This window comes from Oceanotoga teriensis (assembly GCF_003148465.1).
Taxonomy (GTDB): Bacteria; Thermotogota; Thermotogae; order Petrotogales; family Petrotogaceae; genus Oceanotoga; species Oceanotoga teriensis.
The window spans coordinates 1-57,671 of the sequence record NZ_QGGI01000014.1; the positions used below are offsets into that span (position 1 = coordinate 1).

47 protein-coding genes and 1 riboswitch (1 of these 48 running past the window's edge) are annotated in these 57,671 nt (G+C 27.4%); of the genes, 18 read left to right on the forward strand and 29 right to left on the reverse strand.

Annotation, left to right across the window (positions count from 1 at the left end; genetic code table 11):
* Positions 1-153 precede the first annotated feature (153 nt).
* From C7380_RS09585 to C7380_RS09595, 3 genes are all read right to left on the reverse strand, one after another.
* Positions 154-1,011: a YitT family protein gene (locus C7380_RS09585; protein WP_109605323.1), complete on the reverse strand. Its 858-nt coding sequence runs from the start codon at positions 1,009-1,011 to the stop codon at positions 154-156.
* Positions 1,012-1,127: 116 nt separating this feature from the next.
* A riboswitch (cobalamin riboswitch) is annotated at positions 1,128-1,305 on the reverse strand.
* 70 nt (positions 1,306-1,375) lie between these two features.
* Positions 1,376-2,014 (reverse strand): anaerobic ribonucleoside-triphosphate reductase activating protein, encoded by a 639-nt coding sequence (locus tag C7380_RS09590; RefSeq protein ID WP_109605325.1) that lies wholly within the window; start codon positions 2,012-2,014, stop codon positions 1,376-1,378.
* 25 nt (positions 2,015-2,039) lie between these two features.
* Positions 2,040-3,893 carry a ribonucleoside triphosphate reductase gene (locus C7380_RS09595; RefSeq protein WP_109605327.1) on the reverse strand — a complete coding sequence of 618 codons (1,854 nt, stop codon included), beginning with the start codon at positions 3,891-3,893 and terminating at the stop codon, positions 2,040-2,042.
* 488 nt (positions 3,894-4,381) lie between these two features.
* On the opposite strand from C7380_RS09595, the gene C7380_RS09600 reads away from it, so the two are divergent.
* From C7380_RS09600 to C7380_RS09625, 6 genes are all read left to right on the forward strand, one after another.
* Positions 4,382-6,400: a methyl-accepting chemotaxis protein gene (locus C7380_RS09600; protein ID WP_109605329.1), complete on the forward strand. Its 2,019-nt coding sequence runs from the start codon at positions 4,382-4,384 to the stop codon at positions 6,398-6,400.
* A gap of 124 nt (positions 6,401-6,524) precedes the next feature.
* Entirely contained in the window at positions 6,525-7,973 is a 1,449-nt protein-coding gene (gene cls, locus C7380_RS09605; protein ID WP_109605330.1) for a cardiolipin synthase, read from the forward strand.
* 178 nt (positions 7,974-8,151) lie between these two features.
* Entirely contained in the window at positions 8,152-8,664 is a 513-nt protein-coding gene (locus C7380_RS09610) for an adenine phosphoribosyltransferase (protein ID WP_109605332.1), read from the forward strand.
* 12 nt (positions 8,665-8,676) lie between these two features.
* Complete coding sequence (locus C7380_RS09615; RefSeq protein ID WP_109605334.1) at positions 8,677-10,050, forward strand: glucose-6-phosphate isomerase; 1,374 nt, start codon at positions 8,677-8,679, stop codon at positions 10,048-10,050.
* Complete coding sequence (coaE, locus tag C7380_RS09620; RefSeq protein ID WP_109605336.1) at positions 10,047-10,622, forward strand: dephospho-CoA kinase; 576 nt, start codon at positions 10,047-10,049, stop codon at positions 10,620-10,622. Before C7380_RS09615 ends, coaE begins: the two co-directional genes overlap by 4 nt.
* Before the next feature lie 33 nt (positions 10,623-10,655).
* Positions 10,656-11,948, forward strand: a complete 1,293-nt coding sequence (locus C7380_RS09625) for an extracellular solute-binding protein (protein ID WP_109605338.1) — start codon at positions 10,656-10,658, stop codon at positions 11,946-11,948.
* Positions 11,949-11,980: 32 nt separating this feature from the next.
* Here the strand turns inward: C7380_RS09625 and C7380_RS09630 are convergent, their stop codons facing one another.
* The 11 genes from C7380_RS09630 to aspS form a co-directional block, all read right to left on the reverse strand.
* Positions 11,981-12,535 (reverse strand): TetR/AcrR family transcriptional regulator, encoded by a 555-nt coding sequence (locus C7380_RS09630; protein ID WP_109605340.1) that lies wholly within the window; start codon positions 12,533-12,535, stop codon positions 11,981-11,983.
* 272 nt (positions 12,536-12,807) lie between these two features.
* Positions 12,808-15,054 carry a polysaccharide biosynthesis/export family protein gene (locus tag C7380_RS09635; protein WP_109605342.1) on the reverse strand — a complete coding sequence of 749 codons (2,247 nt, stop codon included), beginning with the start codon at positions 15,052-15,054 and terminating at the stop codon, positions 12,808-12,810.
* 13 nt (positions 15,055-15,067) lie between these two features.
* Entirely contained in the window at positions 15,068-15,523 is a 456-nt protein-coding gene (locus C7380_RS09640) for a tetratricopeptide repeat protein (protein WP_109605343.1), read from the reverse strand.
* Complete coding sequence (locus tag C7380_RS09645; protein ID WP_109605345.1) at positions 15,516-17,291, reverse strand: ligand-binding sensor domain-containing protein; 1,776 nt, start codon at positions 17,289-17,291, stop codon at positions 15,516-15,518. The genes C7380_RS09640 and C7380_RS09645 overlap by 8 nt, the downstream gene beginning before the upstream one ends.
* Positions 17,288-17,902: a glycerol-3-phosphate 1-O-acyltransferase PlsY gene (gene plsY / locus C7380_RS09650; RefSeq protein ID WP_109605347.1), complete on the reverse strand. Its 615-nt coding sequence runs from the start codon at positions 17,900-17,902 to the stop codon at positions 17,288-17,290. The genes C7380_RS09645 and plsY overlap by 4 nt, the downstream gene beginning before the upstream one ends.
* Before the next feature lie 15 nt (positions 17,903-17,917).
* Positions 17,918-19,261 carry a ribosome biogenesis GTPase Der gene (gene der, locus C7380_RS09655; RefSeq protein ID WP_109605349.1) on the reverse strand — a complete coding sequence of 448 codons (1,344 nt, stop codon included), beginning with the start codon at positions 19,259-19,261 and terminating at the stop codon, positions 17,918-17,920.
* Positions 19,262-19,290: 29 nt separating this feature from the next.
* Positions 19,291-20,889, reverse strand: a complete 1,599-nt coding sequence (locus C7380_RS09660) for a S1 RNA-binding domain-containing protein (RefSeq protein WP_240597590.1) — start codon at positions 20,887-20,889, stop codon at positions 19,291-19,293.
* Positions 20,890-20,911: 22 nt separating this feature from the next.
* A complete protein-coding gene (gene ispH / locus C7380_RS09665; RefSeq protein ID WP_109605352.1) occupies positions 20,912-21,757 on the reverse strand; it encodes a 4-hydroxy-3-methylbut-2-enyl diphosphate reductase in 846 nt (281 codons plus the stop codon).
* Entirely contained in the window at positions 21,747-22,409 is a 663-nt protein-coding gene (gene cmk / locus C7380_RS09670) for a (d)CMP kinase (RefSeq protein ID WP_109605354.1), read from the reverse strand. The genes ispH and cmk overlap by 11 nt, the downstream gene beginning before the upstream one ends.
* An 11-nt stretch (positions 22,410-22,420) precedes the next feature.
* Positions 22,421-22,750: an STAS domain-containing protein gene (locus tag C7380_RS09675; RefSeq protein ID WP_109605356.1), complete on the reverse strand. Its 330-nt coding sequence runs from the start codon at positions 22,748-22,750 to the stop codon at positions 22,421-22,423.
* Between the two features lie 60 nt (positions 22,751-22,810).
* A complete protein-coding gene (aspS, locus tag C7380_RS09680) occupies positions 22,811-24,595 on the reverse strand; it encodes an aspartate--tRNA ligase (protein ID WP_371682088.1) in 1,785 nt (594 codons plus the stop codon).
* Between the two features lie 128 nt (positions 24,596-24,723).
* Between aspS and C7380_RS09685 the strand changes: the two genes are divergently transcribed.
* Positions 24,724-25,677 (forward strand): S-layer homology domain-containing protein, encoded by a 954-nt coding sequence (locus tag C7380_RS09685; protein ID WP_146192165.1) that lies wholly within the window; start codon positions 24,724-24,726, stop codon positions 25,675-25,677.
* A gap of 36 nt (positions 25,678-25,713) precedes the next feature.
* On the opposite strand, the gene C7380_RS09690 is transcribed toward C7380_RS09685, so the two are convergent.
* The 5 genes from C7380_RS09690 to C7380_RS09710 all read right to left on the reverse strand — a co-directional run bounded on the left by C7380_RS09690 (position 25,714) and on the right by C7380_RS09710 (position 33,629).
* Positions 25,714-27,051, reverse strand: a complete 1,338-nt coding sequence (locus C7380_RS09690) for an NYN domain-containing protein (RefSeq protein ID WP_109605361.1) — start codon at positions 27,049-27,051, stop codon at positions 25,714-25,716.
* Between the two features lie 51 nt (positions 27,052-27,102).
* Entirely contained in the window at positions 27,103-29,859 is a 2,757-nt protein-coding gene (gene ileS, locus C7380_RS09695) for an isoleucine--tRNA ligase (protein ID WP_109605363.1), read from the reverse strand.
* Positions 29,860-30,024: 165 nt separating this feature from the next.
* A complete protein-coding gene (locus C7380_RS09700; protein ID WP_109605365.1) occupies positions 30,025-30,378 on the reverse strand; it encodes a response regulator in 354 nt (117 codons plus the stop codon).
* 20 nt (positions 30,379-30,398) lie between these two features.
* Positions 30,399-33,131 carry an ATP-binding protein gene (locus tag C7380_RS09705; protein WP_109605367.1) on the reverse strand — a complete coding sequence of 911 codons (2,733 nt, stop codon included), beginning with the start codon at positions 33,129-33,131 and terminating at the stop codon, positions 30,399-30,401.
* Between the two features lie 90 nt (positions 33,132-33,221).
* The gene (locus tag C7380_RS09710; RefSeq protein ID WP_109605369.1) at positions 33,222-33,629 is read right to left on the reverse strand and encodes a hypothetical protein; all 408 of its coding nucleotides are present in this window, start codon (positions 33,627-33,629) and stop codon (positions 33,222-33,224) included.
* A gap of 197 nt (positions 33,630-33,826) precedes the next feature.
* On the opposite strand from C7380_RS09710, the gene C7380_RS09715 reads away from it, so the two are divergent.
* Entirely contained in the window at positions 33,827-35,110 is a 1,284-nt protein-coding gene (locus C7380_RS09715) for an ArsB/NhaD family transporter (RefSeq protein WP_109605371.1), read from the forward strand.
* Between the two features lie 16 nt (positions 35,111-35,126).
* Here the strand turns inward: C7380_RS09715 and C7380_RS09720 are convergent, their stop codons facing one another.
* Positions 35,127-35,672, reverse strand: a complete 546-nt coding sequence (locus C7380_RS09720) for a GNAT family N-acetyltransferase (protein ID WP_109605373.1) — start codon at positions 35,670-35,672, stop codon at positions 35,127-35,129.
* A gap of 117 nt (positions 35,673-35,789) precedes the next feature.
* The gene (locus C7380_RS09725; RefSeq protein WP_109605375.1) at positions 35,790-36,791 is read right to left on the reverse strand and encodes a nitroreductase family protein; all 1,002 of its coding nucleotides are present in this window, start codon (positions 36,789-36,791) and stop codon (positions 35,790-35,792) included.
* A gap of 203 nt (positions 36,792-36,994) precedes the next feature.
* On the opposite strand from C7380_RS09725, the gene C7380_RS09730 reads away from it, so the two are divergent.
* From C7380_RS09730 to rd, 4 genes are all read left to right on the forward strand, one after another.
* The gene (locus C7380_RS09730) at positions 36,995-38,803 is read left to right on the forward strand and encodes a heme NO-binding domain-containing protein (protein ID WP_240597596.1); all 1,809 of its coding nucleotides are present in this window, start codon (positions 36,995-36,997) and stop codon (positions 38,801-38,803) included.
* Between the two features lie 105 nt (positions 38,804-38,908).
* A complete protein-coding gene (locus C7380_RS09735) occupies positions 38,909-39,418 on the forward strand; it encodes a rubrerythrin family protein (protein ID WP_109605379.1) in 510 nt (169 codons plus the stop codon).
* A 22-nt stretch (positions 39,419-39,440) separates the two neighbouring features.
* On the forward strand, positions 39,441-39,794 hold the full coding sequence (locus tag C7380_RS09740) for a class II SORL domain-containing protein (RefSeq protein WP_109605383.1): 354 nt from the start codon (positions 39,441-39,443) through the stop codon (positions 39,792-39,794).
* A gap of 36 nt (positions 39,795-39,830) precedes the next feature.
* A complete protein-coding gene (gene rd / locus C7380_RS09745; RefSeq protein WP_109605385.1) occupies positions 39,831-39,992 on the forward strand; it encodes a rubredoxin in 162 nt (53 codons plus the stop codon).
* A gap of 42 nt (positions 39,993-40,034) precedes the next feature.
* Here rd and C7380_RS09750 read toward each other — a convergent pair whose 3' ends face one another.
* The 3 genes from C7380_RS09750 to C7380_RS09755 form a co-directional block, all read right to left on the reverse strand.
* Positions 40,035-42,500, reverse strand: coding sequence for an ATP-dependent Clp protease ATP-binding subunit (locus tag C7380_RS09750; protein WP_206050577.1), 2,466 nt, complete (start codon positions 42,498-42,500; stop codon positions 40,035-40,037).
* Complete coding sequence (locus tag C7380_RS13765) at positions 42,481-42,606, reverse strand: hypothetical protein (RefSeq protein ID WP_305081972.1); 126 nt, start codon at positions 42,604-42,606, stop codon at positions 42,481-42,483. The genes C7380_RS09750 and C7380_RS13765 overlap by 20 nt, the downstream gene beginning before the upstream one ends.
* 127 nt (positions 42,607-42,733) lie before the next feature.
* The gene (locus C7380_RS09755; RefSeq protein ID WP_109605387.1) at positions 42,734-44,743 is read right to left on the reverse strand and encodes a methyl-accepting chemotaxis protein; all 2,010 of its coding nucleotides are present in this window, start codon (positions 44,741-44,743) and stop codon (positions 42,734-42,736) included.
* A gap of 116 nt (positions 44,744-44,859) precedes the next feature.
* On the opposite strand from C7380_RS09755, the gene pgeF reads away from it, so the two are divergent.
* Positions 44,860-45,582 (forward strand): peptidoglycan editing factor PgeF, encoded by a 723-nt coding sequence (gene pgeF, locus C7380_RS09760; RefSeq protein ID WP_158274867.1) that lies wholly within the window; start codon positions 44,860-44,862, stop codon positions 45,580-45,582.
* A 48-nt stretch (positions 45,583-45,630) separates the two neighbouring features.
* On the opposite strand, the gene C7380_RS09765 is transcribed toward pgeF, so the two are convergent.
* The 3 genes from C7380_RS09765 to C7380_RS09775 form a co-directional block, all read right to left on the reverse strand.
* Positions 45,631-47,814 carry a TIM-barrel domain-containing protein gene (locus tag C7380_RS09765; protein ID WP_109605391.1) on the reverse strand — a complete coding sequence of 728 codons (2,184 nt, stop codon included), beginning with the start codon at positions 47,812-47,814 and terminating at the stop codon, positions 45,631-45,633.
* A 229-nt stretch (positions 47,815-48,043) separates the two neighbouring features.
* Positions 48,044-48,856, reverse strand: a complete 813-nt coding sequence (locus C7380_RS09770; protein WP_158274868.1) for a type I phosphomannose isomerase catalytic subunit — start codon at positions 48,854-48,856, stop codon at positions 48,044-48,046.
* Positions 48,857-48,890: 34 nt separating this feature from the next.
* Complete coding sequence (locus tag C7380_RS09775) at positions 48,891-49,484, reverse strand: hypothetical protein (protein WP_109605395.1); 594 nt, start codon at positions 49,482-49,484, stop codon at positions 48,891-48,893.
* A 179-nt stretch (positions 49,485-49,663) separates the two neighbouring features.
* Here C7380_RS09775 and C7380_RS09780 point away from each other — a divergent pair, with 179 nt between their 5' ends.
* Together C7380_RS09780 and C7380_RS09785 are read left to right on the forward strand one after the other, a co-directional pair.
* Positions 49,664-50,455 (forward strand): energy-coupling factor transporter transmembrane component T family protein, encoded by a 792-nt coding sequence (locus C7380_RS09780; protein ID WP_109605397.1) that lies wholly within the window; start codon positions 49,664-49,666, stop codon positions 50,453-50,455.
* Positions 50,456-50,469: 14 nt separating this feature from the next.
* A complete protein-coding gene (locus C7380_RS09785; protein ID WP_109605400.1) occupies positions 50,470-51,804 on the forward strand; it encodes a clostripain-related cysteine peptidase in 1,335 nt (444 codons plus the stop codon).
* Positions 51,805-51,882: 78 nt separating this feature from the next.
* Here the strand turns inward: C7380_RS09785 and C7380_RS09790 are convergent, their stop codons facing one another.
* Together C7380_RS09790 and C7380_RS09795 are read right to left on the reverse strand one after the other, a co-directional pair.
* Positions 51,883-52,671, reverse strand: a complete 789-nt coding sequence (locus C7380_RS09790) for an SDR family NAD(P)-dependent oxidoreductase (RefSeq protein ID WP_109605402.1) — start codon at positions 52,669-52,671, stop codon at positions 51,883-51,885.
* Positions 52,672-52,727: 56 nt separating this feature from the next.
* The gene (locus C7380_RS09795) at positions 52,728-53,162 is read right to left on the reverse strand and encodes an FMN-binding protein (RefSeq protein WP_158274869.1); all 435 of its coding nucleotides are present in this window, start codon (positions 53,160-53,162) and stop codon (positions 52,728-52,730) included.
* 322 nt (positions 53,163-53,484) lie between these two features.
* Here C7380_RS09795 and C7380_RS09800 point away from each other — a divergent pair, with 322 nt between their 5' ends.
* The 3 genes from C7380_RS09800 to C7380_RS09810 form a co-directional block, all read left to right on the forward strand.
* Complete coding sequence (locus C7380_RS09800; protein ID WP_109605406.1) at positions 53,485-54,486, forward strand: LacI family DNA-binding transcriptional regulator; 1,002 nt, start codon at positions 53,485-53,487, stop codon at positions 54,484-54,486.
* A 66-nt stretch (positions 54,487-54,552) separates the two neighbouring features.
* The gene (locus tag C7380_RS09805) at positions 54,553-56,901 is read left to right on the forward strand and encodes a glycoside hydrolase family 94 protein (RefSeq protein WP_109605407.1); all 2,349 of its coding nucleotides are present in this window, start codon (positions 54,553-54,555) and stop codon (positions 56,899-56,901) included.
* Positions 56,888-57,671, forward strand: partial view of a sugar-binding protein gene (locus tag C7380_RS09810; protein ID WP_109605409.1) — the 5' portion only. The gene runs 44 nt beyond the window's last position; only the first 784 of its 828 coding nucleotides appear in the window; the start codon lies at positions 56,888-56,890; its stop codon lies off the right edge, out of view. Before C7380_RS09805 ends, C7380_RS09810 begins: the two co-directional genes overlap by 14 nt.

The window sequence follows — 57,671 nt, forward strand, 5'->3', positions numbered from 1 at the left end:
TTTTGCTATCTTTTTTTCTTTCTTCCCTTCTCTTTTTTCTCTTTTTTATCGCTTTTTATTCCTTTTTTTACTTGTTTTTATTTTTGTTGCTTTTCGTTTACTTGTTTTTTATTTCATATCCCTTTTTTATTGCTCTATTTTTCAAGTCACTATTTATATAAAGTTATGAAAATTTTTAAATCCATAACCTATTACATCAAGAGTTTCTTGTATTATTATAAATGCTTTTGGATCTATTTTTTGAATTTTTCTAACTATATCACCCCTTTGTTTTTTATTAACTGCAACATATATAAAATTTTTTTCTTGATTGGTATAAGCACCTTGAGCCTTTATTATAGATGCTCCTCTATCAAGATTATTTAATATATAATTTATTATTTCATCTGTATTTTCAGAAATTATTGTCAATATATTACTTGTATTCATGCTCTTCATAACAAAATCTACAGTAAGTCCGTTAAATACTACAGAAACTATTGAATACATTCCAACTCTCAAATCATATACAGTACCAGCAGCAATACCTGTTATTAAATCTAATAATAAAAGTGATATTCCAAGTGGCAATCCTGTATATTTATTCATTATTCTTGCAAGTATATCTGTTCCACCAGTCGAAGAATTAACAGAAAATGCTATTCCCATTCCAATGGCCGATATTATAACTCCAAAAAAAACTGCTAAAAACATATCATCACCATTATATTTTGGAAATGGAACGATTCTATCTAAAAAATCCACAAAAAAGTTTAATAAAAATGTACAAAAAATGCTTCTAAACCCAAACTCTTTTCCAATAAAAATAAAAGCTATTGAAAATAAAACTATATTAACACCATACATCAAAATTCCTACTGGAATATTTGTAAATCCATTTATAACTATTGCTATTCCATTTGCACCTCCTGCAGCTATATTGTATGGCATTAAAAAAGATACTAATCCAACAGCTGTTAAAAAAACTCCAATAATCGATAATGTATACTCCTTGATAATCCGTTTATTCATCCTATATCCTCCCCAAAAAAAAATTCTTTCTCTCCATTCCGAAAAATGGCAAGAAAGAATTATTGTATTTTTTTAAATATACAATTATTTTTCTTACTTTCCAATCCCGGAGAAAGCACAGAATAAATTTTTAGGTAGTTCTTCTGACTTACAGCATCAAACCTAATCGTTCCCCTTCCCGAATAATATCAGTGGTTTATGGAACTTTCGTATCTGCTCACAGCGGCCGGACCGTTTTGGTTTTTCACCAAATTCTCTATTAAGACTTCCGTCACCTAAAAAAATTTATTTAATTTTACGAATATATTCTATCATAAAGTATACATTTTAAAAAAACGAGATAAAACGGTATTTAATACCAGTTTTATCTCATTATTAGCTTATCTGTGTTTATAGTTTCATTTTTTTCAATATTATAAATTTCTGTAGATTTTGCATTTGTTATATAACCTTTTTCAGAATTTAAAAGAAAATTTTCAAAAAATTCTATATCTTTTTCATCGGATAATCCTGGAACATAAGTCATTCTAAATTCATAATCAATATCAGAATTTCTCAACATCCAAACACTTTGATATACCTGTTCCCAATAATTTTTTACATCTGTGAGATCGCTATATTTATTTGGTCTCGATTTTATATCCATAGCAACATAATCTATATTTTTTGATTTAATAATTTTACTCAAAAGTTTTGGATTACTACCATTTGTGTCTAATTTTATATAAAAATTAAATTTACTTTTTATATCCCTTATACTTTCATATAACTGTTCATATATAGTAGGTTCTCCTCCACTTATACAGAGGGCATCTACTCTCTTTTTAGATTTATTTAAATATTTATGAAGTTGCTCTTCATCTATATAATTTTTTTCTTTTTCAAAAGCTATTTTCCAATTATGACACCATGGACATCTAAAGTTACATCCTGAAGTATAAAGAACTGAACATATTTTTTTAGGATAATCTACAAAACTAAAAGATCTATATCCACAATACATATGAATTCCTCCAATATTTGAAACACTATATGGTATACTGCTTTCTTTCAACGTATTCTTTTTGTTTACCTTTATTCCAAGCTTGAACAGGTCTATAATAACCAACTACTCTTGAATAAACTTCAGACTTCTCTCCACATATAGGGCATTCAAAATGTTCTCCAGAAATATATCCATGATTTTTACATATAGAAAATGTTGGTGTTATACTCATATAAGGTAATGTATGATTTTCAAATGATTTTTTTATAAATTCTTTTAAAACATCTCTATCTGTTATTTTTTCTCCAACAAATATATGTAAAACTGTTCCACCAGTCCATTTATCTTGAAGACCTTCCTGATGTTCTAATAAATCAAAAGGATCTTCAAAAAATTTTACAGGAGGATGTACTGAATTTGTATAATAATTAGTATTTTCATCACCAGATTGTATTATATCTGCACCAAATTCTTTAAAATCAAGGCTTGCAAGTCTATAGCTCGTGCCTTCTGCTGGTGAAGCTTCAAGATTATACAGATTCCCCGTCTCTTTATTATATTCCTCAAGTTTTTTTAACATGTAGTCCATAATTTTTTGTGCAAAAATCTTACCTTCTGGGTTCAATATCCCATCTTCAATACCAAAATTTAATAAACCTTCATGCATTCCAACAAAACCTATCGTAGAAAAATGATTTGCCCAGTACTGACCAGTGAGTTTATAAACTCCATCGAGATAAACTTTAGTATATGGGTAAAGTCCACTTTTTGTCCATTGCTCAACATTAATTCTTTTTATTTCAAGTGATTCTTTAGCAATATTCATAGTATCATCTAAAAGTTCAAAGAATTTTTTCTCTTCTCCATTTGATAAAAACATCAACCTTGGAATATTTAGAGTTACTACACCTATAGATCCTGTAAGAGGGTTAGATGCAAATAATCCACCCCTTCTTTTAACTTCATCTGCTTGTTCTTCATTTTTTGTATCATTCACGAAACCAAAAGAAAGTTGCTCCATATGTTCTTTAACATCCTTATTTGAAAGTTTCAACCTACAACACATACTTCTCGCATCTTCGGGGCTCATATCTGAATTTACATAATTTGAAAAATACGGGGTACCATATTTCATAGTCATATCCATTATCATATTTGAAACTTCATCATCCCATGAAAAGTCTTTTGTTATATTATATGTTGGTATAGGAAATGAAAAAGGTCTTCCATCATAATCGCCTTTCATCATAACTTCTATAAATGCTTTATTGAGCATATTCATTTCAGTTTGAAACTCTTCATATGTTTTATCTTTCTCTTTACCACCTATTATTACTTTTTTATTTTTATAAGTATTTGGTACAAATATATCAAGAGTTATATTGCTAAATGGTGATTGAAATCCAACTCTTGTAGGCACATTCATATTGAATATGAATTCCTGCATACTTTGATAAACTTCTTCATATTTTAATGAATCATAATATATGAAAGGTGCCAAAAGCGTATCAAAATTTGAAAAGGCCACAGCTCCAGCAGCTTCCCCTTGCATTGTATATAAAAAATTGACTATTTGCATTAAAGCAGTTCTCAAATGATTTGCAGGGCCAGAAGCAACTTTATTTTCAACTCCATTGAAACCTTTTCTTAAAAGCTCTTCAAGATCCCAGCCTACACAATAACTCGATAAAGATCCAAGATCATGTATATGCATATTTCCTCTTTTATGATAATCTTTAATTTTAGAATTATAATTATCATAAACTTCTTCTAACCAGTAATTCTTTATTATTTCCTGATGAATATGATTATTTAATCCTTGTAAAGAATATTGCATATTAGAATTTTCTTTTACTTTCCAATCACTTTGATTCAAATAATTATTTATTATATCCATATTAACCCTCCTAAAAAAACATCAAAAAAATAAAAGCATTATTTAATAAAATAAGTTTTATAAAATAATACTTCCAATTAACTATAAGTAGTATGATTTATTTTTCTTGAATTAATTATACTATATATAATGTTTTTTTTCAAATTTTACCTTTTCAACACTAAATATTGATACATACACAAGTATAGGTTTTTTTAATTCTTCAACCAAAAAATCGTTACATTAATTTTTTTTGAACTTTGATTATTTTTATATTAAATTCCTAATTTCTTTATTATATCAACCGATAATATAAAGAAATATATTAATTTTATATTTTTATTCTTAATAAAGTTTTAAAAATTAAAATGTTTAATTTTTTTACTTTAAAAGTTGTATTTTTTTGTGGTATAATTTTTACATAAGTTATATTATTAATAATATAATATTATTATATAGTTAATATAAAGATTATATATTTTTATAAACCTAAAAATGGAGGGGTTAATATGAAAAAAATTAGTCAACAAATCTTAATACCTACAATAATAACTATAGTATTGATGACTTTAACACTCGTGATTTTCACCTTATATGAAGGTTCAAAAGCTATAACTGCTGAAGCAACTTCAAGGCTTGAACACATGGCTGAAACAGCTACTTTAGACTTCAACTCCATACTTTCAGAGGTCACTTTAAAAGTTGATGCTATAGAAGATTATATTAAAGCAGAAATAGATACAAAAAGACTTGATGATGATGATTATATGGCTGAATTTACAGAATCAATAAAACCTTTTATGAAAAATATTGCTATAAGTACTCAAGGAAATGATTCTTCATATATTCACTTTGATCCAGATTATACAGATAAAGCTTATAATGTATATTATAAAGCAGATAAAAATGATTATGTATTACAACCAACAACACCAAAAGAAAATTTTGTAGAATCAAGAGATGATATGGTATGGTACTTTGTCCCAAAGAAAACAAAAACAAATTATTTCACAGACCCATATGACTGGGATGGAACTATGCTAATAACTTATGCAAAACCTATTATAATCAATGGTAGATTTATAGCCGTTGCAGGAATGGATTTTTTATTTGATGATATAAAAAATCTTGTTTTAAGTGAAAAAGTATATGATACAGGCTATGCATATCTAGTAAATAATGATAATAAATTGATAGTACATAAAGAATTAGAAGGTAATACTTCAAAATTGGCTGAAACACTTAAAAATTCCAAATCTGGTTATACCGAAGATGAAGAAAAATTCTTTGGATATTCCACACTTTTAAATGGTTGGAAATATATAATTTCTGTTCCTAAATCAGAAGTATTGAGTGGATTGAATATACTTATAACTTCGCTTATAATAATTTCAATAGTATCTCTCGCAGTTGTCATTTTAATAATACTTTTGATTACTTCTAAAATAGTTAAACCTATAAAAGAAGTTTCTATTGTTGCAGATAGAGTAGCTGAAAATGATTTAACCACAGATGTTGATAAGAAATTAGTTAATAGAAAAGATGAAATTGGAGTACTTGCAAAATCTTTTGAAAAAATGATAGAAAGCTTGAGAACAATAATAGATAATATGCAAGATTCTTCTAAAAATATAAATGATTCATCTGCAGATCTCGCATCAGTTGCAGAAGAAACGAGTGCAACAGCCGAAGAATTATCTGCTCAGGTTAATTCAATAACCCATTCAGCTGAAAATGCTGCAGCAAACGTTGAAGAAGTAAATTCAGGCGTTGAAGAAGTTGCGGCATCTGCACAGGCTATTTCAAAAGCTGCTGCAGAATTAAATGAACAATCAAATGATACTAATAGCTCTGCTCTAAGGGGAGTTAATTCGATAAACGGAATTTCAAGCACTGTAAAAAATGCTGTCACAAAATCTAAAAAAACTGAAGAAGATGTTAAATTACTTGAAGAAAAATCAAATAAAATAGGTGAAATTGTCGATGCAATAAGTTCTATAACAGAACAAACCAATTTACTTGCTTTAAATGCTGCTATTGAGGCTGCACGTGCCGGTGAAGCTGGAAAAGGTTTTGCAGTAGTTGCCGATGAAATAAGAAAGTTGGCAGAAGAATCCAGAAAAGCTACAGAAGAGATCGAAGCTATACTAAAAGAAATTCAATCGAGCACAAAAAATGTTAATACTTCAACAGAAGATACAGTTGTAACTATAAAAGAAATCGATGATGAAATCAAAAAAATATCAGATGAATTTAATTCTATATTAGAAAAAGTACAATTAATGAGATCATCTATTGAAAATATGTCAGCAAGTTCAGAACAGCAAAGTGCATCGGCAGAAGAAATGAGCTCGGCAATGGACTCAGTAGCAAGAATAGTTAATCAAATTTCAGAAGATCTTTCAGCAGCATCTATTTCTATAACAAATCAAGCCGAAGGAGCTCAACAAACGAGTGCAAGTTCAGAAGAATTGGCCTCATTATCTGAAAGTTTTGCACAATTGATAGATAAATTTAAATTAAGATAATTATTTAAAATATATTAAAAAGTCTCCATTGTAAACTGATTTAAATCAGTTCAATGATGGAGACTTTTTATTTTGATTAATAAGGTATAATATAATATATTCGATAAACTCAAGAGGTGAAAATATGTATTTTCCACTTTTTACAGACATCCCTTCTATAATTTATGTTATATATGCAGTTTTTACAACATTTTTGATAATAATGGAAAGAAAAAGACCAGAAAAAACTCTAACTTGGATTATAATTTTCGTTTTATTTCCTCCCATCGGAATTTTATTTTACCTTTTAATTGGTAGGAATTGGAAAAAGAAAAAAAATAAATTAAATACAACTACAGATGAAATAACAAAAGAGCTTTTTAATATTTATAATACTAAAATAGAAATAAAAAAGTATGAACCTTTAACAGAACTATTTGCAAATAATAGTTTTTCTCCGTTATATGGAAACAATGAAATTGAGTTATTCTCAGAAGGAAATCCCCTTTTTAAAAGAATTATTGAGGATATAGAAAAAGCAAAAGATCATATTCATTTAGAATATTATATATTCAAAAATGATGATATAGGTTCTAAAATAATAAAAGCACTTATAAAAAAAGCCAATGAGGGTGTAGAAGTAAGAATAATAGCTGATAAAGTGGGTTCTGTAGATTTAAAAAGAAAAGCTATAAAAGAAATGAAAAAAAATAATATTGACTTTGTATTTTATAGTTATTTTCTTGCTCCAATATTAAAACCTTTTAATACTTTAATAAATTATCGTAATCATAGAAAAATTATAGTTATAGATGGTGAAATTGGATATGTTGGTGGTTTTAATATTGGTGATGAATATATAAAAAGTAAAAAACTTGGTATATGGAAAGATACTCATATAAGAGTTGCTGGTGATTTTGTATATGGTCTTCAAGCATCTTTTCTTGATGATTTTAATAGAATAAAAAAATTATATAAAGAAAAAAATTTTATCAAAGGTAATTATGAAAAATATTTTAAAATACATGAACAAACAAAAGATAATATTAAAATGCAATTAATAAAAAGTGGTCCTGATTCAGAAAATCCTTCTATAATGCAAGGAATTCTTCAAATGATAAATTTGGCAAAGAAAAATATAAATATAGTAACACCTTATTTTATTCCAAATGATGAAGTTCTTTCAGCTTTAAAAGTTGCTGTTTTAAGCGGTATAGATGTTAAAATTCTTTTTCCATCCAATATAGATCATTATCTCGTAAGATTTGCATCTATGACTTATTTGCAAGAAATAAGTGAAACAGGGGCAAAGATATATTTTTTAAATGATAAGTATTTCATACACTCTAAAACTATAAGTATAGATGGTGAAATATGTTCTATAGGAACTGCAAATATGGATATTAGAAGTTATGAACTGAATTATGAAATAAATGCAATGATATATGATGATAAAATGACAAGAATTCTTGATGAGGAATTTGAAAATAACCTCCTAAATAGTAGAGCAATAAATTATAATTATTTTGAAAATAAAAATATATTCATAATATTTTTAGAATCTTTTGGAAGACTTTTTTCAAATATATTATAAATCAATTGAAAAAGATTCTTTTTGAAGGTATAATTATACTGGTTTGGTTTTTCCTTTTTTGGGTCTATATAATTTAAATATTTAGATTATAATTTATTATTAACACTAATATGATAAAATAAACCTTGTTTTTGTGAATATTTTTGTTCATATTACAAGTTTAAAGGAGGATTTTTCAATGAACATAAATGATTATGTGAGAGATATTCCAGATTTCCCTAAGAAAGGTATTATTTTTAAAGATATAACTCCAGCTTTAAAAAGTCCAGAGGCTTTCAAATATATTATTGATAAATTCGAAAGTACAGTAAAAGATATAGATTTTGATGTAATAATAGGACCTGAATCAAGAGGTTTCATATTTGGAGCACCTCTTGCATATAAAATGGGTAAAGAATTTGTTCCAGTTAGAAAACCTGGAAAATTGCCTTCAGAAAAGGTTAGCATTTCTTATGAGCTCGAATATGGTTCAGCAACTCTTGAAATGCACAAAGATGCTATATCTAAAGGTCAAAAAGTTATTATTGTAGATGATATTTTAGCAACTGGAGGAACTACTGAAGCCATAATAGAATTAGTCAAGAGATGTGGTGGAGAAGTAGTAGCTACTTTATTTTTTGCAGAACTTGCTTTTTTAAATCCGAGGGAAAAACTTCAAAATGTTTTAGTTGAAAGTTTAATCCAATTTTAGGGAGGGTCTTTTATGAAAGGTATAAAATTTGATTTTACAAATCTCTTTCAACCTAATGTAGAAACTGGTGTAACAGAAGATCAAATTAATGATCACAAAGATAAAATTAAAAGTATCATTGAAGAAATTATAGAAGAAAAACCTGGTTTCATGAGTGTTCCTTTTAATAGAAAATGGATAGATAATGTACTCGATATTAAAAATCTTGTTCAATCCTTTGAAAGTGTAGTTGTTCTTGGAATAGGTGGATCAGCACTTGGAAATCAAGCTTTACAAACAGCATTGAATCCTTTGAATTATAATTCCATGAATTCATGTGATAGAAAAACTCCTAAAGTTTTTATTTTAGATAATGTAGATCCAGACTTTATAGCATCCGTTTTAGATCAAATAGATCCTAAAAAAACTTTATTTAATGTCATATCAAAATCTGGTACAACAGCAGAAGCAATGTCAAATTATTTGATAGCAAGGGGCATACTTGAAACATATGGTGTTAAACCTTCAAAAAATTTATTGTTCACAACAGATCCAGAAAATGGAATTTTGAGAAAGATAGCAGAAGAAGAAAACATAAGATGTCTTGAAATTCCTCCAGAAGTTGGTGGAAGATTTAGTGTATTAACACCTGTTGGTCTTTTATCAGCTGTTGCGGGTGGAATAGATATAATAGATCTTTTCAATGGTGCAAAAGATATGTATGATAAAGTTATAAATACTGATGTTTGGGAAAATCCAGCAGCATTGAACGCTTTAATTCATTATATCTTATACAATGACGGGTATAATATTTCTGTTATGATGTCTTACTCAAACAGACTACTTCTATTAGCTGATTGGTATAGACAATTATGGGCTGAATCACTTGGTAAAAAAGTAGATTTAGATGGCAAAGAAGTACATGTTGGACAAACTCCAGTTAAAGCACTTGGAGCAACTGACCAACATTCACAAGTTCAATTATACAATGAAGGTCCTTTCGATAAAGTATTTACTTTTTTAAAACTTGAAAGATTTGATAGAGAAATAACTATTCCAAATATACATTGTGATATTCCAGAATTGAATTACTTGGGTGGTAAAAGACTTTCAAATCTTCTAAATACTGAACTTACTGGAACAGAATACGCTTTAGTTGAACATAAAAGACCTAATATGAAAGTTATTTTTCCAGCCATAAATCCTTATAATATAGGTCAATTTTTCTTTGCTTATGAATTTCAAACTGCTGTTATGGGAAAATTACTCAATATAAACACATATGATCAACCTGGAGTAGAACTTGGTAAAAAAGTTACTTATGCTCTAATGGGAAGAAAAGGTTATGAAAATATGGAAAAAGAAGTTATGAGTAAATTGGAAGGAAAGAAACAGGTGATTTTATGATTTTAGGTTTAACTGGACCTGCTGGTTCTGGAAAATCTACTGTTTCAAACATTATAAAAAATAATTTTGATAAAACTTATGTAATAGATGTTGACAGGGTAGGTCATGATGTACTAACCCTGTCTTTTGTTCAGGATAAACTTAAAGATACCTTTGGATCTTCTATATTCGAAAATGATGAAATTAATAGGAAAGAGTTGGGAAAGATTGTATTTAAAGACAAAAATAAATTAAATATACTTAATTCTATTGTACATCCCGCAATGTTTAATAAAATTGAAACTTTTATAAAAAAAGATTTAAAAAACTATGATATAATTATTATAGATGCAGCATTGTTATTTAAAATAAAACTTCATACCCTGTGTGATAAAATAATTTTTGTTGATGCAGATGAAAAAGTAAGAATTAAAAGACTCACCCAGAAAAGAGCTTTGACTTTAGATAAAGCTCTTTCAATTGTCCAAAGTCAAAAAAACTTAGATTTTGGTCCTCATGATATTGAAATAAAAAATAATTATGATGATTTAAAATACATAAAAAAAATCATTTTTGATCTCATTAAACCTTAACTAAACACATATTTTGATTGGGAGGTGCTCTTGGTGAAAAAGCTTTTAGCAGTACTTTTAACTGTTTTAATCTTTAGTTTTGCTTTTTCTGAAAAAGTAGTTTTTGAATTTTGGCATGCTATGGGTGGTGGATTAGGAGAAACTTTATCTTATCTAATCGAAAACTTTAATAAAGAAAATCCTGATATTGAAGTTAAACCTATTTATGTTGGAAACTACTCAGCTTTAAACCAGAAATTATTATCTACCATAACTGCTTATAATCAAGGTACAAGAAGTGAATTACCTACTATGGCTCAAGCTTATGGTAACTGGATCGCAAAGTACTTATTCTCAGATGTTATTCAACCATTAAATGAATACATCGAAAATGACAAAGAAATGAAAGATGCATGGGATAATGAAATATATGATGTTTTCAAAGAAATGTCTACTTGGGATGAAAATATTTATTCTATGCCTTATAATAAATCTGTTTATACTTATTATTACAACACAGATTTATTTGATTTATATGGAGTTGAACCACCAAAATCTTTTGATGATTTAATTGAAGTTTCACAATACTTAACAGAAGATATTGATGAAGATGGAAATGTAGATCAATATGGATTAGGTTCAAGAACTTTCGTTGATGATTTCCAATTACTATTATATGCTTATGATCAGAGAATATTAGTAGATAAAGGAAATGGAAAATATGCTGTTTCTTTAGATAAAACTAAATTTAAAGAAGCTTTGAGTATCGTCAAAGAATTAAAAGAAAATGATAATGCTTTATTCCAAGGTGGATATCTTGATGGTCCTTTCGGTTCAGGTCAAATAGCTGCTTATATGGGAACTATAGCTGGTAAGAGTTATGCCGATAGATCTTCTCAAGGAAAACATGGTTGGACATGGTCAGCATTACCTTCAGTTGATGGAGTTCCTCATTCTCCTATAGCTGGTACAGATTTAACTGTATTTAAATGGGCTTCAGATGAAGAAAAAGAAGCTGCTTTTAGATTCTTAAAATATTTAATGGATCCTGTTAATATGGCTTATTGGGCTATAAATTCAGGCTATGTTCCTGTTAGAAAAGATGTTACACAAACAGAACAGTGGAAAGTTTATACAGCTACAGATGAAAAACCAACAATAGCTTTAAATTCTCTTGAAACTGCTTATTCAGATCCAAAACCAGCAGCTTGGAATGATATAAGAGGAGAACTTTCTAATATTTATTCTGATTTCTTAAATGACAAAATAGATTCTGATGAAGCTTATAGCAGAACTATAAGATCTTTAGAAACATTGCTTGCTGAAACAGATGAATTAGCTAAATAAAAAATACCCCGGCTTTTCAGCCGGGTTTTTTATTATTCTCTTTCTTTATTTAATTCAAGGAAATTTATTACTATTTTTACTTCTTCTTTTATAACTTCTGGATATACATATCCTTTAAATCCAAGACCTATTAAAAATGTTTTTATGACATCTGCAATAGTAAATGAAGAGTCTACATCAAAACCCCTTGCTCTGAGTATATCTTTTATTATCAAATTAAATTCTTCATCTATACCCTGTATATCTGATAAAGTTACTTTAGATCTATAAGGATAAGTTATTATTTGTGAAAAAGCTGCCATCTTATCTGGTGGTGAAAATAAGGTTAAAATTTTGTCTTCTATTTCTCCTGGTGTTTCAAATATATCTTTTATCCAAGTATCGAGTATATATCTCGCCGTTTCTACCATAGCTCCATCTTTTGAGCCAAAATAATAATGTAAAGATGCTATAGTTAAGTTCGCCTCTGTAGCTATTTTTCTCGTTGTAGTTCCACTTATACTATTTTGATTGATGATGTTTATTATAGACTCTATTAATTCCAATTTTCTTTTTTCTCTTAGTTCAGGATTTGGTCTCCTGGCCATTCGGTTCACCCCTCTTTCTTTTATTTAAAATTATACCCTGTAATTTTATTATATTAATATATGAAAAATCTATTTATAATTATATCATAATATCTTAAATATTTAAAATACATTTATTTAAATATGATTAATTATCTTTTTTTAAGGTGTTTGTTTATAATAATTTTTTAATCATGTTTCATTATAATATTATTATATCACATGATTATCATTTTTTATCAAAAAAATATTGCACCGTCTTTTGGCGATGCAATATTTTATATAATTAATTTTTATTTTACCTTTCCATATATGTCCAAACCTTTATCTACAAAGTTCATAAAAGTAGTTACTGTAGATACAACTTCTAATACATTTGTAATTGCATTTTTAGGTACATATATTATATCTCCAGGTTTCAATTCTGGATTCATTCCTGTTTTTAAAGGTGCTGCATTTATAACTCCAGATATATCTAATTTTACTGGAGCATTTTCAGGACCTTCCTTGAAAAGATACACACTTCCAAGTTCAGCAGATTTAGTTATATTACCTGATTTTAATATAGCTTCAACTGTTGTCATTCCTTTTATATACTGAACGATACCAGGTCTTGATACTTCTCCAAAAACATATACGAATATGTTTTCAACATCTGGTACATATACTATAGATCCTGGTTCTACAAATTTATTTCTCAATTCTTCTATATTTGAAATATCTATCATAGTTTTATTTCCATTGATAGGATATAGTATTATATTATTTTGGAATTCCCATTTTATACTTGTTCCAGCTAATATTTCTACTAAACTCAAAGGTACATCTGTCCTTATACTTCTTGGGGCTATATTACCCATAACTGTTATATAAGAGTACTTTGCTTCTGGTTGAACTACAACATAACTTCCCTTTGGTATTTGTATTAATGGATTATTTATTATATCTTCTTGGGTATAATTTGCTATTTGTTCTCCATTTTTCATAACCTTTATATTTCCATCATCTACAGGAGCAAATCCACCTACTGCAGCTACAACGTCTTGTAATCTTACTATATTTTTGTTTATAATTTCCATATTTCCTTCTTTATATACTATCACTTGATCATTTTTTTCTTTTGTTAATTCTATGAATACTTTTCCTTTTAAAGGTACTTCTTTTAATGATTCTATATTTTCCAAATCAATTTCTTTTTCTTCATTTTCTATTCTATATCTCAATGTATATGAATTGTTTAAATTATTTCTTAAAACAAAATCATACAATGTGTCTCCATTTTTATATGTCTCTATTTTTGAAATATCTCCCATAACATATATAATTTTTTCTTCCATTTGAGCTATTAAAGTAGATCCAGGTAAAATATTTATTTCATTTGATTCTTGAAGATTGGCTGGATTTATATATAAATTTTTTGTACTCCCATCAGGATTTATCAATGTTATATTTCCAGAAAATTCTGTACTAAATCCTTTTGCAAGTGATATCAATTTTATAAGTGTCATATCTTCTCCAAATTCAAAACCCATTCTTCCACTATAATTAAATGCACCAGTTAAATAAACATAATTTTTCTTCATTTTTATGTTTATAAAACTTTTATTTTGAAGTTTTTCGTTCAACTTTATTTCTTTATCTTCTATAGTTACTTCATCAACATATGAAGGATTTATACCAAGTTTCATCAACAATATTTTTAATGTCATATCTTCATTTTTTTCAAATGGAACTTTACTCGAATTTGTTTCTGATATTACATAGACATAATTTTCTGCTTTTTTTATTATGATGGTATCTTCTGATTTTAATTGTATATCTTCTTTTGTTATTACTTGTTCGAATGAGTATTTACTTATTTCGTCATCTCTAATTATAGTTATTTCATCATCTATTCTATCAGAAGAAATTTTTGATTCTGATATGAGAGTTTTTAATGTCAATCCTTCATAATAATCTAAAGAATATGTACCAAAATCCGAAAATAAATTGACTTTATTTGTAAATTCATATGGAATGATAACAAATGTATCTTCGTATATATAAGGATTTTCTCCATTTTCACCTTTTAATATCCAATCTATATTAACTGTTTTTTCATTTCCATCGGAATATTTTATTATGGCTTTTGATGATTTTGAAGGTTCTCTCAAACCACCTACCATTGCTATTAAGTCAGAAAGTTTTATTTTATCTGTTTTTATATCTAACATACCATTCTTTACTACATTACCAAGTATGTTTACTTTAAATGGTGCATAGTTTACTATTCCAACTGTAACTTTTGCAGATTTTATATAATCTTTTATTTTTTCATTTATTATTTTTTCAACTTGTTCAATGTTTTTACCTTCTACATTGATTCTTCCAATTGGAGGAATTGTTATATTTCCATCAGGACCTACATAAATACTATTTGAAGAGTAGTCCGGATATCCAAATACCCATACTCCAAGAACATCACCAACTCTTAAGTTGTATGTAAAAGCTATAATTGGAAGCAATAATATAGCTAAGAAAATTAACTTAGTTTTTTTCACTTTAATTTCCTCCTCATCTCCATAACATATTTTCTATTAATTCTAATTCTTGAGAATTAAAACCAGCCATTTTTAAAGTATTTATTATTTTTTTTGCTTGTTGAATTTTAGAAAGCTTTATGGCAGATTTCAATTTTAACATGTTTATATCTATATAGTATTTATTATTTCTTTTTTCTTTAAATGATAAAACATCTGAATAATTTTCTATTTCATATAATGCACTTACAAGATAAAGTTCTGTTTCATCTATTTTTGTACCTTTTTCAAAAGCACGTTTTAATAGTGTAATAGCTCTTTGTTTTTCTTCTAATATGAGTAAACATACTCCTGCATTATGGTAGAATACTGATTCTTCATCGTACAAAGAAATTGCTTTTAAATAAAAATCTAAAGCTTGATTATAATCTTTTTTTTGCATGAAAAGATTACCCATATTATTATACTCACGAGCTTTATTTTCATTCACTTCCTACACCTTCAGTATAATAATATAATGTATCGCTTAAAATTTTATCAGATAAATTTAAAGATACCTTTGTTTGTTTTATTCCTTCTATTAATGGAGGATATACACTATATTTTAAATAATCCATAGGCTTGTATGAATTATTTAAGTAATCCTTCAAATAATCATGATATTTTTCAGGCATTATAATTCCTCCAGAATAATATATCATATCTATAAAACTTTGAGGTATTTCTTGTTCTGAATTCACATAATATATAGAACTACCCGTTATTAATATTGGAATTAAACTCTTTATTTCAAAATTTTGATTGATTTCATTTTTTAATATTATTTTTGAATCTGTTTTTATTTGAGATATACCAGTTTGAAAAAAATCGTCCATATTCTCAAATTCATATGTATTGGTTTTAGAATATATTCTATAATAGTCAAAAGCAACTCTTCCTCCAGAGTCTTCAACAGATATGTCTTTTGTAGGATATTCTATTATTTCACCTGAAAGTGTATTCGAATTAAATTTTGCTGTGACAGTTAAATCTTCTTTATTAAAATTTAATCCATAAACATTTAAATTATACATATTTAAATCATTTTGATTATATAATCTGTTGAGTGATACTTCATAATTTTGAAGATTATTTTTTATAAATATTCCATTTTTTATTTTGAGTTTTCCTATAAACTCTTCATCATTAAGTTTATAAAACTCACCATCTTTTTCTATTTCTATACTATCTTCGAGGGTAGAAACAAGTATTTTTCCCCATGGTAATATTTCTATGGAAAGATAATCTTTATCTGGAAGTTTTATCTTTTGTATGATAGCATTTTTTAATTCATCATATATATATATTTGTCTGTTTTTTCTTTCAAGCAAGAATATTTTATTATTGTATATCTTACCATCTATAAATATTTCATCATTTTTGAAGTTTAATATATTTAAGTCACTTCCATCATAGCCAGTATAGTTTATTTGGTTTAAGTATGGATTATAACTTATTATTCTTCCTGCACGATCTACACCTAAAATATATGCTTGAATATTTTCTTTTAAAATTTTGAAGTTTTCTTCTGAAGTATTAGGAGTTAATAAAGGTGTAGAATCTTCTGATATTTCTTTATATGAAAACTTTGTACTTGGTTCAAAATAATATATACCTTTTTCAGAGCCAAGATATATTCTATTCAAATTTTTATCAGAAGCTATAGTATTAAATTTTTTATCTTCTGGAAGTTTTATCCATTTTTCTTCAAAGTTATTCGATTTGAATATTAAATTGTTTTTCGAATCCAATAAATATGCCGTAGAATTTATTACTTCTAAATCATCTATTGTATAAAATCTTTCAAAAGCATCCTTGTTTCCAGATATTTTTACTATTTCATAATATGATGGAGTAGAATAATTTGTTAATGAAAAATTTTCCATCGTTCTTATAAAATTTAAAAGTGTTTCAACTTCTTCATCTTGATTTGTAAATAATAGTATATTATTTATATCTTCTTTTGCTTTTTCTATTAAACCAAGCTGTAAATCAAGTTTAGCCGCATAATACCAAAATTTAGGAATATCATTTAAATAAACTTCTCCATTCATAGCTTCATTTAATTTTAATCTTGCATCGAATTTTTTCTCTTTAAAAAGTAATTCCAGACTTTCTGAAAATAGTTGTCTGGATTTTTTTTCTGAACTATTTAATTCATTTGAAAAAGCTAAAAGCCCCACAATAATCATCAATATAATACATAAAGTTTTTTTCATTTTTTAACACCCTTTGACATAATATTTAATATATCTGTCTTGTTTTCTTCTCCATTTATAAGTCTTTTTATATTACTTCTATGTTTGTAAGCACTTATCCCAGCAAGAATAAGATATATTATTGCAGCTTTATAATCGAATATGAATACAAGTATAGCAACAACGAACATAGATGTTATAGATGCAAGAGAAACATATTTAGTTTTGAATGCTATTGGAAACCAAATCAAAAAAAATATAAATCCAGATAGAGGATGTGTTGATATATATCCTCCAACTGTTGTTGCTACACCTTTTCCACCTTTAAATTTTAAAAAAACAGAGTAATCATGTCCTAAAACTGCTGCTAAGATCATTAAATATGGTATCCAAGATTCATTTGTATAAATCATAACTCCAACAAAACCTGGCATTAAACCTTTTAAACAGTCCAAAACCATGGCTGTTAATCCATATCCAAATCCAAGATTTCTTAAGACATTCGTTCCTCCAACATTTCCACTACCTTTTTTACGAACATCAATACCTTTTAGTTTTGGTACTATAAAACTAAAAGGTATTGTTCCTATAAAATATGAAATTATTATAAGTAATGATGCAGATAATATCATTAATTCACCCCCAAATTACCTTTTTCTCTCTTCAAACTTTAAAAATAAAGGAGAACCTTCAAATGGGTCTATATACTTTCTTATCATATTTCTTATACTTTGCTGATATGATTTAGAAAGTTCTTTAGGCATATTTGCATAAAAAGTAAATACAGGAGGTCTAACACCTACTTGAACTCCATAATATAATTTTACTCTCTTTCCTTTCTTTATAGGAGGAGGTGTCATCATCATATGTCTTTCTAAAGCTTGATTTAAAATACTTGTACTTATTTCTCTATTTCTTGATTCATTTACTTGTACTATCTTTTTTATTACTTCTTTTATCCCCTTTGAATTTTTAGCCTCTGTAAATATTACAGGACTATAATTTATAAAATAAAGTTCTTTTTTTGCTTTATTTATGAACTCTTCTCTTTTTTCTTGTTCTATTAAATCCCATTTATTAAATACTATTATAGTTCCTTTACCATTGTTTTCTGCCAATCCAGCTACTTTTTTATCTTGTTGTGTAACACCTTCAGTTGCATCTATGAGTAGAACAACTACATCTGATTTTTCTATTGTTTTTATAGTTCTTATTATTGAATACATTTCTATCGTTCCATATTTAACTGTAGACTTTTTTCTCATTCCAGCAGTATCTATAAATTTAAAGGTGTTTTCATCTATAGTCACTATTTGATCTACTGTATCTCTTGTTGTTCCAGGAATATCTGATACTATAGCCTTTTTCATGCCGGTTATTGCATTGAATAAAGAAGATTTACCAGCATTAGGTTTCCCTATAAAAGCAACTTTTATAGTATTCTCATCTTCTTCAATTTCTTTTACATATCTTATACTGATTCCTTTATTTTCAAGTTTTTCTACAACTTCATCCAAAAGTTCATCTATATTTCTATTATGCTCGGCAGAAACTGGTATTGGTTCTCCAAATCCCAATTGATAAAGATCGGGTTTTATAAAAGATTCATATTTTTCAAAACCTTCAGCCTTATTAGCTGCAAGTACCACATCAACTCCTGCTTTTCTTATGAATTCTGCTATATGATGATCTTCTGAAGTCAATCCATTTTTACCATCAACCACAAATATTACGAGTGCTGCTTCTCTTATAGAATTTAATACAACTTCTTTTTGTTGTTTTGCAATTATTTCTTCTGGATCTTCAAATATTCCACATGTATCTACGAGCATGAAGGCACGCTCATCCCAGCGCGCCTCAGCATATACATGATCTCTTGTAACTCCTGGATAATCTAATACTATTGATTTTTTTTCTTTTATTATTCTATTAAATAATGTTGATTTTCCAACATTTGGTTTTCCTACTACTAATACTAATGGATTTGACAAGTCGATCACTCCTTAAAAAAGGAAAGCTTTTATTCTTCTTCAGAATTCATTTCTTCCATTATTTTTAAGCCTTCTTCTTTTTCCTTTTCTTTTATATAATCTAATACACTCAAAACTAAGTTTCCTCTTTGTTGATCACTTTGAAATTCTATATCGAGTACTTTTCCAGTTATAGGGCTTCCTACCTCTAAGACTTCTTTTATGTCATCTGTTCTGTTTTCTGTTGCCTTACTTCCAGGCATAAAAGCTTCTACTTCATAATCATTTATCAATACAACAGCACCTTTATCTACAAATCTTGTTATTTTTCCTGTGAGTATGTCTCCCTTTTGTACTTTTTCTGATATCAATTTCCATGGATTTTCTTTGGCCTGTTTTAAAGATAATTTTATTTTTTGATTTTCTTTATCAAGATTCAATATTTTAACTTTTATTTTTTCTCCTTCTTTTAAAACATCTTCAACATTATCTACAAAATTCCAAGATAATTCAGATACATGTAAAAATCCGGTAAGTCCTTCTTCAAGTTTTATTATTGCTCCATTTGCAAGTATTTTTTCCACTATTCCATTAACTATATTTCCTTCAAGATACTTTTCTTCTGCTTCTTCCCAAGGATTTCCCAATGCCTGTTTATAACTTAAACTTATTCTATTTCTTCCTTTATCTATATCTAATACCTTTACTTCTACTCTATCTCCTTCTGAAGCAATATCAGCTATTTTTCCTTTTCTACCCCAGAATATTTCAGATTCATGAACCAATCCTTCAACAGCATTTTCAAGTTTTACAGTGAATCCAAATGGAAATAGTTTTGTAATATTTCCTTTTTGAACTGATCCTATTGGGTATTTCTTTTCAACATCTTCCCATGGATCTTCTTTTAATTGTTTTAAAGACATTGATATTTTTTTAGCATTTTTATCTAAATTTATGATTACGCCTCTTACTTTTTCACCTTCTGAAAGCTGTTTATTTATTCTTGTGTTCTTATCCCAGCTAACTTCACTTCTCGGTATTAAAGCTGTAACATGTTCATTCAACTTAACAAAAGCACCAAAATCTTTTATGCTTTCAACTATACCTTCAACTATCATATTTTCTTTATAATTTTCATAAACTTCTTTTATGGATTCTTCAACTGCATCTCTTTTAGATACAACTACTTTTCTTCCTCTTTTTTGTATTACTTTCATTCTTTGAGAATCTTTTGGCATTTCATCTTCTGGTCTCAACATCGATAATGAACCTGGTAAAAACGCCTTTATTGCATTTTCTATCAATACAATATAGCCATTTTTAGCTCTTGATTCAAATTTAACATTTACAAGGCTTCCTTCTTCTATTTCATCCATTAATTTTTCTGCCTGTGCTCTTTTTTCAGATGCTGTGTTAAATCCTTCAGCATCATTTGTTTTTATAACTTTTACAGTTATTTTTTCACCTATTTTATATTCAGAAATATTTTTTAATAATTCTTCTCTTTTAACAAAAACATCCCCTGTGGCATCGAGAGCAACCCATATACCATCTGAGCTTTTATTTAATAAAACTCCCTCTAATACCTTTCCTTTTTTCAGTTCGTTTATTTCTTCTTCCTTCAATAAGTCTTCGAAATTTTCGTTCATAACGATAAACCTCCCTTTTATATTAAGAAATATTGCCTTCTATATGTTTTTTTATGTTTTCAAGTTGCCATAAAGGAGTAGAGGCCCCTGTCAATATACCTATTTTGTCTTCTTTATTTATAACAACCTCTTTAATTTCTTCAATTGATTCTATATGATAAGAGTTTTTACAATTCATTTTAGAGATTTTATAAAGCTTTGTTGTATTCGAACTGTTTTTACCTCCAATAACAAAAACTTTATCAGCCCATTGAGATATTTCCAGAGCTTGCTGTTCTCTCATATATGTCTCTCTACATATAGTATTTTTTATAATTATATCAGAAAATTGATTTATTTCCAGCATTTTTAAATAGAATTTTTTAAATGAAGGATAGTCAACCGTAGTTTGTGAAATTATACACACCTTGCTTTTGTTTTGAAGTTTCAAAGGCTCTTTTGTTATAAGTATTTTATCTTCAGAAAGATTTCCTTTTAACCCTCTCATTTCAGGATGGCTTTCTTTACCATAAACTACTATATAATATCCTTTTTCTTGTATACCTTTAGAAAGTTTTATAAGGTTTGTTACTATTGGACATGTCATATCAATGACTTGTTTGAAGTTTTTTTCAAGTATTTCTCTTTCTTTACTCGTTATTCCATGAGCCCTTATTATTACTGTGCTTTTATAACTATTTTCTGGAAGATTATCTATATTCTCAAATATTTTTATTCCAGTATTTGTTATCTTTTCGATAACAGAATTATTATGTACTAGTTGTCCATACATATATATGTTTTTTTTGTCATTTAATTTAATTGTATTATTAAATGCTCTATTCACTCCATAACAAAATCCAACATTATCTGAAATTCTAATTTCCATAATTTTTTTCCTTTATTATTTCAATAATCTTTTTTGTAACTTCTTCTATATCCATATTTGTAGTATTTATTTTTATAGCCTCTTCAGCTGGCTTTAAAGGGGCTATACTTCTTGAACTATCAGCTTTATCTCTAAATATTATTTGTTCTAATATACTTTTATAATCTACTTTTTTACCCTTTTCAGAAAGTTCATCATATCTTCTTTTTGCTCTTTCTTCAACTGAAGCTGTTAAAAATATTTTTATCTCTGCATCAGGAATAACAACAGTTCCTATGTCTCTTCCATCTATCACAGTAGACATCTCTTGAGACATAGTTCTTAATATTTGATTTATTTTTTCTCTTACTTCAGGAACTTTAGCAACCATAGAGGCATAATTCCCTGATTCAGCATTTCTTATTTGTTCGGATATTTCTTCATCGTTTAGAAAATACTTATGATCTTTCAGGTCTATTTTTATTTGAGGTAAAATATCTTTTATGCTTTTTTTATCTTCAAGATCTATATTATTTTTAACACAATAATAACCAATGATTCTGTATAAAGCTCCACTATCGAGATAATTAATTTTAAGTTTATTCGCTATTATTTTTGCCATAGTCGATTTTCCGGAACCGGCTGGTCCGTCTATTGCTATTCTTATCAAGATTACCTTCCTCTCTAAACTTCTTCAATCGTATCTTCTGTTCTTATTATTTTATCAAGTTTTGTCATTTCAAATATTCTTCTTATTTGATTTTGTAAAGAAAGAAGAACTACTTCTTTTTCATGTTTTTTTGATTCTTTTATTAAAGATACAATAGCTCCAAGTCCCGCACTATCTATATATGAAACTTCTGATAGGTCAACAGCTATTATCTTCTTATCGATATTATCCATATGTTCTATTATCTTTTGCTTAAATGTTGCCGAATGATAAGCATCTATATCTCCTGATACCTTTGCAACAAAAGCTTTTTCATTTTCACTAAAAGTTATAACAAAGTCCATTTTACCCCTCCTAAATAATTGTTCAAATTATAAGATGTTAAAGGAGTTATACTCCTTTAACTAATCATTTTTTAAAATTATATTTAATTCTTTGAGTTGATACTCAGATAATTTTGATGGTGCTTCTGCCATTGGATCTGAACCTGTAGCCGTTTTTGGAAAAGCTATTACTTCTTTTATTGAATCTTCTCCTGCCATTACAGCTACTAATCTATCCATTCCCAATGCTGCTCCAGCATGTGGCGGTGGACCATATCTAAAAGCTTCAAGTAAAAAACCGAATTTATCAGTTATTTCTTCTTCTTTTAATCCTATTATTTCAAATACTTTGTTTTGAATATCTTTTCTATGTATTCTGACACTTCCACTTGCCATTTCATAGCCATTTATTACGAGATCATAAGATTGAGAATTTATTTTAAGCGGTTCATCTTTATACATTTCAAGATCTTCAACGTTAGGCATTGTAAATGGATGATGTTCTGCTTCAAGTCTTTGTTCTTCTTCATTCCATGAGAACATAGGAAAATCTGTTATCCACATTATATCAAAACCATCTTTTTTAACATATTCGTCTCTTATAATAGTTGCCCTTAATTGACCCAATATTTTATTAACTTTTGATAATTCTCCCGCAACTATTAACATGACTTCTCCATCGTTTATTATACCATCATTTAAAAGATTATTAATTTCTTCTTCAGCTAATTTTTTTATTGTGGATTTTACATCTTTATTTTCTTCTTTTGATATCCAAATCAATCCTGATGCACCAAATTGTTTTGCAAGATCTGTTAATTCATCAAATTTTTTTCTTGAAAATTCATTAGCTTTTTCAGGTATTGAAAATCCTTTTATAACACCGTTTTCATCTATTACGCTTTTTAAGAATTTAGCTTTTGTATTTTTAAAGTATTCAGTTATATCATTTAATTCCATACCATATCTCGTATCTGGTTTATCACTTCCATATTTGTTCATAGCTTCTTTATATGTCATTCTTTTAAATGGAGTTTCTATTTCAATATTGAGACCTTTATCAAAACATTCTTTTACAAGGCCTTCTCCTATTTCAAAAATATCTTCTTTATCAACAAATGAAGCTTCAAAATCTATTTGAGTGAATTCAGGCTGTCTATCAGCTCTAAAATCTTCATCTCTAAAACATCTTGCAATTTGGAAATATTTATCCATACCTGAAACCATCAAAAGTTGTTTAAAAATTTGTGGTGATTGTGGAAGGGCATAAAAATTCCCCTTTTTTATTCTGGATGGAACTACAAAATCTCTTGCTCCTTCTGGTGTTGATTTGTTTAAAAATGGAGTCTCTATTTCAAGAAAATCTTTGTTTGAAAGATAATTTCTAGCCGCTTGCATTACTCTATGTCTTAAAATAATATTTTTTTGCATCTTTTCTTTTCTTAAATCTAAATATCTATACTTTAATCTCAAATTTTCTGATATCTCTTCATCTCTATTAACATAAATAGGTGGAGTTTCTGATTCTGAAAGGATTTCTAATTCTGTTGCATGAATCTCGATATCACCTGTCTTCATGTCTGTATTTATTGCATCTGCTGGTCTTTCTTTTACTATACCTTTGATTGATACAGTATATTCATTACCGAGTTTTAAAGCCTTTTGATATAAATCTTGATTTTCATTTGGATCAAAGAAAACCTGTGTTTTACCGTATCTGTCTCTGAGCATTATGAATTTTATTCCGCCAAGATCTCTTATTCTATCTACCCAACCATTTAGAATAACTTCTTGACCTGAATTTGAAGAATTTAATTCTCCACAAGTATGAGTCCTTTTTAACAAAATTGAACACCTCCAAAACATCTAACATATAAAAATTTTTTATTGTTTTCTAAGTTTGCTAATGTATTATAGCCTAAGGACATTACTATTTTACCATCTTTTATGATAAAATAGTAATAGAAAAAAACTATTTTACAGGGGGTGTCGTTGTGAAAAAACTACTTATCATCACAATGGTTTTAACGTTAGCTTTTGGTTCAGCTTTTGCCCAAACATTTAAGGATGTTCCTGTTAATCACTGGGCATACGATGCTGTACAAAAAATTTCTTCTATCGGTATTTTAGAAGGATATCCTGATGGTACCTTTAAAGGTATGGACACAGTTAATAGATATCAATTAACTTTAACTGTATCAAGAACTATCGATTACACACAGCAAAATCTTATAGCTCCTTTAGCTGAAAAAATTTCTCAACTTGACAAAAAAGTAAGTTCTATGTCATCTGGAAATACTTCTTCAGCTTCTAATTCAGAGGTTAATGCTTTATCAGTTAGGGTTAATAAAGTTGAAAATTCTTTGAATCAATTACAGAGTTCTTATGAATTATTGAGTTATGCAACTGTAAAAATAGATGAATTGGAATCTAAAGTAAAAGATATGACAAATTCATCTATAAATCAAGATTCTATTTCTAATATAAATACAAGACTTGCAAGAATGGAAAATGAAAATAATGCTTTATTGGAAAATATTCAAAACCTTTCTTCTGCAAATACATCTATTCAATCTAAACTAAATAATGTTTCTAATGAAACATATTCAAATCAAAAAGAAATAGAAAGAATAAATACTCTTTTATCTAATTTGAATTCTAAAATAGATATGAAATCTGATTCAATGAGTATAAGTGATGTACAAAGTAAAATCAAAGCACTTGAGAATTCTATAGTTGATATAGATACCAATAGAAAAGATATTTCTAATATAAAATCTTCTTTGAATACAGTTCAAAGCTCTGTTGATGAACTTTCAAAAGAAGTAGAAGCTAATAAAAAAGCTGTAGCAGAATCTGGAAATGGCGGAGTAGATATACTAGATATATTGATCTCAGTTGTTATATCAGCTGGTGTAGCTTTTGCATTTACACAATTTATAAAATAATAATTCTTAAAAAAAATAATGACGTCAATGACGTCATTATTTTTTATCTTTATACTTATAATATGGCTTTTCATAGAATACATCTTTTGTTTTTATCATGAAATCCAAAACCTTTTTCGTCTTTTCATGATCTTTATCATTAAAAACATGTATTGAAACTTTATCTAACTGTCCTTCATTTATATTTTCATCTTTCAAAATTCTTTTAACATAAAAAGTATCAAGCGTGAGTTTAAATTCTTCATATGTCCCATTTAATTTAACGGGAGTTTTTAAACTTACATAATCACTTCCATCTTTTCCGATAAACATACCAGAAAATTTTAATGCTATACCAAAAGAACCTATTACTTTATTTGTAAGATTTAAATTTTCTTTTGAAACATGTAAGGCCTCTGATATCGTACTTACTTTTCTCTTCATAAATAATTCATATACATGTTTCCCAAATTCAGCTCTAAGTTCTGGATAAGGAAGAATTTTATCATATTTTATTTCCCATCTTCTCGGTGCTGGAACATATAAAAACTTATCTTTTGTTTCTTTTAATTTTCCAGAACCTATCATGTTCTGGATAAAATTTTCAAGGCTATCTAAATTTGAGTTTTTAGATATCCATTGATGTCTTGATTTAGCTATTTTTTCAAGCTTTTCAACATCAAAAGGTGTATTCGATGTTGCAACAAGTCTTTCTAAAAACCTCATATAATTCTCTTCATACTCTGAATATTCATAAGATTCTTTGAACATCTTTTTTCTTATATTTTTTAAAAGACCTTCAACAAAATCTCCCATAGTTTTATATCCAAAGTTTCCATAATAAACTCCCATTCCAGTTACTATTCTTTTTACAACAGTTTCATCTGGTTGAAGACTTTTTTCATCCATTATTCTTATCATTTCATCGACTAAATCTTCAAAAGAATCAGTTGAATTAACTTTTTCAGATTTTACTATTTCTTCATAAGGGATATATGTGTCAGCTGCAAATTGCATATCTGGAGAAGTATTTTTACTTCTACCTATTACATAAACTGTTTTTCCGTATGTCCTCAATTTTTTTACAAGAGGTACAAAATCAGCATCTCCGGTTACCAAAACAAAGGTTTCAATATGGGGAAGAGAAAACATTGTTTCAATTGCGTCTACGGCAAGTTTTATATCATTTCCTTTTTTGTTTCCAAATCCATCTTCCGGCATTTCAATTAATTCTATTCCATGCCTTGAAAATGAAAACATCGTTGCCGGATATTTCGACCAATGTCCATAAGCTTTTCCTCCAACTAATTTTCCATGTTCTTCTAATTTTTGTACAACTAATTCCGGGTCAACTGGTTGGTTTTGATAGTCCATAAATACAAATATATTGTTCAAATCTTATCACCTCAGTTCAATGAGAGCGTGGCTTTTAGCCACGCCAATTATTTAATTTTCTCTTTCTCCCCTTAAAACAGCTGCACATCTTGGACATGTTCCTTCATGTTGTTCATCTTCACCTGTTTTTGGATCTATTTTCCAACATCTTTCACACTTTTCTCCTTCTGCTTTAACAACGGCAACCTTAACTTTTTCTCCTTCAAATCCTTTTTCTACATTATTTATTTCTATCTGAGAAGTTATGAACACATCAGATAATAGATAAGGATCTGTAGATGATAAAGCTTCTTTTATTTCTTCATTTTTAGGTTCTATTATTACTTTAGCTTCGAGAGAATTTCCTATAAATTTTTCTCTTCTTTTCTCTTCAAGAGCTTTTGTAACATCATCCCTTACAGAAAGTATTAAATTCCATTTTTGAATTAGATTTTCATCTTTATTTATATTTAATTTTGGCCATTCTTCTAATTGTATTGTGTCATACTTTCTTGCACTTTCTGGAAGATATTTATATATTTCTTCGGCTGTAAAAGTTAGTATAGGAGCCATCATTTTAGTTAATGCCATAGCTATTTCATACATAACTGTTTGTGCAGATCTTCTGAGTTTTGACTTCTTTCCTTCTGTATATATTCTATCTTTTATTATATCGAGATAAATAGAACTCATATCTGTAGTACAGAAATTATTTAGTAAATGATGAACTCTATAAAATTCATAATTTTCATAAAATCCAGTAACCTTTTCTATTAAATCATTAAGCCTTATCATAGCCCATTTATCTATTTCATAAAGATCATTAAATTCAACATAATCATTATTTGGATCAAAATCTGATATATTACCCAATAAGAATCTCAATGTATTTCTAAATTTTCTGTATACTTCACTTTGTTGTTTAAGTATTTCAAAAGATATTCTTATATCTCCTCTGTAATCAGATGAAGCAACCCAAAGTCTTAATAAATCAGCACCATCTTTTTCAATTATATCATTAGGACTTATTCCATTTCCTTTGGATTTTGACATTTTTTCTCCTTCTTCATCTTTTATAAATCCATGAGTGAGAACAGATTTATAAGGAGCAACTCCATTTTTACCCACTGAGAGGAACATAGAACTTTGGAACCATCCTCTATGTTGATCAGATCCTTCAAGATATAAATCAACAGGGTATTTATTCAAGGCCTCTCTTGAATTTACAACGGACTCCCAAGAAGCTCCAGAGTCTATCCAAACATCGAGTATATCTTCTTCTTTTGTAAAATGTATTCCACCACATTTAGGACATTTAAATCCTTCTGGTATGAGTTCTTTTATGTCTTTCTCAAACCACGAATCAGTTCCTTCTTTTTTAACTATATCTATAAAATGATTCATCTGTTCAACTGTTAATGTTACTTCGCCACATTCGTCACACTTGATGGCAGGTATAGGTATTCCCCAAGCTCTTTGTCTTGATATACACCAATCTGGTTTATCTTGAACCATACCCTTAAATCTTTTTTCTCCCCATTCCGGTATCCATTGAACTTTATCAATCTCATCAAGAACTTTTTCTCTCAAACCATTATGATCAACACTTATAAACCATTGCTCTGTAGCTCTAAATATTATAGGATTTTTACATCTCCAACAATGTGGATATGAATGTTCTATATTCTGTAATGCAACGAGATAACCACTGTTTTTGAGATCTTCAATTATTACTTTGTTTCCTTCCCAAATTTTAAGTCCTTCATATTTTCCTGCTTCTTCAGTAAATTCGCCTTTATAATCAACTGGAGAAAGAACTGGTAATTTATTTTTTAATCCTGTTATATAGTCATCAGCTCCATGACCTGGTGCAGTGTGAACACATCCTGTACCATCTTCAAGTGTTACATAATCTGCTAATACTATTTTTGATTCTCTATCTATAAACGGATGTTTTGCAGATTTATTTTCTAAATCTTTTCCCTTAAATCTTTCAACTATTTCATATTTCTCTTTTCCAGCTATTTTCATAACTTTTTCAACCAATGCTTCGGCCATTATCCATTTTTCACCCTCAACTTCAACTTTTACATAATCAAAACTTCTATGAAGTGCTATAGCTACATTAGCAGGAAGTGTCCATGGAGTTGTAGTCCAAATTATTATATAAGTATTTTTATCTTCAAATGGAAATTTCACATATATAGATGGAGAAGAATGATCATGATACTCTACTTCAGCCTCAGCCAAAGCCGTTTGACATTCAGTACACCAATATATAGGCTTTTTATTTCTGTATACATTACCTGTTTCAACCAAAGATTTTAATGTCTCAAGAACTCCTGATTCATAAACTGGATCAAGAGTTATATATGGATTATCCCATTCTCCTCTTATACCAAGTCTTTCAAATCCCTTTTTTTGTTTTTCAACATGTTTTAAAGCATATTTTTTACATAATTTCCTTATTTCAAGTTTTGTCATATGTTTAGCTTTTTCGCCAAGTTCAGTTGTAACTTTATGTTCTATTGGGAGACCATGAGTATCCCAACCCGGAACATATGGTACATTATGTCCACTCATAGTTTTATATTTAATAACTATATCTTTTAAAACTTTATTCAATGCATGCCCCATATGAATTTCTCCATTTGCATATGGAGGTCCATCATGTAAAAGAAATTTTGGCATTTCTGATTTTTCTTTTCTTACTTTTTTTTCAAGATCCATTTTTCGCCATTCTTTTAATGTTAATGGCTCTTTATCCTTTAAATTAGCTTTCATTTTAAAGTTGGTCTTTGGTAGATTCAACGAATCTTTGTAGTCCATTTTTTACACCTCCGAGTTTTGTATTATTTAGAATATAAAATATTTTATTTAATATTTTTAGTTTATTATACAATTGTTTTTATTATATTATATTTTTTTTGCAAATATATTGACAAAATTGTGCCTAAAAAGGCACAATTTTTTATTATTAAAATGTTTAATAAACTAAATCTTTAATATATTAGCTATTATATCTTTTAATTCTGTTAAATCCATAGATTTTACAACATAAGCATCTGCTGCCCAAGATGCCATCTCGCTCTTATAATGAGAATAAGCGGTCAAAAGTATTATTTTTGTTTCTGAATATTTTTTTCTTATCTCTCCGGCAAGTTCTAAACCATTCATATCCGGCATTTCTATGTCTGTACATAATAAATCTATATCTTCTTCTTTGAATATTTCTAAAGCTTTTTTTGCACTTGATGCATCTATTACATCGTATCCAGCTTCTTCAAGTTCTTCTTTTATAAGTAATCTTAAGTTATCCTCATCGTCTACAATTAATATTCTTGCCATTTTAAATCCCTCCCTAAATGTTAATTAATAGGTATTTCAAACTTGAAAACTGTTCCATCTTCATTCGATTTTACCAAATATAGTTTTCCTTTATGTTCTTCCTCTATTATTTTTTTACAAATTGGCAATCCCAAACCAGTACCATTTGTTTTTGTAGTGAAAAAAGGCATAAATAATTTTTCTTTCGCTTCTTCAGGTATGGGCTCTCCATCATTGTATATCTCAAAGTATGCTGTTTTTTGTTTTTCTATACCAGTCTTTATTCTTATATTTCCTTCATCAGAAACTACTTCTATTGCATTTTTTATTAGATTTATCAACACCTGTTTTATTCTATTTCTATCTATATCCATGTTTATTATATCTGTATTTTTCATTATTTTTAAATCTATATTTTTTTGTTCTACAAAGTCTTCATACATCATCAATACATCATCTATTAAATCATTAAAGTTTATTTTCTCAAATCTTGGCAATTTACTTCCTCTTGAATATTCAAGTATTTCTGAAACTATATCCTCAAGTCTAACGAGTTCAGAATTTATTATATCTGTATATTTCTTAACTGAATTAGGATCATCTATTTTTTTATTCATTCTTTTTAAGAATCCTCCAATAACAGTTAAAGGATTTCTTATTTCATGTGCTATTCTTGAAGTCATTTCTCCTATTGCTGCAAGTTTTTCTCTTTTTTCCATTTCTTTTTGAAGCGAAAATAACTCTGTAACATCATCCAAAAGTATTATTACCCCTTCTAAAAAACCAAGATCTGGATTTCTCAATGGTGAAAATTGTATATCAAAAACCTTTTTATCTTCTCCTATATTCAATTTATAGCTCGGATATTTTAAATTTGTTTGTTTTTCATACACCTCATCTATAGTATTTATAATATCTTCACCAAAAGTCTCTTTCATTATACTTATATTTTGTCCTATTACATTTTCTCTTGGTTTAGAAAACATTAATTCAGATTTTTGATTCCATTCTATAATCTCACCTTGTCTATCAACAACTATTATTCCAACAACAAGATTTTGGAGAATATTTTCTTTAAATCTTCTATAATAATCCATCATATTTTTTTGTTCTTCAAGAGTTTTATTTTTATGTCTTAGTTCATTATAATTTTCTATCATTTCAAAGGCTAGCCCTGTACTATCAAGAAATAATTTTATTATTTCAGAATCGAGATCGCTTATTTCATTTCTGGTAACTATATTATCCACTATAACTACACCTTTTGTTTCTGTTCTACCAGTTATCGGAAATATTAAAAATTCTTCACATTTTATTATATCGTATATATCTTCTAATTCCTCACCCTTCACCTTTAAAACATTTGGTTTAACATGAACTATTTGTCTTTTTTGAACTACTCTTTCAAGAACAGGATGACCTTTATATGCAAGAACTTTGTTTCCAACACTTTCTGTTAATTTATTTGTATCCGGCAAATTAACAGCTTCTTCTCTCAAATATTGAGATATTTCTCCATATTTAAGTGCTCTTCTATCGGCTTCTTCCCAAACTTGATGAACATTTTCAAAATTATCTGGGCCTATCCAAAGTTTTGGAACAAGAAATCCTCTTAAATTATCTTTTTCAAGATAAAGTGCTCTATTAAACCTCAAACCTCTTCCAGAAGTAAGACCTATTAACATTATTTTAATTGCCATATTTTTATCATATGTAGATCTTATAGCTTGAGAAATTTTATGTAAAGAGTTCATCTTATCAAGTTGATTGTTTTGAAGCTCTATAAGATTTTCCGTAGATTCTTTTAAACTTTTTAATTCATCATTTTCACTTTTTATTTTATTGTACAAGTTTATTCTACTAACACCTATACTCATCTTTTTTACTGTCTCTTTAAAGAAATCAAAATCAAGTTCATCAAAATTTTTATATAATCTCAATCCCGATATATTTCTGTTATAAATTCCAAATAAACCTTTTTTTTCTCCATCAACTATCAATGTCGAAAACATGGCTGATTTTAAGTCTATATCAAATATTTTTTCATAATTCAAAAAAGATTTTCTACCTATTATAAGTTTATCTGTCTTTTTAAATGCTTCATATTCTAAAGAATTTTCACATAATTCTTTTTTTAATATTTCATTTTTATCTATACCATATCCATATTTAAAAACAAGCTTTTCATCATGTAGTTCCCAATAAATAACTTTTTCAGCATGTAAAAAATCATTCAATATCTTTATATATTTAGTATATAATTGTTCTATTTCAAGTGTCTCTTGAATTAGATCTGTTATTTTTTCTATAAGTAAAACTCTTTCCCTAATTTCTTTTATGCTGAGATTTTCCATCACCATTTTTAATATTATTTCATAAGAAGAAAAGGTTTTCTCTAAAGTATCAATATTTATGTTTTCTTTAAATAATCCAACAACACCTAAAAGTTTTTCTTCTGATATCAAAGGATATATATATATATAATCTGTATTCAAAGCCTTAAGTTCATCATTTATTTTATACTTCAATAAAGATTTTTTAGAAAGTTCTTTTTCGATTTTTTCTTCTTTAGTCATTATTTTACAACCATTTATTTCTTTCTTTTCAGTTGTATTACCTATGAGTCTAAGAACCTTTCTTGAAGGCTCATAAATAAATAATAAAATATCTTCTTTTAATTTATTTTTCATCTGTTGTGAGATTTCTTCAACTATCGATTTTAACAATTTTTCAGGTTCTTCTCTAGCTATTATTCCTATTAAATTGTCCATCATAAGGTTCACCCCCCATTATATTTAATTATACCTTAATAACTTTTAAAATTAAAATATATTTATAATAAAAAAAGATGCCTTAGGGCATCTTTAAAATTCAAATCCTAAAAATAATTTAAACGGACTTATCCAAGCACCTGCTTTAAAATATCCACCAGCTACTCCCACCAATGCTCCAAGTGATATTCCATCAGTCCCAAATGTTCCAAAAGCTTTTGTTGAATATGTTCCTGCTTTTAGGACAAATCTTATATCCATGTCTTTATTATATTTGCCCACACCTATACCCATCGTAGATACAAAATCATTATCATATGCAAATGATATAATAGGTAATTCTGCTCCTGCACCAATTCCAGCAGTTTTAAAATCAGTTACAAATAATAAATCACCATTAACATTTTTTAATGTTGGCGGAACTACATTTACTCTAAGGGTAGCAGAAAATGTAAAAATAGATATAATAACCATCATAATGATCAGAATACTTTTTTTCATTTTTTTTACCTCCTCAAATATATTCATTCAATTTTATAATAATAAAATTAAATTTAAATAAAAAATCTTTAAATATATAAAATATCTTTTATTTGTAAAAAAAGGTTTTTGATGTATAATGTAATTAGTTAGAAGCTGAAATTATATTTATTAGTACTTTTTAGGCTTTTAAAACATTTTTATGCAGGAGGAATAACATGATTTCCAAGATTGTTGTGGTAGGTATTCTTTTATTGACATACTACTTTATAATTTTTGGAAAAGTCAATAAATCAGTTATTGCTTTTAGTATGGGTTTATTGGCTTTATTGATTAAAGTTTCAGATGAAATGAAAGTAGAAAACATAAGTGAGTATGTCGATTTTAATACTATAGGTATCTTAATGGGAATGATGATTCTCGTTGGAATACTTAAGAGCACGGGTGTTTTCCAAGCTATTGCAGGATATATAGTAAAATTTTCAAAGGGAAATATAAATACTATATTCATAACAACCCTTGCCACTGTCGCAGTACTATCCAGTATATTGGATAATGTAACAACATTACTTCTTTTTTCACCAGTTATACTTTTGATATGTCAGGAAGCTGAAATTAAACCTGAAGCCATAATATTTCCAATGATTTTTGCGGCAAATATAGGTGGTACGGCAACAATGATTGGTGATCCTCCTAACATATTGGTTGCAAGTGCTTCTCAAAAAAGTTTTGTAGAGTTTTTCTCGGTAATGGTTATTCCAGCAGTTTTAGCTTTTTTTATATCAACACTTTATTTTTTATTATACAATAAAGAGTTTAAAAAGGCCACTCCAGATAAATTCAAAAATCTTTTGAATATTGAGCCTAAAAAAGCTATAACAAACAAACCACTTTTGATAAAGGGAAGTATAGTTTTCTTTGCTGTAGTTGCGGGATTTTTAATTCATGAGTACCTCGATTATGAAGCAGCACTTATAGCTCTTACAGGTGGAGCAATAATGCTTTTGATATCGGGAAAATCTTTTGAAGAAGTTTCAAAAGAGATAGAATGGGATACGATTTTTTTCTTCATTGGTCTGTTCACAATAGTAAAAGCTTTAGAACTTGCTGAAGTAATTGATGATATAACTTCATTGATCTTTAACTTTTCAAGCCATCCTACACTATTAATAATATTAGTCCTTTGGATATCCGGTATATTATCTGCTTTTATAGGAGCTGTTCCAGTTGTCACAATATTTATTCCTATAGTTAAAGCATTAGTTCCAGAAATACCAAATGGTCCAGAACTTTGGTGGGCTCTTGCTTTAGGAGCTTCATTCGGTGGTAATGGAACCATTAGTGGAGCAGCATCAAATATGGTTGTGGTTGGTATGTTAGAATCAAATTTTAAAGAAAAAATTAAATTTACAGATTTCATGAAACCTGGTATGCTTGTAGCCATAATGGGTTTGACTTTATCTACAGGCTATCTTCTTTTGAGAATAAATGTTTTTAATTAAATCAGGAGCATATTTTTTACTCCTGATTATTTTTTTGTTTAAATTCACTTTTTAATATTCCCATTATTATTTCATCATTATATTTTCCATTTCTATAAATTTCTTCTCTCAATACACCTTCTTTAACAAATCCAACTTTCTCATAGCATCTTATACCTCTTTTATTAAAATCATAAACATTTAATTTGACTTTATTTATATTCATTTCATTGAAAATAAAATTCAAAAGTACATTTAAAGAGTCAGTTCCATATCCTTTATTCCAAAATTCTTTAGCTAAAAATAATCCTATTGAGGCTACAGAATTTTTCCAATCAACAGAATTTACACCTATTCCACCCATATATTCTCCAGTTTCTAAATTTTCAATGGCCATACTGTAAGTTCCATCCCCTTTTGGATTTAAACGCTCATACCATTTAAGTTCATCTTCATATTTTAATGGAAATGGAATAGATGGATCTAAATATTGTTTCACTTCAAAATCATTAATACTTTTTAAAGCATTTTTCACATCATCTTTGTTATAAGCCCTCAATATAACTTTATCTCCCTTAAGCATATTTGCACCTCCTAATATTATAGATCTCTTAAAATATAAATATTTTAATATTAACACAAAAAAAAAGAAGTTTCAACTATTATTAATATTGAAACTTCTTTTTATATCAAAAACTATTTAATTCCATTTGAGTATATCATCTAATTCTTTTCTTATCCTCGGTCCATTTTCTACTTCAATATGTTTTTCAGTTAAATATTCACCTGCACCAGGATATCCAACAGCTATAACAGTTATCAAAACAGACTCATCATCGATATTTAAAAATTTTTTTAATTTTTCAGATTTATATCCTGCAACCGGATGAGCTATTATCCCCATTTTTGTTGCTTGTAACAATAGATTAGCAACAGACATTCCAGTATCAAACAAAAAATAATCTCGTGAATCATTTAATGCACAATCATCTTCTTTTTTTGAATATACTGCTATCAAAGCCGATGAATATTTCATCCAGTAATTCCCATCTGGTATGTATTCAAAAGATTTTTTTAATTTTTCATCAGAATTTATAACATGATATCTCCAAGGTTGATTATTAAAACACGATGGAGCTTTAGTGGCAGCTTCTATAATTTTTTTGATCTCTAAATCGCTAACTTTTTTTATAGAGAAAGATCTTTTAGCCCTTCTAAACTCTATATTGTTATCGATAGAAAAATCATCAAATACAATATTTTCTATCTTTTCGTACAATTTGTCAACAAAAATTGGATTTGTATCTTCACAAACATCTCTCAATCTTACCCATCTATCCAAAATATAAGCTTTTCTCTGTACAGAATCTCTTTCAATGACATTAAAAAGATTTGAAATCTCAAGATTTTTATCAGAAATAAATGTTATATCTAAATCATTTTCATCTCTCAAACCTGCCAAATACTCTTCAGTATCGGGTGTGACAATGATTAAATTCACATCAAATCCTTCAATTCCGGAAATCTTATTGTATTTAATATGTTGCTGTGATATTTGGAGAACTTCTTCCGAATATTCTCCTGGAAGATGTTTTGGGTAAAATATTAAAATAGTATAATTCCCTTTTAAATCATCTTTACTTAAAATATTTCTTCTATCATCAATACCTTTAAAATAAGGAACTTCTTCATACTTTTTCATATTTTTTACCTCCCCTCAGAATAAAATTATATCATTTTATTACATCATATTCAAATTTTAGAAAAAATTATTATTTTTTTTATATAATATAATAATTATTAATAAAATTAAGTTATAATAAAAATGATATTATTCATAATAAAAATGATGTAAAATATATCATATGGATGTGAAAAAACTGGAGGTGTATTTTTTTGAAAGGTATGGTCGTGAGCACCTGGTTGGAAACCTGGCGAAAATTATATGGTGATAATACTGTAAATAATGTTATGAATGAAGTTGGAATGAATAAAGATAAAATATTTACTCCCATAGAAGAAGTAGAGGATAAAGATGTTTATAAGATGGTTGATTCTATATCTAAGAAAACTGGTCATAGTAAAAAAGATATATTAAAAACCATGGGTAAAAAAAATATTTATACATTTCATAGTTATTATCCAAACTTTTTTAAGAGAGAAGGAGTACTTGCCTTTTTATCTTCTATGAATGATGTACACAAATCTTTAACAAAAAGGATAAAAGGAGCCAAACCACCGAGAATTGACTTTGAAATAGTAAATAATAAACAAGCAATAATTACTTATTCTTCATTTAGAGATATGAGATATTACTTCTTAGGTCTTTTAGAGGGCTCTGCTGAATATTTTAATGATGCCATCGAATACGATATTATAGAAGATATATCAAATGATAAAAATTATTCTATAAAAGTTAAAGTTAAAGCTCAAAAAGAATTTGCTCAAATAACTAAGTTAAAATTATTCTCAATTTTAGGACTTGGTATTTTAAAAAGATTCGTGACTAGTTCTGTCTTTTTGATATTTTTAACAACATTTATATTTTCTATAATTTTTGGAAATATTATGAATAATAATATAATTTCAGCATTATTGACGGCAATTCTTAGTGGAACCTCTTTTGCATTTTTAGGCGTTTACTTTAAAAAAGGTCTTAGAACAACTAATTCAAGTATAGAAAATATGAAAAAAAATAAATTTGATACTCCTGTATTGGTAAAAGGTGAAAAAGAATTAGAAAATCAAACAAAACAACTCGAAGATTTAAGAATAAGTTTGAGTGGCCTTTTTATAGATCTCGTTGGAGATATAGAAGAAATAGAAATCTTCACTTCAAAAGTTGGAGACAAAGCATCTGAAATGAAAGAACTTTCCGATTCTATGGGTGATCTCGTTGAACAAGTTGCGGATGGTTCTGTACAAATAAGTACAGATGCTGAAGAAATATCTAATGTGGTTGAATCAAATGTAAATTCAATAAACAATATAATTCAAAGAGAAAACTCTATGGTAAATGAATTAGAAAATGCTGTAAATCAAATAAATAATTCTTCAAAAATGGTTGAATCTTCTTCAGATGGAATAGAAAAAATGTCTTATAGATTCAATGATCTTGTAAAAAATAGTAAAAATTTAGAAAATGATGCCCATGAAATAATGAATGTAGTTCAAACAGTTACATCTATAGCCGATCAAACAGATCTTTTAGCTTTAAATGCTGCGATAGAAGCAGCTCGTGCCGGTGAAGCGGGAAGAGGATTCTCTGTAGTTGCCGAAGAAATAAGACAATTAGCAGAAAGCTCTAAAAATGCAGCTTCTCAAATAAGTAATATACTTGGAAAAATATCTTCAGGAATAGATTCTCTTAATAAAAATGTTGAAAATGAATACAATATAATGACTGAAGAAGCTAAAAAACTAAAAGATAGCTCTTCTACAAATTTGAGTTCTTCAAATAATATAAAGAAAATCTCTTCTGAAATAGAAAATGTTTTAACTGAATTGAAAACAGAAGGAGAAAAATTAACAGGTTTAACCGCAAGTGTTCAAAACTTACTTGCAATTTCAGAAGAAGGCTCTGCAACGGCAGAAGAAATATCTTCTTCAGTAAGAGAATTCATAAGAAATCTAAAAGGTATACTCGATGATCTTGAAAAAACCAATGCTTTTATAAAAGGATTCAAGAAAAATTTCGAAAAAATAAACTTCTAAATGTTAATTTCAACCTTTTGAAATAAATTCTTCAAAAATAAATGTTATAATTAACAAGACGATTGAATTTTAATTATATCATAATAGACAAGGGGGAATTTCAAAATGGTTAAAAGAGAAATGACAAGACAATTCTTAGAGGATGCTTTTTGTGGAGAATCAAAAGCACATATGAAATATTTAATTTTTGCAGAAGAAGCCGAAAGAAAAGGTTTAAAAAATTTAGCCAGAATGTGGAAAGCTATTGCATATGCAGAATTTACTCATGCAAGAAATCATTTTAAAGCTTTAGGTTATATAGGCTCTACAGATGAAAATCTTCAAAGTTCTTATGATGGAGAACATTTTGAAATAGAAGAAATGTATCCTGTATATAATAACTCTGCTGAATTCCAAACTGAACCAGAAGCTGTTAGAACAACTCATTTTGCTCTTGAAGCTGAAAAGATTCATGAAAAAATGTATAAAGATGCACAAGAAAAAACTAAAGATGGAAATGATATAGAAGATTCAAAATTCTATATATGCAATGTTTGTGGTTATACAACTGAAGATGAAGTACCTGAAAAATGTCCTGTATGTGGTGCTTCTAAAGAGATGTTTAAAGAGTTTTAATCAATCAAAAGGGGGAATTAAAATGTTAGGTGATATCATAAAAAAAGATGACTTCAAAAATGAAAAACATGTTCCAGTAATAGAATGTCCCGATAAAGTTAAAGCTGGAGAAGAATTCATGGTAGAAGTTCAAGTTGGAAAAGAAATAGCACATCCAAATACAGTTGAACATCATATTGCATGGATAGACTTATTTATTCATTATGATGGAGATCCTAATACAGTAAATCTTGGAAGATTTGAATTTGGTGCTGTTGTTGGACAACCTCATGTAAAGCATGTTATAAAATTAGACAAACCTGGTAAATTAATAGCTCTTTCTTATTGTAATATTCATGGTCTTTGGGAAAGTTCAAAAGAAATAGTGGTAGAATAATATAAAATAAATATTCCTTAAAAGGAGTGGATACCTATGAAAAAGTACAGATGTATAATTTGTGGATACATTTATGACCCTGCTGAAGGAGATCCAGATAATGGAGTAAATCCAGGCACATCTTTTGATGATATTCCAGAAGATTGGGTATGCCCTTTATGTGGTGCTTCTAAAGAAGATTTTGAAGTAGTAGAATAAATATAATAAAATGTGGAGATTATTTATCTCCACATTATTTTATTATGATCTTTCTGATATTTCTTTTTTTGTTTTTATATCTCCACCTGTTTTTCTTAAATTCAATTTATCTTCTATTAACTCTACCATCACAGAATCTCCTTCTTTTACTTCCTCATTTATTATTTGATTTGCAAGAGGAGTTTCAATATACTTCTCAATAACTCTTCTCAAAGGTCTCGCACCAAATAATGGATCATACCCTTTTTCAGAAAGAGCTTTTTTAGCCGGTTCTGTAACTTCTATTTTAATTTTTTTCTCATTTAACCTTTTTTCAAGTTTTAAAATCATTATATCAACTATACTCTTCATATCATTTAATGTTAATGGTTTAAATACAACTATATCATCAAGTCTATTAACAAATTCTGGTCTAAAAGCTTTTTTCACTTTATCCATAACTTGATCTTTCATATCTTGATACTGTTCTTCACTGTCTTCACTTATAAACCCTAAAGTTCTTTTAGTCTTTGTAATCCTTTCAGATCCTAAATTAGAAGTCATTATTATTATTGTATTGGCAAAATTTACAGTTCTTCCTTGAGAATCAGTAAGTCTACCATCATCCATTATTTGAAGTAAAATATTAAAAATATCTGGATGTGCTTTTTCAATCTCATCAAGAAGTATCACGGAATAAGGTCTTCTCCTAACTCTTTCCGTTAATTGTCCACCTTCTTCATAACCAACATAACCAGGAGCAGCTCCTATTAATCTTGAAACAGAATATTTTTCCATATATTCACTCATATCTATTCTTATCATAGAATTTTCATCACCAAATAAATATTCTGCAATTGATTTTGCCAATTCTGTTTTACCTACTCCTGTTGGTCCAAGAAACAAAAAACTTCCTGTAGGTCTTCTTGGATCTTTTAGCCCTGCCCTTGATTTTCTTATAGTTTGCGAAATAACATTAACAGCTTCATCTTGTCCAACCATTCTTTTATGTATCTCCATCTCAAGATTTATTAATTTTTTTCTTTCATCTGATAACATTTTCGTAACAGGAATTCCCGTCCACTGTTGAACAACATAAGCTATAGTTTCTTTATCTACTATATTATGAATAGAATCTTCTTCTTTTTTTACATTTTTCATAGCATTTTCAAGCTCTTTTTGTACATCAAAATAATCGGCTTTCTTTTTTGCCGCTTCTTCATATTTTTCTTCAAATGTTAATTGATTTATTTCATCTTCGAGCCTTAACATTTTTTTCTCTATCTCTCTTACTTCTGTAGGTTTTGTAGTATTTTTTAATTTCACTTTAGCCGATGCTTCATCTATTAAATCTATAGCTTTATCTGGTAAAAATCTATCTGTTATATACCTTTGAGAAAGTTTAACAGCTGATTCAACAGCATCATCAGTTATTTCAACACCATGATGTTTTTCATAACTCAATTTCAATCCTTTTAAAATTTGTATAGAATCCTCTACAGTAGGTTCTCCAACATCTATAGGTTGAAATCTTCTTGAAAGAGCTTTATCTTTTTCAACATGTTTTCTATATTCTTCCATGGTTGTAGCACCAATAATTTTAAGTTCACCTCTTGCTAAAGAAGGTTTTAAAATATTTGCAGCATCCATTGTATTTCCCTCAGTAGCACCTGCTCCCATTATGGTGTGTAACTCATCTATAAAAAGAATTACTTGATCTTTCATCTTTCTTGCTTTATCTATAACTGATTTTAATCTTTCTTCAAAATCACCTCTAAATTTAGTTCCTGCGAGCAAACCTGCCATATCGAGTTCAAGAAGTTTTTTATCTTTCAAATAATAAGGGGCTTCTTCATCCACAATTAATTGAGCTAAACCTTCAACAATAGCTGTTTTTCCAACACCTGCATCCCCTACAAGAACTGGATTATTTTTATTTTTTCTCGATAATATTTCAACCATTCTCTGAATTTCATTTTCTCTTCCTATAACAGGACTTAATTTACCTTTTTTAGCTTCTTGTGTAAGATCTATAGTAAATTTTTTTAGAGGATCTATTTCTGCATTTTCATACTCATCCGAACCTTCTTCTATATATTGAGTTAATATTTTTCTTATCTTTTTTTCATCAGTATAAGCTTTAAGTATCTTGGCAGCAAAAGAATTTTTTTCAAGATATATACCAAGAACAAGACCCAATAAAGTTATTTTCTTTAACTTATAAGCTCTTATTTCTTTTTTTGCTATTTCAATAGCATTTGTAAGATTATTGGATAAAAAAATTCCATTCTGATTTCCAGAATAAAATACTCCAATATCTTGTTCAAGATTATTGTTCAAGTCTTTTTTTAATGCTTCTATCTCATTATTTTCAAATAAAGCATTAATTCCTTCATCATTCATATCGGCTATAGAAAGCATCAAATGTTCTGGCTTCACTATATTACCACCAGAAGATGTCAACATTATCTGTGCATCTTGCAAAGCATTTAAAGCTTTTTCTGTAAAATCATTTGGATTCATTCTCATTTATCTCTTCACCTCCAATAGTAAATATGTTTTCATAATAATTTTCAAATAACTCTTCATAAGGATCAAAAAATATATTTTCAATACTTTCTTTTTTTAAATTCATATAAACACCTCCAGCGTTTAATCAATTGTTACATTTATTTGCTAATAATATTATAAAAAATATAAGGGAAAATCCCTTATATTAATTATATCAAAAAAACAAAGAAGAGTCAAAACTCTTCTTTGTTTTATATGTTAAATTTTTTAATGATATTTATTAATCCTTTAGAAAGTTCCGTTAATCTATCTGCCGATTCGCTTAGAGTTAATGCTGATTTAGATTCTTGTTCTATTCCCTGATTTAATTCTTCTATTTGTTCTTTAATATCAGTCAATCTTTCAGATGATTTTTCCATAAGCCCTGTTATTTCCTCTGTTGAAGCACTTTGCTCCTGTATTGTTGCTGTCGTATTTTCTATACCAGTATTCATTTCTTTTACCTGTTGAAGTATATGTGAAAATTTAGTTGAACCAGTTGTTATTTTTTCGCCTGTATTAACTATAAGATTTACAACCTCTTCTACAGAATTATTAACTTCACCCGTTTTTCCTTGAACATTTTTCAAAATTTTATCTATATCAGAAGTAGCTTTTTTAGAATCATCTGCTAATTTTCTTATTTCATCTGCAACTACAGCAAATCCTTTTCCTGCTTCTCCTGCACGAGCAGCTTCTATTGCTGCATTTAAAGATAATAAACTCGTTTGTTCTGTTATTGAATTTATAGTATCTACTATCTTCAAAATATTTTCCGACATTTCTTTTAGTTCATTAACCGTTATTTGACTCACAGTAGCTTTTTCTACAACATTATTCATTTCTATCATTATTTGATTCATTGTTTTCACACCATCTGCAGCTGAATTTTCAGTTATGTTAGATGCATTAGATAAATTTTGAGAATTCTCTGATAAATTTTGTGATGAAATAGATATCTCTTCAATTCCAGAAACAAGTTCAGAAAATAGATCATTTATCTCTTCTACAAAATTTTTTATATCTTCTGATTTTGTAGAAAGTTCTTCTGTGGTTGCCGATGTTTCTTCTGCTAAACTCGCAAGATCATGTGAAGATTCATCAACTGTTTTTGCAGATTTGTCTATTTCAATTATTGTTTTTCTTAAATTATTTCCCATATTATTTAAACTTTTATTCATTTTTCCTATTTCATCATTAGATAAAATATTAAACTTCGTATTCAAATTACCATTTCCAAATTCTTGAATTTTTTCATTCATACTTTTAAGAGGTCTTTTTATAAATAATAATATCAACATTGCTGAAAAAATTGAAAATGTTATATTTATTATTATTATCCATTTTACCTTTGAGATAGTTGAATTATTATCCTTTATTAAGGTTGTTCCAAGTATTTTTTGTTCTTTCATGAGTGTATCTTCAACAGTTTTTATATTTTCATATATTTTTAATCCTATTTTATCCATTTCATTTATGATAAATTGTTCATCATACATAATACCTATTAATTCTCCAAGGTAACCTTCATAATTTTCTTTATCTTTTATTAAATCATTTAAAATACTTTTGATATTTAAATCTTGATTTTTCTGTATAAGATTTATACTATCATCAGCATATACAAAATTTTCATATATTCCATCAACATATTTCTCATCATTATAATAAAGATATTTATAAAGAGAAAGCCTTGCATTCGATAAAAAATCAAGTGTCTTAAATCCAGCTGTCAATTTTTGTTCATCCATCTTATCTACATAATTTAAATATCTCCAAGAAGAATCATAAATAGACTTTCCACTTTTATCAAGATTACTGATTATAGAATTTTTATTTTTCTTATAATCTTGTATAGTCTGAAAATGATTATTGTATAAATTTAGTTGATCATTGATTTCATTATAAGTGTGAGTAGAATTAAAAGTTATATTTATCTCTTCTAAATATTCTTTCATTTGAGAATAAAATATGTTAAAATTTTCAATAGATATTTCATTTTCATCTTTTATATAATCTTTGACTTGAATTCTCAAATTCTGAAAATTGTTTTCTATTTCAGAAAAAGCTGAATATTCATTGCTGAGTTTTTCATAACTTTCAAAACCTTCATTCGATTTGATCAAACTTTTTATACTAAAAAAACTGGAAAAAATTAAGAATACTATTATAACTATAAAACCAAATACAATTTTTAAACTTAAATTATTAAGTTTTTTCATAAAAACACCTCCATAATATCCCCAAAATACTAATATATAATATAGTCCATTATACCTTAATACATATTATAAGTGAAGTTTTAAAAGTTATGTTATACTTAGTTAAGATGGAGGTGATGAAAATATTTAAAGAATCTATGATCAAAGGTAAAAGATATCTTTATATCGAAGAGTTTGAAAAATTAAATATTTTTACATTTTTTTCAACTATAGATTTTGATTTTTCTTCTAAAAATAGATCTTCAAATTTGAATTTTATTAAAAATACATTTAAAATAAACATGATTTCTTCATCAGACCAAACACATTCGGATAATATAAAAATAATAGAAAACTCTGAAGAAATAGTAAAAAATACAGATGCTCTTATAACAAATAAATCAAATATCTATTTGTTTACATTACATGCTGATTGTACACCTATTTATATTTTAGATAAAAAAAATAGAATTGTAGCTCTTATTCATTCAGGATGGAGAGGTACTCATAAAAAAATTCTCGAAAAAACTTTAAAAAAAATGTTATATTCTTTTAATTCAAAACCAGAAGATATAATAGTTGCCTTCGGACCTTCTATAAGAAAAGATAGTTTTGAAGTGGATTATGATGTATATAAATTATTTAAAGAAAAATTCAAAAATGATATATATTATGAAAAAAGAGATAATAAATATTTAATAGATTTACCAAAAATAAATACAGATATCGCTAAAAAATTTGGTGTATCTCAAATTATAGATTCAAATATATGTACATATGAAGATAAAAGATTTTATTCTTTTAGAAAAACACATGGAAACGAAAAAATGGGAGCTATAATAGGAATTAAAAATCATTAATAAAAAACCTGATTTCATAAATAGAAATCAGGTTTTTTATATTTATTTTTATTTTAAAGATAGTGTTTGATTAAATCTATTTCCAAATTCATCATAAATCTCAAGTTTGATCTCTTTTAAAAGAGGTATATAATCTTCAGATGTATCTATTTCAGCTTCAACCTCATATTCTCCCTCTTTTTTAGAAACATTTACTGATATTTCGGCATAATTACCTTTTTTATATTCATTAGTAACACCATCATCTTCATAATATGTATAAGATCCTTTATCAGTTATAAGTCCTGTTAAAATTATTTTTTCAATATTTTTTTCACCAACATATTTTGTAGGTTCACTTAAAACTATCATGTGATTTTCTCTTATAAAAACAGGAATTTCTTTTAAATCTGCTTCTATATAATAATCACCATTTTGTAAAACTTTCATACTCCTATTTGAATAATTCGAAGCTATCCAAACAAGCCACTTATCTTCTGGCAAATGAACATATCTTCCCCTTGAATTTGGGGTATAAATTGGTGCTACCATAAGTGATTCACCATACATATATTGATCTTCTATTTGTTTAACCCTATCATTATCGAATTCTAAAAATAAAGGTCTTATGAATGGGGTTAAGTCTTCAACAGATTTCATATATTCTGAATATGAATAAGGTAAAAAAGCATATCTCAATTTAATTATATCTGTTAAAATATCTTCTGTTTTACTATCAAAAGACCATGGTTCTTGATTTCTTGTACCAAGAGCAGCATGATTTCTATATAATGGTGTAAATGCTCCCAATTGCATCCATCTTATAACAAGTTCAGGATTTGAATTACATCCAAATCCTCCCACATCTGCCCCAGTGTAAAAGAACCCCGATAAATTAAGAGACTGAATCATCCTTATATGAACAAGCATATGTTCCCACCAAGAGTGATTGTCTCCTGTCCATATAGTAGCATATCTATGATGTCCTGTATAAGAACTCCTTGATAACAAGAAGTATCTATAATCAGGAATCAATTTATCAAATCCTTGGACTGTAGCTCTGGTCATATTAAATCCATATAAATTGTGAACATCATCATGATTAATTTTATTTCCAGAATCATCAATATGGTAAAATGACTTATAATCTTCCCTTGAATTGGACATTGCAAGCATTTTATCTTTTGCAAGAAATGCATTTATTCCCATATTGACATCATTTTTCATATTTTCTGCCGCTTTAACAACATTATTAAAGCTTCTCAAAGTATAGAATATAGCTGGTTCATTCATATCATTCCAAAAAGAATAGATACCAAGATCTGTAAAAATTCCATATTTTTTACCCCACCAATTTCTTGTTTCATTGTTTAAAAAATCCGGAAAATGTGTAAGACCTGGCCAAACAGCAGTGACAAAATCGTTTCCATCTTTATTTTTACAAAAATAATTTTGTTTTACACCTTCCTCATAAATAGAATATTCTTTTTCTATCTTTACTCCTGGATCTATAATCGGTACTAAATTGAAACCTTCTTCTTTTAAATCTTTTACCATCTTTTCAAATTCTGGGAATTTTTTTCTATCAATTGTAAACACTTTATAATTTTCCATATAATCTATATCCATATAAATTGCATCACAAGGAATTCCCTTACTTCTAAATTTATTGGCTATATCTTTTATAGTTTTTTCATCTGGATAACTCCATCTACATTGTTGATATCCCCAAGCCCATTTTGGTGGAACAAAAGGTTTTCCTGTTAAAGTTAAATATTCTTTTATTATTTCATTTTTATCTTCTTCATCAAATATATAAAGTTCAAAATCTTTTGATTTTATCTCTATTTTAATTTCATTTATATTTTCATATCCTATATCAAATATTATTTCTCCTGGATAATCTATTAAAAGTCCAAATTTTTCTTTACCATCTACTATTATAAAAGGATGAGAACCATAAAGAGCTTCTTTTTCAGGAGTGTGATTTGGATCATCTGTTGCATACATTCTATATTTTCTACCTCTTTTATTTAAAGAACCTAAATTTTCACCAAGACCAAAAATATAATCATTTTCATTCATTTTATATTTTAAAAATGTACTTTCTCCTTCATTATATATATCAAAATACATCAATTTAGAATTATCATCATAAAGAAACTCTTCTTTATTGATAATAACAGCCTCCGTTTCAAATGGATTACCAAATCTGTAGAATTCAGTAAAATTAAGAATTGTAGAATGTTTCATAATAATTCCTCCTTCATAAATAGTTTTATAATTTTTTATTAATTCCAAAAACTTTTACACTTTTATTATTATGATATCAATGAAATATTTTTATTTTATTAACTTTGAAAAATGTTTTTATCAATATTTTTTGGAATCGCTTTCTTATTTATTTAAAAAATTAAATAAAAATGCCTTCAAAGCAGATTCTTATTTTTTTAATTTCTTTTTCCACTTTGAAGGCTTAATTTTATATTATACCTTTCCAACCATTCATATTTATTTTATACTCAACCCATTCACCTTCAAAATAATACTTTACTTTATCATCGAGATAAATAGTTTTATAATCTTTTAATGATACATATATACCTTTACCAATTTTTTCTTCATTTTTAAATTTATTAAATGAAAAATATTTAGTTTCCATACCATTTGTACTTCTATTAACACAATAAGAAGTTTTCACATTTTTCAAAACCTCTTTAGATTTTTCTACATGTATTTCTCTTGGTCTACCCCAATCATAAAGTCTATAAGTTATATCAGAACTTTGTTGTATTTCAAGTATTGTACAATTTGGACCTAATGTATGAACAGTACCCGCAGGAATAAAAATTGTATCAAACTTATTAAATTCAATTTCTTCAAGACATTTATCCCAAGAATTATCTTTAAATGAATTCATAACTCCTTCATTATCATTTGAGACTTTTATTTTTCCACCATCTTTCAAAAAATACCAAGCTTCAGACTTACCTATACTTTGATTTTCAAGTTTCTCTGCAAAATCATCATCTGGATGAACCTGAACAGATAACCATGATGAAGTAGATATTAATTTCAACAGCAATGGAAAATCTTTGATTATATCCGTTGATTTATAAGTTTTACCTGTTTCAACTCCTTTTAAGGTAGTTTCCATACCTTCAACAACAGAAAAAAGCCAAACTTCACCAACTGGATTTTCTCCTAAGTTATGCTTAAAAACTTCATTTAAATCTTTATTCCCCCAAACTTTTTCAGAAAGAACAGGTTTACAAATTAAAGGTTCATTGATCACAAAAAATCGCCTCCATAAATAGCTTATTTAGAACTTAATAATTTATTAAAAAATAATTATAATCCTCTTCTATATTTTTAAGTTCATTCAATATTTTTCTTTCATATTCGGTAGATCCTCCATTATAATGATAATATACTTTATTTTCATATTTATTTCTCAAATAATTCAAGTATAAAATAGCTGTTAAAATTTGTATATCAGCTCTCTCTTCTACATAAGACCATTTCCATGGCAAATTAATAAAATCTAATTCATAAAAAAGATCACTATAAATACTTTTCACAAACCAATAAGTTGATTCTTGAATTTGAAAATAACCAAGACTATCGCCTTCATCTCCGATTATATTTCTAAATCTCGTTTCAACGTGTCCAATAGCTAAAATATCAAAAATAGATACATTATTATAAATATCTGGATATTCTTTTTTTATTTTATATATTATATTCATAAAATCTATTATAATTAATTCAGAAACATCATAATTATTCTCAAGATAAATCTTAAAGAAATCCATTTGTTTTACATATGTAATTTTTTTATCATTTTCTATTACAATATAAGAAAAAAGAGTTATTACAAACATTATTATAATTATCAAAAAGATATTTTTGATTTTATTCATAACAACACTCCAAAAATTGTTCTCATATATTAATTATATCATCATATAATTTTTGATAAAATAAAATATCGAAACTCAAAATAATAATTAATTCTTGTTAAATTAATTTTTTGGTTAAAGATTTATATTATAATTAAATTTGTCTGCAATTAAATATATAATTGAAAGGTTGGGAATAAATGTTTATAGATAATGTAGCTTTAGGAAGATATGTAGAAAAAAACTCTTTAATGCATAAGCTCGATCCAAGAGCTAAACTACTTGGTTTATTTGTTCTTGCAGGATTCGCTTTTTCAATAAATAGTGCTATAGATATAATTGTAATGAGTGTTTATACGATAATATTGATGCTTTTATCAAAACTGAGCTTAACCTATTATGCAAAATCTTTAAAATCTATATGGTTTATAGTGGTTTTTGCCTTTATAATTCAACTTTTTTCAGTAGATGGAGATATAATTTTTAAATTGGGATTTATAAAATTAACTGATAAAGGTCTGTTCAATGCAACTATAATAACTTTTAGAATATTATTTGCTATAATGCTTTCGAGTGTTTTAACTTTAACTACATCACCAACATCTCTCGCACATGCTATGGAAGATGTTTTAAGATGGCTCTTTGTACCTAAATCATTTGCACATGAACTCTCAATGGTAATGACTATTGCCATAAGATTTATACCTGTTATGGCTTCTGAAGCTGATAGAATCATAAAAGCTCAATTGAGTAGAGGTGCAAATTTTGATGATAGAAAATTTTCTGGAAAAGTTAAAGGAGCAGTTTCAATAATTATTCCTTTATTAGTATCAGCTTTAAGAAGAGCTGAAGAATTAAGTGTTGCAATGGAAGCAAGAGGTTATTCTGGTTGGGAAGGAAGAACAAGATACAAAAAATTTGAATGGGAAATAATAGACACTCTTTTTACACTCTCATTTATTCTAATTGGAGTAACGATTATAATAATTTAATCCAGAGGTGAAAAATGAAAAAAATTATATTTTTTATATTGATTATTTCTACCATTTTATTGTTAAACTCTTGCATAAGCAAACCAAAAGATGGCTCTTTATTAAAAAACAAATTAATATATGGAAATTTTGATAAAGAATTGATATTTTCCGAAAATATTTCCAAAATCACCATAGATGGTCAAACTATAATAAATCAAGATAAAAATAATAGAATAATAATATCAAAAGATTTTTTTAAAAATTCTGATAACTCAATAAAAATAAAATATGAAACAATATACGGTAGAATTTACGAAGAAAATATTCCAATTATTCATCCAGACTTGCAAATATTTTTTTATGCTGGTGGCGAAACAAGTGGTGGATCACTTGGAAATTTCATACCAAATGATATACAAGAGATGAAAGATGGCATAATAAAATCTTCAAAAATAATTTCAATAAACATAGTAGCTGACTACAATGATAGCCCAGATAAAATCATAAGTATTAATAATGTAAATGGATTAATCTCACAAACAATAAACTTTCCTCAAGAATATGGATTAGATGAAGAATTAAAAGTTTCAGACCCAGAAACATTAAATTTTTTTATGGATGAACTAATAGATAAAAATAATTCCTCTAAATTATTTATGATATTATGGAATCATGGAAGCGGTTGGATTGGAGAAGGAACAAAAAGATACCATTATTTAAATAATAATTATTCATCAAAATCAATAATAATAGAAGATAATGCAAATTATTTGAGAATAAATGAGTTAAAAAATTTATTATATTTATTTAACTCAAAATACAATAAAATTCCAGATATAATAGGATTTGATGCCTGTAATATGTCAATGATAGAGATAATATATGAATTATCAGATTATACAGATTATTTGGTGAGCTCTGTGAATTTAATTCCTGGAACTGGCTGGAATTATAAATTTTTATCAAAATATGATGATAACATTGACGTTTTATTACAAAATCTGGTACAATATTATAAAGAGACCTATGAAAATAAAGATAATATTCCTTATAAAACTTCATTGACAGCTTTAAAAACAAATGGTTTAAAGTTAGAATTGGACAATTTTTTTAAAAATTATGTTTCATCTTCATCTGATAAAGAATTCAAAACTTATTACACATTTGGAAATTATAATTCCATAAAGAATACAGATATAAATCAAACTGGATTTAAAATAGAAGATTATATATTATCTTCTTATGTTGAAGATAATCCTAATTTATCTGGAATTGGACTTGCATTGAAAGTTCCATCCTCTTACAAAGAGGATTATGAAGCTTTAACATTCTATAAAAATAAATTGTGGAACCCTGTATTTGAATAGATATATTCAAGCTGGTTCGACTCACCTTGATTCATCCTTCATCATATGGCGTATCTACTAATGTAGATATGCCATTAATTATTTTTTCATATCTTCTTTTTGTATACTCTTAGCTATCTTTGCAGCAAAACTACTACTAACAAACCTTGTAGAAAAAACACTGCATTTATTTAAAAAGCCAGGAATAATTCTTTTCTTTCCCTTAAAAAGACACTTTATAGCATATTTTGCAACCTTTTCAGCACTCATGACTCCTTTTCCTTTAAAAAGATTAGATCTATTCATTCCTGCTCTTTCTTTAAATCCAGTATTCACAGGACCTGGGCAAAGAGAAGAAACGGTTATTCCATACTGTTTTGATTCATTTGAAATAGCTTGTGTAAAAGACTCAACATAAGCTTTTGATGCATAGTAAACAGACATGAGAGGTCCAGGCTGAAAAGCTGCTATAGAAGATACGTTTAATATTTTACCATTTCTTTTTTCAATCATATCTTTTAAAAATAACTTAGTTAACATGGTCAAAGCCATAATATTTAAATTTATTTGTGAAAGATCTGTATCTAAATCAATAGAATGAAATTCTCCAAAGCTTGCAAAGCCCGCATTATTAATAAGTATTTCAACATTTATTTCTTCAATGTTACAAAAAGAATATATATCTTTTATAGATTCTATATCGGTCAAATCTTTGGATAAAATTAAAACTTTTATATTATTTTTCTTTTCAATTTTATTCTTAATATCATTGAGCTTCTCAAAGTTTCTTGCAATTAAAAGTAAATTAAAACCCATTTCAGCAAAAATATAAGCCATTTCTTTTCCTATCCCATTTGAAGCTCCCGTTATCAAAACAAAATTTTCCATAAAATCTCACCTCAAAAATAAAAAAAGCCTCTATTAGAGGCTTTTTCTAAATATAATTACTTTAAATTAACTGTTATTGTTTGGCCTAATTTTCCATCTTCTAAAATAGCCTTAACTAATTTAACAAAATTATGTGTTGCATGTGTAGCTCCAGAAACAATATCCACTTTATCTGGATTTTGTTCTTTTAACAATTGCATAGCAAGATCTGTATAAAATTTTGAAGGATAAGTTCCAGTTTTAGGTTCCATATTTGCTCTATAGCCTTCATCATTTGACTTTAATTTTCCATCTGCACTAACTTCATCAGCAACGACTTTAACTATTTTTCCATTATCGATTTCAAGCATAACAAATGCTGTATAACCATAACTTGCTTCAGATGCCTGTGCACCATAAATACCATCTTTCAAATTTATCTTTGCAGCAAAAGCTGATACAACAACTAATAAAAGCACTAAAAATACACTAAATACTCTTTTTGATGTCATACTGTGACCTCCCCATATAAGTTTGTGAAAAAACATTTCTTATTCAGATACATTATATCATAAATAAAAAAAATTTTAAAGATTAATGAAAGAAACTTTGAACCAATTATACCTATAGAACTATTGTTAAATAATAAAATATTTAATTTCTATATAATAAAATTTCTATTTTTAAAATAAATTTAAAAATTACAGCTTAAATATAAACAATTGGTTATAAATTAGTGAAACCAGACTCAATCATTTGAAATCGAGTTTTATTTTATATTAATTATGTTTTATAATAAGTTTAATTAACCGGTTAAGTAATTGGAGGAATAAAATGAAAAAAAACAATATCACAATAAAAGATATAGCAAATAAAGCAGGAGTTTCAAAAGCCACAGTTTCTTATGTTATAAATAATAAACCAGGCGTGAGTGAAAAAATAAGAAACAAAATACTTAAAATAATGAAAGAAATGAACTATATTCCCAATGCAGTTGCAAGAGGTTTAGCAGGTAAAAAAACTCATTATATAGGTTTAATAATACCTGATATTTCAGACATGTTTTATGCAGATATAATAAAAGGTGTTGAAAATAAAACAAATTCTAATAATTATCTTTTAAATCTTGTAACTACACATGCTGAAAAAGCCAAAGAAAAACAAGTCATAGACCTTTTTACTGGTGGAATAGTAGATGGTGTAATAATAATGGCCTATCATATAAATGAAGAGTATATAAAAATTTTAAAAGAAAGAAATGTACCCTTTGTTTTTATAGATTATCCTTTCACTACAAATTCAGTTTATACAGTAACTGTTGATAATTTTGATGGTGGTTATAAAGCTACAGAATATTTAATAAAAGCAGGATGTAAAAAAATAGCTTTTTTAAAAGGATCTTCCGTTGCTTGGGATTCTGAAAACAGATTCAAAGGATATTTAAAAGCTTTAAATGATTATTCAATAAAAATAGATGATTCAATAATAAAAGATGCAAATTTCAGAAGAGAAGAAGGTTATACAAAAACACTTGAAATTCTTTCAAACAAAGATATAGATGGAGTTTTTGCTGCCAATGATCAAATGGCTTTAGGTGCTATGAAAGCTATAAAAGAAAAAAATTTGAATATTCCAGAAGATATCTCAGTAATAGGCTTTGATAATATAGAATCTTCAAAATTTTCTGAGCCTACACTTTCCACCGTTGAGCAACCTCTATGCAAAATGGGAGAAAAATCTGTAGAATTATTATTAGAATTAATAGATGAAAAAAAACCTAAATCTAAAAAAATATCTTTAAAAACTGAATTAATTAAAAGAAAATCAACAAAATAGAGTATACTCTATTTTTACCCAACTACTTAACCGGTTAACTAAAAATAAAATCAGGAGGATATATTAATGTTCGAAACTAAATACGGTTATTTTTCAGAAGATCAAAATGAATATATAATAAAAACACCAAAAACACCGAGACCTTGGGTTAATATAATTTCAAATGGTGATTATGGTGTTGCTGTTTCTCAAAATGGTTCGGGATATAGCTGGAAAACACATGCTTCCTTAAACAGAATAAATAGATGGGAACAAGATATCATAAAAGACGAATGGGGAAAGTACTTTTATATCAAAAACAATGAAAATGATGAATTATTTACTCCTACTTTTAAACCAATGTGTAAAAAAAATATTGATTATAAAATAATACACGGATTTGGTTATTCTAAATTTTTAGCCGAAAATAAAGATTTAAAAACCGAATTAACTTTAACGGTACCTAAAGATTCTTCGTTAGAAATATGGATGCTAAAAATAAAAAATAAAACCAAAAATAAATTAAATTTATCTGTTTTTTCTTATTTAGAATGGAATCTTGGTACTGCTCCAGATTGGCATAGAGAATTCCATAAAACATTTATAGATACATATTTTATGAATGATGTGATAAAAGCTGAAAAAAGAATGTGGGATATACCAAATGAAAATGGTGAACATTGGAATAGAAACTGGGAATACACAGCTTTTAATTCGGTTAATGAAAAGACATCTTCAGCAACATCTTGTAAAGAAGATTTTTTGGGGAATTTCGGATCTGTATCAAATCCAGAAGGATTAAAAAATAAAAAGTTAAACAATATATTTGGCAAATACCAAGATTCAATTGCTTCATTACACAATGAAGTGATAATAGATTCTGATGAAGAAAAAATACTCATTTATACCATAGGATTGGTAGAAAAAAATGATACTAAAGAAATAGATAATATAAAAAAAATATATTCCACTGAAAAATCAGTTTTAAATGAAATAGAAAAAAACAAAAAAATGTGGAAAGATATATTTGAAAAAAATATGGTAGAAACCCCAGATATAGGTTTCAACTTAATGAACAACAAATGGCTAAAATATCAAGCAATATCGGGAAGATTATGGGGAAGAACCGGTTATTATCAAACAGGTGGTGCTTTTGGTTTTAGAGATCAATTACAAGATAGTCAAATATTTTTATATGTTGATCCAAATAAAACAGCCGAACAAATAAAATTGCATGCAAAACATCAATTCATAGATGGTAGTGTTTATCACTGGTGGCATCCAATATCAGAAATTGGATTAAAAAATAATATTTCAGATAACAGATTATGGTTAGCTTTTATAACACTAAGATATTTAAAAGAAACAAATAATTTTAATTTTTTAAATGAAATGGTCCCTTATATAGATTATGAAGATGAAAGCATTTATGATCATTGTATAAAAGCTATAAAATATAATTTATCAAAATTAAGTTCAAGAGGATTGCCATTAATAGGTTCTGGAGATTGGAATGATGGTATGAGTGCTGTGGGTACTGATGGTAAAGGAGAAAGTATTTGGCTTGGTCATTTTCTATATGGTATATTAAATGATTTTTCTTATATTTGTAATAAACAAAAAGACTATGAAAATGAAGATTTATTTAAAAAAGAAGCTTTAAAATTAAAAAATTCTATAAATAAATATGCTTGGGATGGTGAATGGTTTATAAGAGCTTTTAAAGATGATGGAAAATCTATTGGAAGCTCAAAATGCTCAGAGGGGAAAATATTCTTAAATGCTCAAACATGGGCTATTTTAAACAATTCAACAACTGAAGAAAGAAAAGAAAAAGCATATGAATCTCTAAAAAAATATCTTTTCAAAGAGTTTGGACCTTTATTATTCCAGCCAGCTTATTCAAAACCAGACAAAGAAATAGGTTATTTATCAAGATATGCTCCTGGAGTACGTGAAAATGGCGGACTTTATACACATGCTGGAACATGGGGTGTATTGGCTGCATGTAAAATGAATGATGAAAATTCATATAAAATTTATAAATCATTTATGCCAGTTTATAGAGGAATGAATCCCGATAAATATTTCACTGAACCATATGTAACCCCAGGCAATGTAGATGGACCTGATTCTCCTAATTTTGGTCGTGGAGGTTGGTCATGGTATACAGGATCTGCAAGTTGGTACTTTATAACTGGAATGGAAGGTATTCTTGGCATAACACCAGAATGGAATGGATTAAAAATATCTCCAGTAATGCCAAAAGAATGGGACAAAGTCTTCGTAAAAAGATATTTCAGAAATTGTCTGTATAATATAAACTTTATAAGATCTAAAAATAAAAAAATTATTGTAAATGAGAATGAAATAGATGGAAATATAATAAATAATGAAAATAATGAAAAGACTTTAAATATATTTGTTTATTTCTGAGGAGGGGGAAAAATATGTAAAAAAAGAAGATATAAAAAATAAATATGCAAAAAATTCATTAAAAATTATTGGGTTTGAAGAAAAAAAATCTGAATATGCTGTAACTCCTGATTACAAAAAAGAATTTGAGAAATTAATGAAAGCTCCATCACAAAAAATCGCAATAGCAAAAAAAACTAATAAAAAAATAATTATTGATGGAAATATTGATGAATATTCAGATTCAAATAAATATACAATAGATGAAACTATGAATGTTCCTGCAGGTGGTGTTTCAAAAGTAGATCCAAAAAAACAAGTTTTAAATTCAATATTCTATTTATTATGGGATGATGAAAATTTATATTTTGCAACAAATGTTTCAGATGAATATATAGTCAACAATTTAACTCCAGAAGATAAATCTGGTTTTTATAGAACAGATTCAATAGAAATTTATTTGGATCCCGAAAAAGCTGGAATTAATGATAAATTAATGAAACTCGCTATAATTCCATTTGATACACAAAATAATGTTCAAGGTACAAGACATGAAGATTCAAATTCAGGTGCCATAGAAGAAACAGCTCCTGAAATACAATTGGCTTCTAACAAAACTAATACAGGTTATACAATCGAAGTTAAAATTCCTTTTAAATATCTTGGAATAACCCCTAAAGCAGGGATAAATTTAGGATTTTCAACAACAATACATAATTCAAATAAAAAAGATGCTGCAAAAGGGGAATATGTAAGAGAAAATCTACTATCTTGGACTAATTTACCAGAAA

Coding starts and splice junctions, on each gene's coding strand:
- coaE (WP_109605336.1), top strand. CDS start 10,047: ATGATTTTAGGTTTAACTGGACCTGCTGGTTCTGGAAAATCTACTGTT.
- C7380_RS09730 (WP_240597596.1), top strand. CDS start 36,995: ATGGTCGTGAGCACCTGGTTGGAAACCTGGCGAAAATTATATGGTGAT.
- pgeF (WP_158274867.1), top strand. CDS start 44,860: ATGAAAATATTTAAAGAATCTATGATCAAAGGTAAAAGATATCTTTAT.
- C7380_RS13765 (WP_305081972.1), bottom strand. CDS start 42,606: ATGAATTTAAAAAAAGAAAGTATTGAAAATATATTTTTTGATCCTTAT.
- C7380_RS09645 (WP_109605345.1), bottom strand. CDS start 17,291: ATGAAAAAAACTTTATGTATTATATTGATGATTATTGTGGGGCTTTTA.
- C7380_RS09595 (WP_109605327.1), bottom strand. CDS start 3,893: ATGGATATAATAAATAATTATTTGAATCAAAGTGATTGGAAAGTAAAA.
- C7380_RS09710 (WP_109605369.1), bottom strand. CDS start 33,629: ATGAAAAAAAGTATTCTGATCATTATGATGGTTATTATATCTATTTTT.
- C7380_RS09780 (WP_109605397.1), top strand. CDS start 49,664: ATGTTTATAGATAATGTAGCTTTAGGAAGATATGTAGAAAAAAACTCT.
- C7380_RS09790 (WP_109605402.1), bottom strand. CDS start 52,671: ATGGAAAATTTTGTTTTGATAACGGGAGCTTCAAATGGGATAGGAAAA.
- C7380_RS09610 (WP_109605332.1), top strand. CDS start 8,152: ATGAACATAAATGATTATGTGAGAGATATTCCAGATTTCCCTAAGAAA.
- C7380_RS09715 (WP_109605371.1), top strand. CDS start 33,827: ATGATTTCCAAGATTGTTGTGGTAGGTATTCTTTTATTGACATACTAC.
- C7380_RS09705 (WP_109605367.1), bottom strand. CDS start 33,131: ATGATGGACAATTTAATAGGAATAATAGCTAGAGAAGAACCTGAAAAA.
- ispH (WP_109605352.1), bottom strand. CDS start 21,757: ATGGAAATTAGAATTTCAGATAATGTTGGATTTTGTTATGGAGTGAAT.
- aspS (WP_371682088.1), bottom strand. CDS start 24,595: ATGTTTTGGAGGTGTTCAATTTTGTTAAAAAGGACTCATACTTGTGGA.
- C7380_RS09615 (WP_109605334.1), top strand. CDS start 8,677: ATGAAAGGTATAAAATTTGATTTTACAAATCTCTTTCAACCTAATGTA.
- C7380_RS09735 (WP_109605379.1), top strand. CDS start 38,909: ATGGTTAAAAGAGAAATGACAAGACAATTCTTAGAGGATGCTTTTTGT.
- C7380_RS09805 (WP_109605407.1), top strand. CDS start 54,553: ATGTTCGAAACTAAATACGGTTATTTTTCAGAAGATCAAAATGAATAT.
- C7380_RS09675 (WP_109605356.1), bottom strand. CDS start 22,750: ATGGACTTTGTTATAACTTTTAGTGAAAATGAAAAAGCTTTTGTTGCA.
- ileS (WP_109605363.1), bottom strand. CDS start 29,859: ATGGACTACAAAGATTCGTTGAATCTACCAAAGACCAACTTTAAAATG.
- C7380_RS09750 (WP_206050577.1), bottom strand. CDS start 42,500: ATGAGAATGAATCCAAATGATTTTACAGAAAAAGCTTTAAATGCTTTG.
- C7380_RS09630 (WP_109605340.1), bottom strand. CDS start 12,535: ATGGCCAGGAGACCAAATCCTGAACTAAGAGAAAAAAGAAAATTGGAA.
- C7380_RS09585 (WP_109605323.1), bottom strand. CDS start 1,011: ATGAATAAACGGATTATCAAGGAGTATACATTATCGATTATTGGAGTT.
- cls (WP_109605330.1), top strand. CDS start 6,525: ATGTATTTTCCACTTTTTACAGACATCCCTTCTATAATTTATGTTATA.
- plsY (WP_109605347.1), bottom strand. CDS start 17,902: ATGATATTATCTGCATCATTACTTATAATAATTTCATATTTTATAGGA.
- C7380_RS09755 (WP_109605387.1), bottom strand. CDS start 44,743: ATGAAAAAACTTAATAATTTAAGTTTAAAAATTGTATTTGGTTTTATA.
- C7380_RS09800 (WP_109605406.1), top strand. CDS start 53,485: ATGAAAAAAAACAATATCACAATAAAAGATATAGCAAATAAAGCAGGA.
- C7380_RS09775 (WP_109605395.1), bottom strand. CDS start 49,484: ATGAATAAAATCAAAAATATCTTTTTGATAATTATAATAATGTTTGTA.
- C7380_RS09720 (WP_109605373.1), bottom strand. CDS start 35,672: ATGCTTAAGGGAGATAAAGTTATATTGAGGGCTTATAACAAAGATGAT.
- rd (WP_109605385.1), top strand. CDS start 39,831: ATGAAAAAGTACAGATGTATAATTTGTGGATACATTTATGACCCTGCT.
- C7380_RS09785 (WP_109605400.1), top strand. CDS start 50,470: ATGAAAAAAATTATATTTTTTATATTGATTATTTCTACCATTTTATTG.
- C7380_RS09660 (WP_240597590.1), bottom strand. CDS start 20,889: ATGAACGAAAATTTCGAAGACTTATTGAAGGAAGAAGAAATAAACGAA.
- C7380_RS09740 (WP_109605383.1), top strand. CDS start 39,441: ATGTTAGGTGATATCATAAAAAAAGATGACTTCAAAAATGAAAAACAT.
- C7380_RS09795 (WP_158274869.1), bottom strand. CDS start 53,162: ATGACATCAAAAAGAGTATTTAGTGTATTTTTAGTGCTTTTATTAGTT.
- C7380_RS09725 (WP_109605375.1), bottom strand. CDS start 36,791: ATGAAAAAGTATGAAGAAGTTCCTTATTTTAAAGGTATTGATGATAGA.
- C7380_RS09590 (WP_109605325.1), bottom strand. CDS start 2,014: ATGTATTGTGGATATAGATCTTTTAGTTTTGTAGATTATCCTAAAAAA.
- C7380_RS09600 (WP_109605329.1), top strand. CDS start 4,382: ATGAAAAAAATTAGTCAACAAATCTTAATACCTACAATAATAACTATA.
- C7380_RS09700 (WP_109605365.1), bottom strand. CDS start 30,378: ATGGCAAGAATATTAATTGTAGACGATGAGGATAACTTAAGATTACTT.
- C7380_RS09765 (WP_109605391.1), bottom strand. CDS start 47,814: ATGAAACATTCTACAATTCTTAATTTTACTGAATTCTACAGATTTGGT.